The sequence below is a fragment of the Streptomyces sp. SAS_270 genome (assembly GCF_052543295.1).
This window is the reverse complement of the sequence record NZ_JBMNDS010000081.1, coordinates 1-46,881: the sequence shown is the minus strand read 5'-3', so window position 1 is coordinate 46,881 and position 46,881 is coordinate 1. Positions and strand designations below refer to the sequence as shown.

The following is a 46,881-nucleotide window of genomic DNA, read 5'->3' as shown; positions in this document are numbered from 1 at the left end:
ACCGGTGGCCCGGTGCCGGCGCAACTGCTCGACCTCCTGGAACGAACCGGCGTCCAGCAGCAGCTCGATGCGCTCCCGGGCGGTCAGCTTGCCCTTGGCATGCTGCGCCGCGGTCGCCTTCTCACTCGGCCCCGCCAAAGCCGTCTGTCGCACCCTGTCCAGCTCCGCGACACGCCCGCGGATATCCACAGACCCCGCGTCCGCCTGAACGGGAGCAGGAACGGCAGGCGCTCCAGGGCCGGTCGGCGACGGAGGAGCGGACACCGGGGCAGGGGCAGTCGCCACAGCGGGGGCAGTCGTCATTGCCATCTCAGACCTCTTCCTCGAAACAGAACAACCACAACACCCACATCACTGCCAGCTCCGCGGGGCCCGATACGCCTCCGGCCCCCGCCACCACCGGCCACGGCCGGACATCCCGCCGCCCTCACCGCCTTCGTCACGGGCCCACACCGCCCACAGCACCACCGCCAGCGCTGCCAGTTCCTCTTCGCTCGCACGTCCACGCACCACGCGCAACAGCGGCTCACCACCCTCGGTGTCGCCCACCGCCCCACCCCCAAAATCCAGCCAACGCCCGGACACCAACGCAGTCCCACCACCCAAAGGCACCCCGCTCAAGCCCCACTCAACAAACCCCAGAACCCAGGACTTGAGCGGGCCGGAAGCCGAACGCACGGCTCGGGACAGCACCGAGCCCCGGGCGTACGCACCAGCGCAGCGGCGGGATCCGGTCAACGGATGGTCAATCGCCGGCCGGGCCGCGGCCAAAGCTGCCTACAGATTGCGTATGGCCTCACGTCTTGCGCCGAAATGCACCGTTGGGTCCCCGCAACCCGCGCCTACGGTGATCTACGAAGAGATCGCCTGCGGGAGGAATGCGTGAGCAAGGCCGCCGGAACCGGCCCGTCAGCCGCCGCAGTACGGTTCGGCGGCGCCGTCATGCTGCTGATGGCTTGCCTCATCGGCGGATTCTGCGTGCCCGCTCTCCCGTACTCCGCCGGTCTCACCGGTACACGCGGAACACTGACCGTGGACGGCTATCAGCACAGCTACAGCTCTCGGGGCGAGACGACCTCGTCCAACGGAACCTTCCGCTCCGCCGACGGTGGAATCGTCGACCTCAAGGCCACTGTCGAACCGGACTACGACCTGGGCCGCCGCATCGCCGTGTCCCGGGCCCCTTGGACCTATTACGTGGTCTCCCCCGCCTGCCTCCTCGGCTGGCTCGCCGGGGCGTGCTTCGCTGTGTGCTGTCTGCTCCTGGGCCTGCCTGGGCTCATATTCGGCACACGATGGAATCGCCGGACGCGGCCCACCGCCGTCCCCCTGCAGATCCGGGTCGCCAAGACCGCCTTCTACGGTGCGCTCGGCGCGGGCGCGGCCGCGGTCATCGCCGCGATCGCGACCTGACCGGCCGCCGACTCGCGTTTCCGCGAGCCGACTGCCCCCTGTACGAGCCAAGTTGCCTACGGCGGTCGCCCACCAGCCTCACGCGTGGCCCCGGAACCATCCGGAACGCCGGGCACTTTTACCCGCCCCTGATGGCATGTTCCGGTCACATCTGTCAGGCTTCCGGCAGCCGTCGCCCTGACCCCAGCGGACACGGCTGATCACACCACGCGCTCGCGCCGGCGATGCGCGCAACCCGCGGTTGTCCGTCGGCGCACCCAGGCCGGTCGGACGGCCACCGAGCAGGCCGGGATCCCGGCCGCCTCAAAGGAGTTACGTGTGAGACCGACCCCCCACCGGACCCTCGCCGCGAGCGCATTCGCCGTCGCCGCGTTGGCCGCTGCATTGCTCCCCGTCACCCCGGCCTCGGCCGCGCCGCCCACGGCCCCGCTCGCCGCCGCCTGCACACCGACCCAGGTGGTCACCAACGGCAGCTTCGAGAGCGGGACTTCGCCCTGGAGCCAGTCCTCGTCCAGCGTGATCACCAACCGTTCCGGTCAGACCGCCCATGGCGGCAGCAGCTACGCCTGGCTGGACGGCACCGGCGGGACGCACACCGACACGCTCTCCCAGAGCGTCACGATCCCGTCCGGGTGCAGCACCGCCACGCTCACCTTCTGGCTGCACATCGACACCACCGAGACGACCTCGTCCACCGCGTACGACAAGCTCACGGCGAAGATCGGCAGCACGACACTCGCCACGTACTCGAACCTCAACAAGAACACCGGCTACGCGCAGAAGTCCTTCGACGTCTCGGCGTTCGCGGGCCAGACAGTGACTGTCGCGTTCACCGGCACCGAGGACTCCAGCCTCCAGACGAGCTTCGTCCTCGACGACGTCGCCCTCGACACCTCCGGCGGCACCACCCCGCCCGTGGACTCCACTCGTACGCCGGCGGCACCCTCGTACACCGTCAGTCTCAGCAGCAACACCAGCGGGACCGTCTGGACCGGTCACGAGAGCGTCGGCTTCACCAATGCCTCGTCCACCGCGCTCAGCGAGGTGTACCTGAGACTCTGGGACAACTACCACGGCACCTGCTCCGCGATGCCGATCACGGTCAGCAACGTGACCGGTGGCACCGCGGGCTCCCTGTCGGTGGGCTGCACGGCCCTGCAGATCTCCCTCCCGACACCGCTGGCGCAGGGGCAGAGCGCGACGATCGGCTTCGACCTGGGTATCACCGTGCCCAGTGGCGCCGACCGTTTCGGCCACGACGGGGCCTTCAGTTTCATCGGCAACGCCCTGCCCGTACTGGCGATCAAGGACGCGGCGGGCTGGCATCTGGATCCGTACACCAACAACGGCGAGTCGTTCTACTCGCTGGCCGCGGACTTCAAGGTGACCCTCGACCACCCGAGCACCCTGCTCGTACCGGCCACCGGCACCTCGGTGGACACCCCCGGCTCCAGCGGACGCACCGTCACCACGGCCACCGCGTCCAAGGTTCGTGACTTCGCCTGGGGGGCGGGCCCCTTCAGCAAGATCTCCGGCACCTCGGCCGCCGGCACCCCGGTGAACATCTACTCCGTCTCGGCCATCAGCGCGTCCGACGCTCAGTCGATGCTCACCACCGCCAAGACCGCCGTGGACGCCCACGCCGCACGGTTCGGCGCCTATCCGTACGGCGAGTTGGACGCCGTGATCGACAACAACTACTGGTTCGGCGGCATGGAGTACCCCGGTTTCGTCCTCGACCTGGTCAGCACCACGGCGCTGACCCACGAGATCGGTCACCAGTGGTGGTACGGCATCGTCGGCGACGACGAGTACAACAGCCCCTGGCTGGACGAGTCGTTCACCGACTACTCCACCGACCTGGCGCTGAACAAGACCGGCACCAACTGCTGGAACAGCGTGTCGTGGGCCTCGTCGGCCGAGAAGATCACCAACTCGATGGCCTACTGGGACGCCCACTCGTCCCGGTACTCCACCGTCGTCTACGGCTACGGAAAATGCGCCCTGCACGACCTGCGGCGCGTCCTGGGCGACACCGCCATGACCAAACTCCTCAAGGACTACGCCACTTCGCACTGGTACGGCGTCTCGACCACGGCCGAGTTCAAGGCAGCCGCGCAGGCCGCCACGACCACGGACCTGACCTCCTTCTGGACCACGCACCGCATCGACGGCTGACGTGACCACGGTTCGCCGTGGGCGCCGCCCGGCGTCCGCGGCGAACCGATGACTCATGGCACTTCCCATTCAGCAAGAGCTGTAGTGGGAGCCGACCGCCGGCTGGCCCGTGTAGTTCGGGCCTGCCGCCGGGTCGGCTCCCAGGTAGCGGAACGGAAGCAGCACCTGGCGCGCGCCTTCGAGCGTGAGCCTGTGGTGACGGGCGCTGTAGCGATATCCGGCGGTGCGCAGTGCGGTCACGGCCGCCCGCCCGGCCGGTGAACCGTCGGCCCACCGGATCGAGTCGGGGTCGAAGTGCGCCAGGAGCAGCCCGTCGGGAGCGAGCCAGGACGCGGCCCGGGCGAGCAGGCCGAGTTGGTCGCCGACATAGTGCAGACCGTGTACGCAGGTGATCAGGTCGTACGCGCGTTGCGGCGCCCAGTCCGCGACGGAGGCGATGACCCGCTCCAGGGTGGGCGGTGCCGGCACCGGGGCGAGCGGTCCCACCAGGTCGACCGCGGTGAGTACCGCGTCGGCGGGCAGAGCGGATGCCGCCTCGTACGGGGCGCGGCCTTCGCCGCTGCACAGGTCGAGCCACGACGGAGCGGCCGGACGGGCCGTCAGGTGAGCGAGGGGGTCGAACCCGAGCTCGCGGGCATAGCTGTTCACGCCGGCCAGACCACGCTCGCGGTTCATCGTGTTGTTGGCGACCACGGAGGAGCGTTCCAGCTCGCTCGTCGAGACCAAGTCGGGCGTCGTCATACGCTCATTGTCCTGGACCTCGGTCTTCCGAACACGAGGCTTCGCCCTCTCCCAGGCCCGCCGAACGGGGCCCCGGCGCTTGGCCAGGGCCCGTTGTCAGTGGTCGCCACTATGTTCAGTCGTGTCCCGCCGGTGTGGCGCGGAAGCCCTTCTGGTGCATGGGAGATGATGCGTTGTCGGATTGGGAGAGGTCGAGTACGGCGCGGGTGATACAGCCCGCCCGGACACGCAAGCTGGGCAAGGTTCCGTTCGTGGAGCTGGCCGACGGGCGCTTGCAGGGGGTGGTGTCCAGTGGGTCGGACATCGAGCGGGTGTATGTGTCCTCGGTCGCGGCGAGCACGTACACGTTCGCTTGCAGCACCAACAACAACCGGCCCTGCGGGGGCGCTCGCGGAGGGTTCTGCAATCACATCAGGGCCCTGATCAACGAGGCGGTGCTGCAGTACGGCGTCGAGCGCGTCGCCCGCTATCTGCGGGTCGAGGTCGCGGGCGGCGAGTCGAACGCGCAGACTCTCACCGCAGAGATGATCAACGCCCGTCCGGCGCAGGGTGACGCCGCGGCCGCTGCCCCCGTCTTCAGCCGGTTCCTGCGCCACCTGGCCTACCTGGAACTCGCTCCGACCACCGCGCCGTTGCCGGAGATGCAGTGGTTCCCCTCGACGAGGGCGGTGGCGATGTCGGTGCCCCCGCGCGAGCCCTATTCGAGCGTGGCGGAGCACGCTGACGTGCTCACCGAAACCATCGACGGACTCGACGAGGCGCTGGCTGCCGTCGACTTGTTCGACCAGGCTCTCGTCGCGGGCCTGCTCCGTCCGCAGCCCGCCCAGGCCGACGGACTGGCGCAGTTCGCCCAGGCCGTCACCGGAACGCCGCTGGCCGCCAAGGTGAGTGAGGCGGCCGAGAAGGCGGCAGCCGGAGCTGCGGGTGAAGACCACTTCATCGCTCTCGCGGCTGCCCGCACCGCGCTGCTCGGTTCCGTCCACGACGCGCTGCTGAGCCGTATCGAGGAGGCGACCGGCCGGTCTCCCGGCCAGGCGAGCGCCTCGGACCCCAGCGGGCAGCAGGCGGTGAACCTGCTGGTCGCCGCCCGCTCCTGGCTGTCCGACCTGGCGCGCTGCGGGTGGCGGGGAATCGACCATGACGTGGTCTCCGGAGCGGCCCAAGTCGTCTCCGCGATGCTTGCGGATCCGGACCTGCGTCGCCTGGCGGCGCTTCTCGACGGGTTCGCCGCCGAACTCGCCGCGTCCTGCCCGGGCGCCTCCCTGGACCGTATCCCCGCACGCCGCTGGGCCGACCTGTGGTCGCGTGCCCTGCTGCTCACGCTGCCCGGCGCGGCCGCCGTTTCCGCGACCGGTACCGCCACCGGCCGTCTCCTGCCCCTCGGCGTCGATCTGCACGAACACGCGACCGCCGCGCAGGCCCAGGTACACGCGGTGTTCGAGCCCGCCGACGGCGCCGCGCCCCGGCTCGTGCGTGCAAGTGTCTCCGTGCCGAAGCCGGACACGGTCGTCGGCGCCGGCGTCTGGCAACTGCTCCGCCCGCACATGTCGCTGCTGACAGCCGTCGGTGAGGGCCGCGCCATGGACCTCACGGGGATGCCGATCACCGCGGAAGGCGATCTGGTCTGGAGCGACGAGCACGCACGCACAGGCGAGCCCGCCGACGCCTTCGCCACCGCCCGCGTCGCCCTGCCCACCGCCACCGTCTCGGCGACCGCACCCCTGGACCGGCACCCGGCACGCATCGCCGTACCCGTGTTCCTGGAGGGTTTTGCCGCCCAACAGGACGACTTCGCACTGACCTTCACCCTCGCCGGATTCCGGCTGGCCGTCGACGACGACCGGATTCCGACCGCCGGACCGCTCACGCCCCTGGCCGTCGCCGCGTCGGGCGCGTGCATCGGCCTGCTCCGCTGGGACGACGGGACGTTCAGCGTCCAGCCGCTCGCCGTGGAGACCACCGTGCGCAAGAAGGCCGTCACCCTCCACGCGGGGGCCTGGGCCGGGGGCACGACCGACAAGAACGGTGTCAAAGCCGAGAAGGCGGCCACCGATGCCATGGCGGTGCTGCGCGAGCGTGCCGGAAGGCTGTTGCGGAAATGACCGAGCCGACGACCGAAGAGCATCCCGAGCCGGTCTCCCACGACAACCGCCGTCAGGTCCTGTACTGGCGGCTCCTGGCCCGCCTCTTCGACCCCGAGGAGCAAGCGGCGCTGGAATCGGCGAGCCTTGCCGTCGTCGAGGACATCGGTCTGCCGCCCGCGCTGCTGGATCCTGGAGCCTCCGTCGACTCGATCGTGCAGCGACACCCTGACCTGGCCGCGGAGTTCGACGGTCTGATGGTGCCCGAGTCCGGCTCGGACGGTGCCGGCGACGACGGTGACCGCGGCGGACGGGACCGTGCCGCCGAGGTGCGGCGCGCCGCCCTCGTGTCGAAGGTCCTGCTCAATGTCTTCGCCTGCGGTTCCGGCACGGTGACGGCCGGGCAGCTGTCGCGCTGGCAGTCCGATGCGGGCTGGCTGGAGCGCGCGCTCGGCTGCAAGCCCGGAGAGCTGCGCGGCGGTCGCGGTGCAGCGGGGCGCGGCGTCAGTCCGACCGGGACCGGCGGTCGCGGTACGACACCCGACCTCAGCCGGCTGATTCCGGCGATCGGACCGGAACTCGGCGCCATCGAGGCCGACCTCGTCAAGCGGATGCGCCTGCGCGAGGTGCTCGCCGACCCCAAGCTGGCCGCACAGCTGACCCCGAGCATGTCGCTCATCGAGCAGCTGCTGCGCGACAAGGACAACCTGTCAGGGGTGGCCCTGGCCAACGCCAAGGCGCTGATCCGTCGTTTCGTCGACGAGGTCGCCGAGGTGCTGCGCACACAGGTGGAGAAGGCCACGGTCGGTGCTCTGGACCGCTCGATCCCGCCCAAGCGGGTGTTCCGCAACCTCGACCTCGACCGCACGATCTGGAAGAACCTCACCAACTGGAGCCCCGAAGAGGAACGGCTGTACGTCGACCGCCTCTATTACCGGCACACCGCCCGCAAGACGACCCCCCAGCGGCTGATCGTGGTCGTCGACCAGTCGGGTTCCATGGTCGACTCCATGGTCAACTGCACCATTCTGGCGTCGATCTTCGCCGGGCTCCCCAAGGTGGACGTCCACCTGATCGCGTACGACACCCAGGCGCTCGACCTCACTCCGTGGGTCCACGACCCCTTCGAGACCCTGCTGCGCACGAACCTCGGCGGCGGCACCGACGGAACGGTCGCCATGGCGCTGGCCCAGCCGAAGATCGCCGAGCCCCGCAACACCGTCGTGGTGTGGATCTCCGACTTCTACGAATGGCAGACCGAGCCGCTGTTCGAAAGCATGGCCGCAATCCACCGCTCGGGCGCCAAGTTCATCCCGGTCGGATCGGTGACCAGCTCCGGCCGCGGCAGCGTCAACCCGTGGTTCCGCGAGCGCTTCAAGGATCTCGGTACGCCGGTGCTCTCCGGCCACATCCGCAAGCTCGTCCACGAGCTCAAGACGTTCCTCGCCTGAGGCGTTCACGACCCTCACGCCGTTCACGACCTCGTTCGACGTTCACCACCCTCAAGACCCTCACGACTTCTTTCTGCTCAGAAAGGCCCTGCCATGTCCGACCTGTTGCGCGCCCCCGCCGAGATCAAGTACGCCGAGGAGCTGGACTGGCTGGAGTCCGTCGACGACGGCCCCAAGCCGTTCTCCTGGCGCCTGTCGCCGAAAATGGTCCGCCTGTTCATCCTGGGCTCCGAGCGCTCCGACGGCCTGGACAGGGAGATCTCGCAGAAGTGGTTCGGCGACCGCAGTTTCGTCGAGCGCTCCATCGTCACCCTGGCCTCCGACCGCGGCCTGCTGCTGATCGGGGATCCGGGAACCGGCAAGAGCTGGCTGGCCGAGCTGCTTTCCGCCGCGATCTCCCGCAACTCCACGCTGGTGGTGCAGGGCACGGCCGGCACGACCGAGGACCACATCAAGTACTCGTGGAACGTGTCCATGGTGATCGCCAAGGGCCAGTCACGGGAGTCGATGATCCCCTCACCGATCATGACGGCAATGGAGAGCGGCACCATCGGGCGATTCGAGGAACTCACCCGTTCCACCAGTGACGTTCAGGACGCACTGATCTCCATCCTGTCGGAGAAGTACATCTCCGTGCCGGAGCTGGACAGCGACAACATCGTCTTCGCCAAGCCCGGTTTCTCGGTCATCGCCACGGCCAACAGCCGTGACCGGGGCGTCAACGACCTGTCCTCCGCGCTCAAGCGGCGTTTCAACTTCGTACGCATCCCGGTGGTGACGAACAAGAAGAGCGAGGCCGAGATCGTCCGCTTCCGCACCGAGGAGTTGCTGCGCCGCCACCAGATCGAGCTGGACGTCCCGCCGACGCTGCTGGACGTGCTGCTGCAGAGCTTCGCCGATCTGCGTGCGTCCGCCGCCGCGGCGGGCAGCGACGACGAGAAGCTGGAGTCCGCGCTGTCCACCGCCGAGCAGATCGGTGTGCTGGAGGACGCGATCCTGCACAGCAACTTCTTCGGCGAACGGGAGCTGACCGCCCACACCCTCGCCTCCTCGCTCGTGGGATCGCTGGCGCGGCGCGAGCCTGAGGACCTCGCCATCCTCAACAAGTACCTGCACGGTGTGGTCGAGCCGCGCAGTACCGAAGAGGGCGGGTCCTGGCCGGAGTTCCTGGAGGGCGGTCGCGACGCGATCGCGACCCTGTCGTGAACGCCGTCGTGCAGGGAAAGTCGTCGTTCGAGGCGCTGCGTACGCAGTTGCAGGACGCCGCCGGCGCGTTCGCCGACGGTCCCGACGCGCTGGAGGGCATCCTCCTCGGGCTGGTCGACGACGTCGACCGGGCGGTGCGCGAACCGCTGGAGATCTTCCCCGTCTGTCATCATTCGCCGGCTTCGGCGATCGCGATGGCGCGGCGGCTGCGGGAGAAGCAGCCCAAGACCATCTATCTGGAGCTGTGCGAGGACATGGCGCCGCTCCTGTCCGAACTGCGCAACTGCCGTCTCCCGGTGGCGGTGCAGGCGTTCGCCAGCGAGGTCGCGGGTTTCCCACCCGAGTGGGCGCCGCTGTCCGTCGTGGCGCCGATCACCGAGGCATCGGCCGAGTACCAGGCGATCGCCTACGCGCTGGACACACCGGGCGTCGAACTGGTCCTCGTGGACCGTTCCTCGGACCATGTGTTCCAGTGGGATGCGCGCGAGACACCGCCGGCCGATCCGGACGCGCCGCCGGCCGAGGAGGAGGCCGCGCTGCACGGTGACGCCGTCGGAGTGGAGATCGGCGACCTCCGCCCGCGCTTCGCCGAACTGGAGGAGCACCTGCTGCACCACGGTCGGGTGCGGCACTGGTCGGAGTGGTGGCACCAGTACGTCGAACTGCCGCTCGGCGACAGCGACCACGACACCTACCGGCAGGTCATGCTCCTGATCGGCAGCCTGTTCCGGCGTCTGGCACCCGGCGATCCGCAGCGGGTGCGCGTCGACGAGGGCCGCGAGCGGTACATGTGGACGAGGATGCGGGAACATCTCGCCGCGTCCGGCACCGATCCCGCGGACTGTCTCTACGTGTGCGGGGCGTTCCATGCGGCCAGCCGGGTCGAGGAGTTCGGCGTCCACGGCAGCGACGCCTTCGAGATCAGCCCGCCCAGTGCGAGCAAGTGGCAGTACGGCCTGATCCCGTCCAGCCACGCGGCGATCGAGGCGCAGTTCGGCCTTGCCGCCGGCTCGGTGTCGATCGCCGCGACCCAGTGGGCGAAGAACGTCAGGCGCACGCGTGTGCAGCCGTTCCGACTCGCGGGTCAGGCGGGTGCGAAGAAGGCGACGAAGCCCAGGAAGAGCGCGGTACCCACCGCTCGCCTGTCCGCCGACCTCCCTTCGGACAAGCTCTCCGGGTTCCTGCAGCGCCCGCCCGTCCTCGACGGGCTCGACGAGGCCGAACTGCTCGGCTGGTCGGTGGAGATCGTGCGCGCGGCGCGCCGCGCCGGGTACCTCGCTTCCACCGCCGATGCCATCGCCGTGTTCGAGACGTCGATCCTGCTGGCCGGGATGCGGGACCGGGCCAGGCCCACGCCGTACGACTTCCAGGACGCGGCGATCACCTGCATCGAGAAGGACAGCGTGCCGGGCCGGCGCGATGTGCGGCGCCTCGTGGAGATCATGATGGGCGGCGACCGCGTCGGCCAGGTCGGCTACGAAGCGCTCCCGCCGCTGGCGCGCGACGTGCACGACCGGCTCGCACCGCTCAATCTGAGGCTCCAACAGCGCGGTGTGCAGCGGGCGTTGCTGGACATGGCAGCCCAGCCGGAACTGGAGCGGTGCTCCGACGTCCTGTGGATGCTGCGCCAACTGATGCCGCAGGGCGCCGCACGGCCGATCATGGGTGAGCGCCGCCTTGGTGAACGGCCCATCCAGGAGTCCTGGGACCTTGCGCTGGGCACCCATCAGCGGGCGCTCATCGAGCTCGGCTACGAGGGCGTGAGCATCGAGCAGGTCCTCGAACAACGGCTTCGACGCACGGCGTACGGCCCGCACGCGACAGCGGCGACCGTCCTTCAGGCCGTCGAGGACGCGACACTGTATCTGCGCAGCCGCCGCCTCGCCGACGAACTCGGCACGCGCGCCCTGGAGGTGCTGTCGACCGAGCGCAGCGTCGACGGTGCGCCGGAGGTCCTGCGCCAAGTGCGGCGACTGCTGGCGTACTACCGGACCAACGAACCGGTATTGCCGACGTGGATCGAGTCCTTCGTCAAGGCCGGCTACGCGCACTACTGCACCCTCCTGCCGACGGCGTTCACCGACGAGGACGCGACCGTCCGCCAGGTCGCCGCAATGCTCGGCTTCCTCTTCAGCATGGAGCCACTGGCGTTGTCGCTCGGCTGCGACCGGACCCAGTTGGAGCTGGCGTTCGCGCAGTCGCATCCGCAGGAGCCGTCGAAGGTGGCGCTGCTGTGGGCCGCGCAGGTGCAGCTCGGGCAGCTCTCCCGCACGGAACTTCGGGCGCGTTGTGCCGAGTTGCTGGGCAACCCCTTGGTGGTCCCCGCCTATCCGCGCTACCTCAGTGGGTTCCTGCACGCGTTGGAGCCGGTGCCGCAACTGGCCGACTTCGTGGTGGAGGCGGTGTCCCACGCGTTCGCGCGGCTGCCGGATCCGGTGCTGCTGCCATGGCTGCCCACCCTCATCACCACTCTGCGGTCGGGCGGTGCGGAGCTGGCTCCCCTTTTGATCCGTGAGGCCGGGCGTATCTTCCCCGGCCGCCTCCCGGCACTGGACACATGGGTGCCGCCATGGGACGTCCGGGCGGACACGGCAGCCGTACCGCCGACCGTCCTCGCCGGCGGTGGCAGCGCGGGCGTCCTCCTCGCAGCCCACCCCGCCACATGCGACGCGGTGGCGGAACTCCTTGGCTGCGAGGGAACGTGGAAGATGGCCGACCCCGCTCCGGCGGGCGCGGCACTTCTCACGCGGTACGCGCATACGGCGGAGGCGCTGGGGGTGCTGCTGGCCGCAGCGTGACTTCGGATGTGTGAGCGCGCTCGGAGAGGAGTGCCCAGAGCGCGGCAGCACCCTCAAGGAGGGCCTTCGAGCGCGCTTCGATGGTTGCGTCACGGGCAGCCAGGCCCGCGGTGACGTCGTCCCGGCGACGTGCGCCGCGCAGGTCCGGCATGAGGGCCGACAGCGCCGGGATCCGGTATCCGGCGAGGCGGAGTTGATGGACGATCCGCGCGTCGCGCACGTCGTCGGGCGAGTATCTGCGCGCTTCTCGTGCAGCGCCACGCGCGGGCCTCACCAGTCCCTCGGCATCCCAGTGCCGCAAGGTCGAGGGGCGAACGCCGAGCGCGTCGGCCAGTTCGGAGATGCTCATGGCGTCGGACGGTTGTGCGTCGCCGATCGGTTCCAGGGCGATCGCGCGGGCCGCCTCTTTGGCCAGCTCAAGTTCGCGGCGCTCCTTGTCGAGCCGAGCGTGTGCCGCGTCCAGAAGGGCGAATAGGCCCGCGCCCGGGTGCGCGTGCGCTGCTCGCACGAGGTTCCTGCCCTCGACCGGCCCGGTGCCGGCCGCCAGGGCCCGATAGGCCAGCGCGGACCGCACATGGGACTCGTCGTAGATCCGGTAGCCGGAGGCGGTGCGCGCTGCCGGCGGCAGCACTCCGTCGCGCTCAAGGTTGCGCACCTGCTGGACGGAGCACCCTGCACGTCGCGCGACGTCGACGGTCCTGAGCCGGTGCGAGTTGCGACTTTCCAACAGGTCACCTCGTGTTTTCGGGCCGAAGTCTCCACCACCACTTCAATGGAACGCTAGAGCACATGAGCATCGACGAGATCATCGAGTTCCTTGAGGCCCAGGGCGGAGTACTGACTCACAAACCGGAGCCCGGCGACGGTTCACCCGAGATCGCATGGGGGGACGTGTTCTTCTTCTACGCACCGGACGGCACGGTCCCGAGCACGGCTCAGCCCTTCGCCACCGTCGTGACCAAGGACTACCCCGACGACCGTGGGTCACGTCTGGCCCGGCCCGGCGCCTTCCGCCTGAATGTCAACGCGGGCAGGGCCGCCTTCGCCCGGTGGACAGGGCACGATCCCCAGGAGCCCGCGCCGAGCGACGTCGACCCGAGCCTGCCCGACACGGTGATGGCGCACCCCGTGTACGGGAACCTCGGCTGGCTGGCCGTGGTGAACCCGGGCCCGCGCAGCGAACAGCCGGTCCGCGAGCTTCTGCGCACGGCCCACGACCTCGCCCGCGGGCGTCACCGGCGCCGCGAGGAATCGCGCTCGCGCTGATCGGTGGCCTCTCGCGTGGAATTCCCCACGCCCCGTCCGACACCCGCTGTTACCGTCCCCCGGATGTACTCCCTCCACGAACCCGCCCTGTTCACCCGCCTGCGCGATGCCCAGCGCATCCTTGTCGCCGGCGCCGGCGGCGGCTTCGACGTCTATGCCGGACTTCCCCTGGCGTTCGCGCTGCGCGCCGCGGGCAAGGACGTTCATCTGGCCAACCTCTCGTTCGCCGATCTGGGCGGCCTGGACCTCGACGTCTGGGTGGACCGGGACATCGCCGCTATCCGCCCGGACACCACCGCACGAGGTGACTACTTTCCCGAACGCACCCTGGCGCGGTGGCTCGAACTGCAGGGCCTGCCGTCGACCGTGTACGCCCTCGACCGCACCGGGGTGCAGCCTCTGCGTGCCGCCTACCGGGCGCTGATCGAGCACCTCGGCGGAGTCGACGCCATCGTGCTGGTGGACGGCGGGACCGACATTCTGATGCGCGGCGACGAGCATGGTCTCGGCACTCCCGAGGAGGACATGGCCAGTCTCGCCGCCGTCAACGGGCTGCACGACGTGCCGCACCGGCTCGTGGCCTGCATCGGCTTCGGTGTGGACGCCTACCACGGCATCAACCACGCGCTGGTGCTGGAGAACCTGGCGGCGCTGGAACGCGACGGCGCCGGTCTCGGGGCGTTCTCGGTGCACCGCGACAGCCGCGAGGGCGCCCTCTATCTCGACGCCGTCGCGCACGCGCAGGCGTCCACCCCGGAGTTCCCGAGCATCGTCAACGGTTCCATCGCCGCCGCCGTGGGCGGTGGGTTCGGTGATGTCCGGTTCACCGAGCGCACGAAGGGCGGTGAACTGTTCATCAACCCGCTGATGTCGCTGTACTTCTGCGTGGACGCCGTCGGTCTGGCGCGTCGCAACCTCTATCTCGGCCGGCTGGAGCAGACCTACCTCACCCGTCAGATCAGCTCCGCCATCGAGCGGTTCCGTGACGAGCTGCCGCGCCAGCGGCAGCCTCGCGCCTTCCCGCACTGAGTGTCGGGCAGCGTTTCAGCCGACGGTCATCCGGTCGGGCTCGGTCGCCGGTGCGTCCGTGTCGTGCCGGGGTCCGTGCCGGTGTGCGGATCGGCCCGGGCGTACAGGCCACCAGATGCCGCGGCCGAGGAGGGCGGCCAGTGCGGGCACCAGGGCTATGGACAGGACGAAAGCGGAGAGCAGGATGCCAAGGGCCGTCGCGAAGCCGATCTGCTGGGTCGCCGGGGCCGGGTTGACCGCGAGGCTGCCGAAGGAGCCCGCGAGAACGAGTCCGGCCGTGGCGATGGCCGGTGCGGTGTGCCGTACGGCGCGGGCGACGGCCGCCCGGGCCGGACCCGGCCGCTCCATCTCCTCCCGGATACGGTCGCTGATCAGGATGTTGTAGTCGGTGCCCAGGGCTACGACGAACAGGAACAGGACCAGCGGCAGGGTGAAGCTGACGCCCGGCTTGCCCTGGACGTGCTGGAACACGAGGGCGGAGGCGCCCAGGGTGGCGGCGAATCCGAGTCCGACGGAGATCATGAGGATCACCGGCGCGAGCAGACTGCGCAGCAGCATGAACAGGATCAGGGCGATCAGGGCTGCCGCTACCGGAAACACGATCTTCAGGTCGTGGTCGACGGCATCGGCGACATCCGTGAAGATCGCCGCAGTGCCACCCACATGAGCCTGTGTGCCGTCCGGCGTATGCGCGGTGACGGTGCTGCGGACAGGTCCGGAGACGAGGTCGCGGGCCTTCTGGGACTGCGGATCGACGGTCAGGTACAGGTCGATCCGCGCCGCCGTGCGGTCCTGGGCGAAGGAGGTCCCGCCCACCTTTCCGACGCCCTTGACCTGACCGAGCGCGTGGGACAGTGCCCCGAGCCCGCTGCGGGTGAGGGTCCCGCCGTTGTCGGCGGTGACGTAGACGGTCGTGGGGTCCGAGACCCCGGCGGGCAGCGCGCGGGAGATCTCGGCGGCGGTCGTCGCGGCCGCGGTGTCGCCGGGGGTGCCCGACTGGCCGTAGTCCATCCGCATCCCGACCGTTCCCGCGGCGAGGGCACCAAGGAGGGCCACGGAGGCGAGTACGAGGACCAGCGGGCGTCGTGCGACCAGGGCGCCGAAGCGCCCGGCGGAGCCCTCGTGGGGCGCGCGCTTCAGAGCGCGCGAGGGCCAGAACATCTTGCGCCCGGTGGCCGCGAGCAGGGCCGGCATGAGGGTGAGGCTGGCCAGCAGCATGACCAGGACGGCTATGGCGATGGCCGGGCCGAGTACACGGAACTGTCCGAAGGACGCCACACCGAGCGTGGCGAAGGCGGCGACGATGGTCAGCGCCGCCGAGGTGATCGCGGTGCCCACCCGGCCGGTGACTTCGGCGGCCACGGCGCGGTGGTGCTGTTCGGGTCGTGCCCGCAACTGCTCGCGGAAGCGGAACAGGAGAAACAGGAAGTAGTCGATTCCGATGCCGAGCAGCACGACATTGATCAGTTGCGGGGTGGAGGTGTCGAGCTTGATTCCGGTGAGTGCCGCCGCGCCGACCACGGTGCCGGCGGCCGCGCCGCCGGTGATCACGACCGCGAGCAGGGGCAGGATCGCCGCCAGGACGCTGCGGAAGACCAGCACGTTGAGCAGCAGGATGAGCCCGAAGGTGAGGATGCCGGCGATGGTCGAGGTGGTCTTCTCGGCGTCGGCGGTGTCGACGCTGTCGGCGAGGCCCCCGGTGAATCCGGTGCGCATGCCCAGGTCGGCGAATTCCGTCGTGGCGTCCTTTCGGAGTTCGCGGAAGACGCTCTCGAGTCCGGGATCCGTGGAATTGCCGGTCAGGGCGACGGTCAGCAGCTCGAAGCTCCGGTCGGGTGCCACCATGGCGGGGTTGATCCGAGGGGTCTGCGAGTAGTCCTTCTGCAGGATCGCCGGTCCGTCGTCGGACTTGGGCATGGTGACCCGCCGCCGGCCGAGTTCCTTGGCCTCGGCTCCGATGCGCCGCTGGTCGGCGGCGGTGAGCGGCTTGCCGTCGGACCTGGCCACCAACAGGGTCACGGCGTTGGCGTCGGGCTTGACCCCGAACTTCTCCTCGGCGATCTTCAGGGCGGCGGCCGAGTCGTACTTCGCGGGCAGGAAGTCCCCGGTCTGCGTTTCGGTGACTCGGTAGATGAGGGCCTGGCCCACCATGGTCAGGAAAATCCCCAGGACCGCCCAGACGGCGATCACCTTCCACGGATTTCTGGTCGAGAATCCGGTCAGGGCGCGGATCACGTTGTCCTCCCGCTTTGGTCTTTCGCCGGGGTTTCCCGGCCGGGCTCCAGCTCATCAGCGGGAAAGAGGAGGATCGTCCGAGCGCAGAACGAGAATGGACCCGGGAGCGGGGTCCGCCGTCCGTCGCCGACCAGGACCAGGGTCCTGGTCGCAAGGTCGGTCTCAGGGCCCTGTTCAGGCGGCTGCGCGCTGCCAGAATGGATCAAGAACGATCACTGTCACGGCGTACCGGCGAAGGCCCGGCGTCGAGGAGGACCACCATGCCGACGTACCGCCACCTCGTGCCGCGTGCCCTGGGCGACCGCACGCTGCCGTGGACGCGCGACGACGCGCTCGTCGCCGTCGGGGCGGCCGCCGTGGACCTGCTCGGCTACCTCGTCGGCAGCCAGACCGACGGCATCACGGTCACCGTGCCCGGAGTCGCCCTGGTCGTGGGGACGGCGATGCCGCTGCTCTTCAGACGCCGCGACCCGCTTCTCGCGTTCGCGGCGGTCCTGGTGCTCAGCGGGACGCTGAACCTCACCGTCCAGACGCCGCAGAACTTCGGCGGCGCCGTCGTGGTCGGCCTGTACTCGGTCGCGCGGGCCCGCGGCCTCCTGGTGACCGTGCCGGCAGCGGTGGCGGCAGCGGGCGTACCGCTGCTGGGGCACGCCGCCGGTCCGTACCCGCTGCGCTGGAACATCGTGGGCAATGTGGCGGCGGCCGCGCTCGTCGTCGGCGCCGCCGTCGTGATCAACCGCTGGCAGCAGGACGTGGAGGCCAAGCGCAGGCTGCTGGCCGAACGCGCGGTGGCCGAGGAACGCCGCCGTATCGCCCGGGAGTTGCACGACATCGTCTCCCACCACATCACCACCATGCAGCTGATGGCCGGTGGCGCCCGGGCCAACCTCGCCCATGACACCGACGTGGTCCGCGACGCCCTGGTGACCCTGGAGAACTCCGGACGCATGGCGCTGCGGGAGATGCGGCAACTCCTCGACGTCCTGCGTGCCGACGACGAACCCGACGAGGCACCGCCTGCTCCCCAGCCCGGTGCCGCCGACCTGGACCGCATCGTCGCCGAGTCCTGCCGGGCGGGCCTGCCCACCGAGTTCACCGTGCACGGCCGGGAGCGCCCGCTGCCACCGACCATCGGCCTCACCGTGTTCCGGATCGTGCAGGAGGCCCTCACCAACGCCCGCAAGCACGCCGGCCAGGCACGGGCCCAGGTGCACCTGACGTACGGCCCGGACCGGCTCGTCGTGGCCGTACGGGACGACGGCTCAGGCTCCTCGGCAGGTGCGGGAGGCGGCGGGCCGAACCGCTCGGGCCGGAGCGGATACGGTCTGATCGGCATGCACGAACGCGTCACGCTGCACGGCGGTTCCCTGTCCACCGGTCCACTCGACGGCGGCGGGTTCGAGGTGCGGGCCGGCCTGCCGCTGGCGCCGTACGAGCAATCGCCGCAGGCGGAAGAGGGCGCGGCCGAGGGAGAGGATCTGCCGCGATGAGCGAGCCCGTGGAGACGACCCGTGTACTGATCGCGGACGACCAGCCGCTGGTACGGCGCGGACTGGCCCTGATCCTCGGCCCCGACCCGTCGTTCCAGGTCGTCGGCGAGGCCGACAACGGTGAGCAGGCCGTCGCCCTCGCGCACCGGCTGCGGCCCGATGTCGTCGTGATGGACATCCGCATGCCGGTCCTCGACGGGGTCAGGGCGACGGAGGAACTCGCGCGAGCCCTGCCCGAATGCCGGGTCCTCGCTCTCAGCACCTTCGACATGGACGAGTACGTGGTCGCCGCCCTGCGCGCGGGCGCCTACGGGTTCCTGCCCAAGGACAGCTCTCCCGAGGATCTGGTCGCGGCGATACACACCGTCCGCAGCGGTGAGGCCGCGGTGGCCCCGCGCCTGCTCACCCGGCTGATCTCCGCGTACGTCAGGGCTCCCCGCCCTCCGCAGCGTCCCCCCGTGGACCTGGGCGAACTCACACCCCGCGAGGTCGAGGTGTGGCGGCTCATCGCGACCGGGCTCGACAACAACGAGATCGCCCGGACCCTGGAAATCAGCGTCTCCACGGTGAAGAACTACATCACCAGCATCTTCGGGAAACTCGACGTCCGCGACCGTGCCCAGGCGGTGATCGCCGCGTACGAGTCCGGCCTGGTCGAGGCCGAGCACCGCACGACGGGCGAGAGTACCGCCGGGGACGGCCGAGCACGGTGAGGAAGGTCAGCCGCAGTTGCGGACGTCGTAGACCCAGTACCAAGGCGCGCTGATGTCCTCCTCGTAGGCGCCTCCGTCGTGCCACCCGACATGGCCCTGCTTGTCCTTGAACTGGGAGACCGTGCCCGCGGTCTGGTTGTTGACCCAGGATCCGTCGTTCGACCAGGGGATGGGGTAGTCGTCGCAGACGTACATGTCGATGCGGTCGCCGCGGAAGATCGTGTCCGAGAAGGCGCACATGTACTTGTAGTCGCACCGGTCCCGTCCGGACACGGCGCCGGAGGCCGGGGACGCGGAGAGGTCACGGGCCGCCTTCTCCCCCGGCAGCCGCACTGTGACGGACGACCGGCCGCCCAGGTCGATCCTGTTGGCGGCGACCTGGGTGCCGCCCATCTCGGCGAGGTACCGGTCGACGCGGTTCTGCAGGGTCACGGCCTCGGCGCCAGTGAGACCCGCTGCTCGTGCCTGCGCCGCGAAACCCGGTCCGCCCTCGGCGGCGCCGGCCTGTCCCGAACCCGCCGCGAGAACGACGAACGTCGCCGCCGATGCGGCCAGGGCACGCCCGAGCCGGGCGAATCTCCTCGTGCGACCTTCCACCATGCGCGTTGCCTCTCCTCGTGAGCCGAGCCGGTCACGTCCGGCTGGACCCGATCAGCGTCGGCCGGGCCGATCGGGCGGGCAACACGTTTCGAAGCTGGTGGAAGTGGACGCGGGCCTACGGCGCCTGGTGCCGCTCCTTGGACGCGCGGTGTCTGGTTCTGGCCGAACTGGGAGTATGGAGGCTGCCGCGACGCGGCGGCCTTACAGTTGAGGTCAGGCATCAGTCCGGAGGAGAAGCACCGCTCGTGCACGACGCACCGATCTACGCCCAGCTGATATCCGAACGCGGCGACATCCCGCTGCAGGTTCGCAACGAAGCCCGTCGACTCCAGCGCGAACTCGACTGGGTCCTCAACTGGGGCCCCGCGCCCGGGGGTCTGCTGCCTCAGCAGCCCGCCGCTCCGGCTCCGAGCTCCCCTCAACTGCAACTCGGAGCCGGCACCACCGACTGGTTCGCCTGACGCGGCCCGGCGAGCCTCAACTGCCGTACCGCAGGGGCTTTTCCGCCCCTGCCGCGGCCGTTCAGGCAAGCCGTGCCGACGATGCGGCCTAGTCGATGCCGACGGGTCCGTCGCCCGGCTTCCTCTCGTCGGCGCCCTTGTCCGACTCGGGTGTCCGCAGGTAACCCTGCAGCTCCAGCAGGCCGTTGGTCTTCTCAGGGCGGTTTTCGGAGTTCTGGCCGTCGAGGTTCTGCCGGACCGAGTCCAGGATCGTCAGGCCCTGGGCGACCAGGCCGGCCGCGATCTCCCCGAGGCCGTCCGCACCGTTCAGGACGTTGACGTTGGCGCCGGCGAGTCCGCCCGCGGCCTCCTTCACGATCAGCGGAAGCTGGTCGATCAGCATCCGGTCAAGGGCGACACGGTCGTACGAAGCCGCCGCCTCCGCCTGGATCTTCATCCGCTCGGCCTCGGCGACGGCGAGCAGCTTGATCCGCTCGGCCTCCGCCTCGGCGGGCTTCACGATCTCGGCCACCAGCTCCTGCTGACGCAGCTTGGCCGCGCGCTGGGCCAGTTCGGTCTGAGCGGCGAGCACCTCCTGCTGGGCGTGCGCCTGGGCGAGCGGTCCGGCCTGGGCGGCCTGCGCCTGCGCGCGGTCCACCTCGGCCGAGTACTCCGCCTTCACGATCGCGGTCTGGCGCGCGTACTCGGCCTGGTTGCGCGCCGCCACCTGCTCGGCCTCGACCGACGCCTGGGTGGCCTGCGCCTGGGCGATCTGGGCCTGCCGCTGGATGGCCGCCTTGTGCGGTGCGGACATGGCGTCGATGTAGCCGGTGTCGCCGTCATCGATGGACTGGATCTGCAGCGAGTCCACGATCAGGCCGATCTTGGCCATCTCCATCTTGGACGTGTCCAGGACCTCGGCGGCGAGCTTCTGCCGCTCGGTGACGATCTCCTCGACGGTCATCGAGCCGATGATGGCGCGCAGATGGCCGGCGAAGATGCGGCCGGTCAGCACGGACATCTGGTCCTGGTCGGAGAGGAACCGCTGTCCGGCGTTGATGATGCTCTCGGTGTCGTTGCCGACCTTGAACGCGATCACGGCACGAACGTGCAGTGAGATGCCCTGCTTGGTGACACACGTTTCCGTCACTTCGGACTCGCACATCGACAGGGTGAGAAAGCGGGTCTTGCGGAAGATCGGAAGCACGAACTTTCCGTGCCCCGTCACCACTCGGAACGGCGCGCCCCCCAGTCCCCGCCTGCCTCCCGAGATCAGCATCGCCTCATCGGGGGCGGGAACGCGGTAACCGAACATTCTTCTACTCCTTAGCCGGCGTCGGCGTCGCCGCCCAACGCTTCCAACGGATCGGCCCACTCCATGACATCGACTTCACGACGTCCCCGGGACTCGATCACGAGCACGGTAGCCCCTTTCGGCAGGGGTTCTTGCGACCAGGCGAGGAAGGTCTCGGATCCGCCTCGGACCCGCACCAGGATCTCGCCGGGGCCGGCCGAGCCACGCGTGCCGATGAGAAGCTCCCCTGTGCAGCCGACCACGGCCTCGTCCTGCACCACTACCGGCCGCCTCCCATCGCTCTGGTTTCTCCCTGCCGACCTTAGACCCACGCAGGCCGGAGACCTACGCCCAGGTTGCCTCCACCCCGCAGGACGCGCACGTGGGCCCTTCCGGTTCACCCGGTACGCACTAAGGTGTCGGGATGATCGCTGAAGAGGGCGCGCTGCCCGGTGGGGTGGTGCTGCGGCGGGCCCGGATCGAGGATGCCGGGGCGCTGAGCCGGGCCTACCGCGACAACCGTGAGCATCTGGCGCCGTGGGAGCCCCGGCGCGGCGAGCGGTTCTTCACCGAAGAGGGCCAACACGAGCGGTTGCGGGACCAGTTGAAGGAGTACGAGGGCGGGCGGCTGATGCCGTGGCTGTTCCACCTCGACGGACGCGTCGTCGGCGCGATCACCCTGTCCGGGATCGTGAAGGGGCCCTTCTGCAGCGCCTACCTGGGGTACTGGACGGCCGCGGACCGGCAGGGGCAGGGGCTCGCGGGCGCCGCGGTGCAGATCGTCAGCCGGGTCGCCCGCGAAGAACTGAGCCTGCACCGGATCGAGGCGACCACCCTTCCGGAGAACGCCGCCTCCCAACGGGTGCTGAAACGCTGCGGGTTCGAGCTCATCGGCACCGCGCCCCGCTATCTGCACATCAACGGACAGTGGCGGGACCATCGGCTGTATCAGCGGGTGCTGCACGACGATCCGCCGTACTGAGCTGTACGGCGGGTTCCGGCGCCGTGGCGCGGCGCGCGATGCGGTGGGCGACCGCGCCGGCACCGAGGAAGGCAGCTGCCAGGGCCAGCCAGCCGGGTGCACCCGCGGCCACCACACCGGCGCCGACCAGGGAGGGGCCGATCATGCCCTCGGCGGTCGGACCGAGGCTGAACGCGGCGGCGTAGCTTCCCCGTTCCTCCTCCGGTGACAGCGCGAACTGCAGGCCCCAGCCGCCGGAGGCGTGCCAGATCTCCCCGAGGGTGTGCAGGACGACGGAGGCCACCATCAGGAGCGCGGCGGCGGCCTGGGACGTCCACGAGGCGAGGATCAGGGTGGTGCACATGAGGGCCAGGCTGAGGCCTGCTCGGCGCAGGTGCCGGCCCGCGCCGGGCACGGTCTCGGCGCCCCTGCTGAGCGGGATCTGCAACGTGATGGCGATGACGGTGTTGACGGCGATCAGCAGCGGGGCGATCGCGGGCGGTGCCTGGGTGCGGGTGGCCAGCCACAGCGGCATACCGACGGTCAGGGCGGACAGGTTCAGCTGAAGTATGCCGTTGCAGCAGGTCAGCGCCAGGAACCTGGCATTCTTCAGCGGCGCGAGCGGCGACGGCCCGCGGGTGCGGCGCGAGGCGGGTCCGGCGACGTTGCGGACGGCGGCGATCAGCACGGCGGCAATCAGGAACGACACGCCGTCGCCGAGCAGCAGCACCCGGTAGCCCAGCGTCGTGCCGGTGGCGATCGCGGCGGACGCGAGCAGCGCGCCGACCAGGAACCCGGTGTTCTTGGTCACCTGGACCCGTGCCATGACCCGCATCCGCCGCTCGTCGCCGAACGCCCGTGCCACGTAAGCCTGAAGAGCGGGCATGCCGGCGAACTCGGCGACTCCCAGCAGCATCAGGGCGGTCAGGAACTGCCAGAAGGTGTCCACGAAGGCGAGGGCTGAGCACCACACCGCGCGCCACAGGTGCAGGGCGATCAGGGCGCGGCGTGGCCCGATCCGGTCCACGAGTTGGCCGTTGGGGACGGTCGCGAGCAGTCCGACGATGCCCATCGCCGACAGCCCGGCGCCGATCTGACCACTCGACAGGCCGGTCACCCGTGTGTAGAAGAGGGTGGCGCCGGAGATGAGGAGGCCGCTGCCGGTGGCGTCGACCGCGACGGTGAACAGCAGTCGGCGTTCTTGCGGGTCGGCACCGAAGTCCCGGATCTTCCTGGTCGCTTGTGTCCGCATCGCATGGTGTCCCGTCGGGGTCAGAGGCAGGTCTCGTGTGCCTCGGAGACGCAGGTCGGGCAGAACAGCGCGTCGCCTGCCAGCCGCGCCTGGCAGGCCGCGCAGCGCCGCACCGGCTGTACTCGCTGCACTGGCTGCACGCTGTCGGCGACTGCCTCCGCCGTGTGCTCGGCCTCGCGCAGGGCTCCCGTGCCTGCGGGCGCGTACGAGGTCCCGGGCCACGTCTGCGCCAGTACCGACCGCAGCGTGGTCTCGGCGTCTCGGACCTTGGGGTGGAGGCGGGCGTCCCGGCCCAGGCGCAGCACGGACTCGATCGCGGCCGACGGGATGCCGTCGGTGCGCCATGCGGCCCTGCAGGCGGCCCAGGAACGTTCGAGCCAGTAGATGTCCTCGGCGCGCCGGGCCATGCGCTCGCGCAGAGCCGCGGTGACGGTTCCGTCCGAGAGTGCCGCCTGGAGGACCGCCCGCAAGTGGACGGTGGACACGGTCAGTTCGCCGTGGTCGTCCTCGGGGCTGAGCGCGACGGCGACGTCGGCGTCGGAGGTCAGCGTGCCGAGCCGGAAGAGGGTGTAGATGTCGCCGATGCCGATCATGCCGAGGGGCCACAGGTCGGCGGCCCGCAGTGCGCCCATGCTGGAGCAGCCGACCACCGTCCAGCCCGCGTCGAGGAGATCGCGGCATTCGGTGGGCGTGACGGCCATGGTGGCGCCGAACAGGCCGTCGATGAGGACCACGACGCCCGGTTCGCGCTGTTTGAGGGCGGTGAGGTCGCCGCGGCGCACCGGGGGCCGCAGTTCGACGGCGGCCAGCAGGGCGGGGTCCAGGGGGCGGACGGACGAGGCGCCGTAGACGACGGGCCGGTGCCCGCTAGTGGTGGGCACGGTGGCTCCTGTCGGGCTCGACGATCGAGTCGACCATGCCGGGGATCGCGACGTGGGCCACGGGCAGATCGAGTCCGGCGACGGTCAGATCGGTGTGCAGGACCTGGTCGTAGCCGCCCCGGTGGAGGTGATCGGCGACGTACTCCAGGGTGGCGCGGGTCGATCGCGGGGGCGGTGTCGGCAGGTCGCGGAAGTCGGTGACGCCGTGCGAGCGGGCCTCCAGGGCGCGCAGCACGAAGGCGGTGCGTTGTTTGGCGGGGTCGGCGCGGTAGACGGCCGCGACCCGGTCCAGGTCCTCTCGGCTGCCCTGGATGGCGGTGGCCCGGGCCTGCGCCGCCTCGGTCAGAGCGCGTTGCAGGGCGACGCCCGCGTTGACGTGCGTACCGAATCCGGAGACGGCCAGGTGGGCCTGGTGGGCGTGCGGGTCGGAGAGGAAGACGGCGAAGGTCGGCAGCACGGTGGTGTGGGTCAGGTCGATGACGAGGCTGTCCACTCCGGCACGCGCGTACCGGGCCAGCAGGTCCCGTTCGACGGCTCCGGTGATGGTGTTCTGGTCGACCAGGTGTCCGGGTCCCCCGTGCAGGTACCGCGAGGTGGCGTCGCGTTCCACGACTTCGTAGGCCGCGTGCAGGACCGCCTCGGCGAAGGTGGCGCCGGAGGCGAGTCCGGTGGTGCTGGGCCGCACGGGGCGGGCGCAGCCGGCGGGGGCCGTGTAGGGGAAGAGCACTTCGGCGGCGGGCAGCAGGACGGGGTGTCCGTCCGCGCTGTCGGTGGCCTCGATCCATTCCATCGGCCCGTCGGGCAGCCGGTCCAGGCCGAGGGCGTCGCCGTCGAGGAACTCCCGCCCCTCGCACAGGAGTTGGGCGGTGGTGGCGGTCAGGGTCGGGCGGGCGATCGATCCGCAGTGCCGTTCCAGGGCTTCGAACAGCGCGGAGGCGAGCGCCTCCTGTTTTCCGCTGCCCTTGCCCTGGCAGAGGGTGATCTGGCCGGTCGCCGCATGTGGCCGGGTCACGCTGAAGACGGGGATGCCGAGGATGTCCAGGGGGGTGAGGTCGGCGACGCGGCTGATGCCGATGCGGTTCCTCAGCGGCCAGATCCGCGCGACGGCCTCGTCGACGGGTACCGAACGGTGTGAGGTGCCGCAGGACGACATGACGGGGCCACCGGCGCGCTCACTCAGCCACGACAGGGCCGGACGGGGGCTGGTGCGGGTACGGGTACGGGTACGGGTCGCAGCAGGGCGGGGCGCGAGCGTCTGACGGGAGGTGGTCGGGCTAGCCACGGTCGCCTCCCTGGCCGGGGTTCGGCCGCGCCCGCGGCGCCTCCCGCGTGAGGACCAGCAGGCATCGTGCGCGCAGCGCCGTGAGGAAGGCGAGCGCGTCGTCGAGGGTCGGCCCGCCGTCCTCGACGCAGCCGGGCAGGTACGCGGACAGGGGGCGGCCCGGTGCCGCGCGCGTCAGGGCGGTGAAGCACCAACTCGGCAGCCGTACACCCGACTTGCCTTCCGCTCCCCCGGTGATGCGCAGCGAGCTGCCGTGCGCGTCGTGTTCCTGTACGAGCCGGACATCGGGGCCCAGGGCGATGCAGGAATCGACGGTGAGCGGGGCGTCGGATCCGTCGAGGCGGCGGACCAGGCGGTCGCCGAGGACCATGGCGGCGAGATGGGTGCCCAGGAGCATGTCCAGGGCCTGACGCGGGGTTTCGATCATGGGCTCGCCCCGCCGGTTCAGGGAGGTGTTGACCATGATGGGGAACCCGGTGCGTTCGCCGACCAGGTGCAGCAGGCGGTGGATGCGCGGGTTGGCGTCCCGCGAGACGGTCTGGACACGGGCGGTGCCGTCGACGTGCGTGACGGCGGCGAGCCGGTCGCGGTACTGCTCGCGGACCGGCACCACCCGCAGCATGTGCGGGGCGGGCGCGTCGAGGTCGAAGTACTCGGCGGCCACCTCCTCGGGCACCATCGGCGCGAGCGGCCGGAAGTCCTCCCGGAACTTGATGTGCGAGTTGATGAAGTCCCAGGTGCTGCGCTTGCGGGCGTCGGCGAGCACCGACCGGTTGCCCAGCGCGCGCGGCCCGAATTCGGAGCCGTCCTGGAACCAGCCGACGACGTCCCCGGCGGCGATGCGGCCCGCGAGTTCCTCCAGGTCGAGATCCTCGGTGGTGACCCGGTCGCCGAAAAGGTTGATGGCGGCGGCGTGGTCCTCGCTGGTGTAGGGATGGCCCAGGTAGTCGTTGAACTCGCCCAGTGGGCGCCGCGTGGAGCCGGTGACGCGGAAGTGGGCGGCAGCCGCGGCGCCCAGGGACACCCCCGCGTCGCTGCTGGCCGGGAGCACGAAGAAGTGGTCGGCGCCGCTCTGCCGGGCGATGCGGTCGTTGGCGACACTGTTGAGGGCGACGCCGCCGGCGTAGGCCAGGTTGGGGCAGTCGGGCAGCAGTTTCATGGCGTGGCGCATGCGCTCCACCAGGGCCTGTTCCAGGTCGGCCTGGATGCGGGCGGCGAGGTCGGCGCAGGCCATCGGGTCCTTGCCGGAGCCGGGGGCGCGGTAGTGATCCTTCCAGTCGCCGCGGAAGCGGGGCAGGCCGTCCGGGCCGGGTTCGAGGAGGCTGGGGCCCGCGGCGTCGGCGTTGCCCCAGGGGGCGAGGCCCATGAGTTTGCCGCTGCCCTCCTGCCAGTCGCCGAAGACGTACTGGCTGACGGCCGCGTAGGTCTCGCCGAGGGAGGACGAGCCGACGCGTACGTTGAAGGAGTCCGCGCTCTCCCTGAACAGCAGGCGGTAGCCGTCCTGGTGGAAGTGGTAGACGGAGAACACATGCACCTGCGGCAGCCGCCCCTGGCGCTCCTGGGCGAGGTACTCCTTGAGTTCGGGACCGCTGATCAGCAGGTCGTCGGCGCCGAGCACCGAGCCGCCGGAGCCGTCGCACACGACGACCACGGCCTCGTCGAAGGGCGAGCCCCAGAACGCCGAGAACGCGTGGGCGAGATGGTGCGAGACGTACACCACCCGCTCGTCGTACGGATCGAACAGGTCGAAGCCGTCGGCTGCGGACGGCACGCACAGACCGGTGTAACCGGGCAGCAGCGGTTGCGCGTTGAAGGCGAAGACGTCCACGTCGTCGGCGGCGATCCCGGCCGAGGAGAGACAGTAGTCGGCGGCCGCACGCGAGGAGAGGTATCCGACGCCGTCGTGCTTGCGGCGGGTCACCCGCTCCTGCTGTACGGCCACTTCGGCCCGGCCGTCCTGGAACAGACAGGCCGAGGCGTCGTGGCTGGCCGACAGGCCGAGCACCACGGGGCCGCGACGGCCGGGAGTCTGCGGTGCACCCTCCTGCGGCAGGGCGGCAGGAGTGGCCTCGGCACCCGAGACGGCCACGTACATCGTGGCGCCGGACGGGCAGTCGACACCGACGGTCGGGGCGGGTGACTCGGAGGCGGGCGCGTCGCACACGGCCCATCCGGCGCCGGTCGTGCCGGCGGCGCCGGCGTCGATGCGCAGCGTGGCCGCCGGGGGCAGCCACGGCGCCGTGGCGCCCACGGCGGTCTCGGGCTCCGCGGCCGCCACAGCGGCAACACGTATGGTCCGAGGGGAAGTTGAGAGGTCCAGGCACAGTCGGCCGGGTCCGGCCGGCAGGACCGCGAGCCGGTCGGGGCTCGTGTCGTCCAGATGGTCGAGGAGGGGCGCCTCCAGGAGCCTTCCGCCGGCGGCGGTCGAGGCGAGCAGGGCCGCGCGCAGCATGGGCGAGGCGACCCTGCCGTACTGTGCGCGCAGTGCGCCCAGCAGGGCGGCGGCCAGTCCGGCGGCGATGCCGACGGCGGCCGAGGTGCCCCGCATCGGGCGGACGCCGTGCGCCGTGGACCAGGCGAGGTAGGGGGCGTCGGGGATCAACAGCTGTGGTTTGCGGCCGAGTTGGTCGCTTCCGCAGTACGGGGTCGGTGCGCCGTCGTCGCCTGTGACACCGACGGCGATCACCGAGGTACAGGAGGCGGGAAAGCGCAGCCGGCCCGGTCCGTCGTGACCGGCCGCGGCGATGAACACCGGGGCGTCCGGCTCGCGGGCCACTTCCTCGAAGGCGCGTCGCACACCCAGCCGATCCGCGTCGGCTTCCGGCGCCGACCAGGGCAGGGCCACGATGTCGTAGCCGGCCGTCATCTCCCGCAGGTTCCCGGCGAGTCGGGCGGCCTTGAGTGCGTCCGCGGAGGCGTAGCCGATGTCAGGGCGTCCGGCGATCTGACCGACCAGAGTGGCGACCCGTTCGGTGTGCTCGTCGGCGGGGGCACCGGGCTCGGCGCGGGCGCTGCCGTCGCCGACGACCAGAACGCGTACACCGGCACCGAGCCGCTCACCGAAGGTGCTCTCGCGGCCGAGCCGGTGCCAGGGGTGGATGCCGTCGTCGGCGGGTCCGGCGTCGCGCGGATGTGCGGTCATGATGCCTCCGCGAGCAGGGCCGGGGACGGGACCGGGGCCGCGGGTGCGCGGGTCACGTCCGGAGTCCAGTCGATCTCCGCGAGGAGCTGTTCGATGCGGGCGAAGTCGGTGTCGAGTTGTTCGGCGTCGAGGCCGACGCCGATCTCGTAGGTGACCGCGCGCAGTCGCGGCGAGAGGGACACGGCCTCCTGCATCAGGTCGATGACCTCGGGGGTGACGCTGTGGCTGTGCGTGTCGAGGTAGCGGTTCTCGTACGTCGCGTCGATGTGCCCGCCCGCGACGTGGATCTCCACGACGCGGTCCAGGGGCAGGGACTTGAGCACCTTGTCGAAGGGCTGCCCGGCTGCGACGGCGTAGGAGAAGACATGGGCGACGTCCATGAGGAGGTCGCAGTCGGCGCCGTCCGTGACGCGGTGGAAGAAGTCGCCGAGGCCCATACGGCCGACGGCGAGGGTGCACGAGGGAATTTCCGGGACGAACGGGAAGCGGCTGAGTTCGTGGAGCTTGTTGATGCCGGTCACGACGTGGTCGGCGACTTCGCGTTCGAACAGCGGCGGGGTGAAGTACGGCAGCGGGTAGGGGCCGACCGACCACAGCCCGATGTCCTCGCACGTCCACACCGCGTCGAGGGCCTCGCTGACCGCTTCGAGCCGGGTGAACAGTTCCAGGTTGGGCCCCTCGGGTGCGGCAGGGGCGACACCGGGCAGATGGTGGACCACCGGCAGGTCGCCCGCGCAGGTCTCGACGAAGGTCCGGGCGTCCGTGCCGCTGGGCAGCGAGACGCACGACAGATGGCTGAGCCGGCCCGCGTACCGGGCGCACAGCTCCGGCATGGGCTGCGGGTAGAGGCCGCGGTACTGCCAGTCGAGTCCGAATCCGAGCCGCGCGATAGCGGCCGTGGCGTCACTGTCCATGCTGGCCTTCCCTCAGAGCTCGAGCGCCGCGGCCGAGACTTTGTCGCCGGGGAACGCGGCGACGACGATGTGGTAGCTGCCTCGTTCGCCGAAGCGCGCGTCCGGCAGGGAGAGCGGGAGCCGGCCCCGCTCGTCCACCAGCCGCCAGGCAGAGTGGAAGCCCTCCACCTGAAGGGCGCCGGGGACGGTGGGGGCGGGCAGGTGCCCGGCGTTCCACGGGGAGTCCGCGCCGCGGCTCGCGTCGAGCCCCTCGCCCGGGATTCCGGTGGTGCAGGCGCAGACGTCCGGCGGCGGGGCGATGAGTTCCGGTGCGGAGAACCGGCCTATGAGGCCGAAGAGTTGGAGTACGTCCGCGTGCAGACGGGAGGCGCCTGCGACGGCGCGATGGGCGTACAGGCAGAAGTTCTCGAACAGTGTGCGGCCCTCGCTCTGCCAGAAGGCCTCCGCGTCGGCGTACCCCTCGACCAGGGGCGTGAGGACGTCCTCGCCCAGGCACGCCCACAGGGGCGGGCAGGTGCGCTGGAGATGGCGGGAGAGGTTGCGCAGCCGGGCGGCGCGCTCCACGGCCAGGGCCCGGAAGTCGACGGTCGCGAAGACGGCGGCGGTGGTCGTGTCGAGCGAGGTGCCGTCGTCGAGGGCGTGCAGGACCTGCGCGGCGGCGCTGGAGGAGTACATCAGCCGCAGCATCAGTTCCGTCCGTGCGCGCCGGTCGTCGCGCAGCAGGAGAGCACGCGTCCGGTCCTGAGTTGGCGTACGCAAAACACTGGTCACTGCCCACCCGCCGATTTCGGTGTGAAGAGGTGATGCGCGGTCAGGGCCTCCCCCCGGGGCGGAGATTGCCGCCCCGGGGAGAGAAGGCGCGCCTTCTACTCCTGCCACTCCTTGTTGGAGTTGACGGAGTCGAGGGAGATGTCGTCGTTGCCACCGATCTCGGCGCGCAGCGGGTTCACGAACTCGGCGGCGTACGCCGTCGTGAGGCGGTTGATGACCGCGGAGCGGATCGACTTGTTGCTGTCGATGGCCGCCAGAATGGCATCGATGTTCTCGGGCATGGAAACCTCCACAGACAGGAACGACCGCTGGAAATCCAGCAGTCGGATATCCGAAAACCGGCGCACGTACCGGGGAGTTGCAGCCCTTTTCCGGCTGCTGAACGAGAGCTTCACCCACCGCACGATCAAATGTCAGCCCCCTGCCGTTGGCCTCAACCGGCAGCGGCATGTTCCGTCCACCCGGATGCCTGGCGTTCACCACCGCGGGCTCGGACCCTCGGACCATGTACCTCGTCCACGTACGCGTCGCACTTCCCCGCGCCCTGGTACCGCCCGCCGGCCTCGGCGCCCGCGTCCGCGGCCATGCGGTGGCGGGCGAGCGGGTGGACCATGTGAGCCTTCATACGGCGGCGGACGGCTCGGGCGTGACGGTCGGCGTCTTCGTGACGGCGTCGGCGATGATCGCGGCTGAGCGGGTCGCGCTGGCCGTCGTCGAGCGGACGCTGTCCTGCGAACCGAACCTGACCGGCGCCACCGTCACCAGCTGCTCGGCCGCACTCGTCGACGCGTACTTCGACGACCTGATCGCCGCGGATCCGGTCCCCGGCCCGCGGGCGGAGCCGCACGACGGCGACCGAGCCCCCGGCTGACACCCGTCGCCCTCACTCCTCACCCGCGCACAGCCGCCGACGAGCAGCGCCGTACCCGGCCTCAAGTCGGCCCGCGCACGATACGCACGGCCGGAACCGCCGTCCCGCCGGGCCGGGAACCGCGTGACCGGGCCGGTCGCACCACCGGGCGCGGGGACCGCCGCCCGGCACCCGACTGCCGTCAGGAGGGACCTCACCGTGCTCAGCACGCTGGGACTCGATGCCGCGTCCGTACGCGTCTACCGGACCATGCTGGCCCACCCGCAGACGGACTTCGACGCCCTCCAGGACCACTTGGGGATCTGCGAGGCCGAACTGCGCTCCGCGCTCGACAACTTGAGCAGTCTGGCCCTCGTACGCCGGCATCCCGACGGCATGGAGCGGTTTCGCACGGTGGACCCGCGGGTGGCCGTACAGACCTTGCTCGCCCGTCAGCAGGCCCGGCTCGCGGCCGAGCAGGAGCGCAGCGAACGCACCAAACTGGCCGCCGGTGAGCTGATCGCCGAACTCGGCGCCGCCGACGGACGTCGCCCTGTGGAGCTGGTCGAACGCCTCGACGACGCACAGGAGATACGCGACCGGGCGGGGGCCCTGCTGCATGGCGCGCGCGAGGAGGTGCTGACGCTGTCGCCGGGTGCGTTCGGCGAGGACTGGCAGCGGGCGGCCCGGCTGCTGGAGCGTGAACTCCTGGAGCGGGGCGTGCGGTTGCGGACACTGTGCCTGGACAGCGTGCACAACAGCGGCCCGGACCTCGAGTGTGCGAGGGGACTTGCCGAGTGCGGCGGGCAGGTGCGCACGGCTCCCGCGCTGCCGGTCCGGTTCGTGGTCGTGGACCGGCGGACCGCGCTCGTCCCGGTCGACGGTGAGAGCAGTACGTCGGGTGCGCTGATCCTCACCGGTGGCGGCACGGTGACCGCGCTGTGCGCGCTGTTCGAATGCGTCTGGCGGGGCGCGGTGCCGCTCGGCGGGGGTGCGAGGGAGCGTGATGAGCACGGCCTGACCGCGCAGGCGGCGGAGGCGCTGCGCCTGCTCGGCCAGGGCCTGACCGACGAGGCGATCGCCAAGCGTCTGGGGGTGTCGCCGCGCACCGCCCGGCGGATCTCCGCGGAGCTGCTGGAGGCATTGGGGGCGCGCAGCCGCTTCCAGGCCGGCTGCCGGGCGGTGGCCCGGGGCTGGCTGCCTGCGGAGGAGTAGCCGTGTCCCGCCCCTATCAGGGGCGGCTGGGGGCGGTTAGGGGTTATTGGTGTGGTGTTCCGTCAGCAGACTGGGGCCATGGTGACTGAGGACCGCACGGAAAGTGCCCTGGTGTTTCCGGGGATGGGGCCCGCGCCCTTCTCCGAGGTCGGCAAATTCATGGTGGTCAATCGCTTCGCGCGGAAACTGGCCGCGGAGGCCGACGAGGCGCTCGGCTATTCGCTGTTCGACCGGTTCCGGGAGGCGGAGGGCGACTATTCGGTTTATGCCCAGGTCGCTTTTCTGGTGAACTGTGTGGCGCTGGCGCAGTGGGCCGAGGACGAGTTCGGCTTCGTGCCCGCCTATGTCACCGGGCCGAGTTTCGGCGGAAAGGCCACCGCGATCCACTCCGGGGCGCTGTCGTTCGCGGACGGGGTTCGGGTCACCGAACGGTTCGCGCACTGTCTGGACGCGTTCTTCGCGGAGGACTACGCCGAGCAGGTCGCCACGCAGTCGTTCGCCCGGACGCCGCGGGCCACGCTGGACGGAGTGCTCGCCGAACTCACCGAGCAGGGCGAGTGGTTCGACATCACGTGCGTGGTGGACGAGGACTTCGCGATGGTCACCCTGCGCAAGGCGAAGCTGGAGTGGCTGCAGGAGCGACTGCGCGCGCTCGGCGGGCTTCCGCTGTATGTGATGGAACCCCCCATGCACTCCGCCGCGTTCGGAGCGCTGCGCGAGCGGGCCGCGGCCGAGGTGCTGGACGGCGTGGAGTTCGCCGACCCGCATCTGCCGGTCGTCTCCGACCAGGACGGTTCGCTGCTCACCACCGGCGCGGAGATCCGCGATCTGCTGCTCGACTGCTGTGTCCGCGCGGTCGACTGGCCGGGGGCGCTCGCCTCGCTGCGCGACAAGGGCGTGGGCACGCTCTATGTCGCCGGGCAGGACGCGCTGTTCGGGCGGGTGGGCGTGGCGTCGAAGAACTTCAAGGTCGTACCGGCCAGTCCCCGCCTCGCCCTCAGGCCCCGGCGCAGGCCCGCGCGCGTCCTCGCCGCCTGAGCCCACCGCGACCGAGATCGTCGTTTCGTGCCGTGACGGAGGAAGCATGACCGAGCAGCAGCAACAGGCCCTCTACCAGCGCTTCCTGCGCGGACTCGCACTGTCGCCCGACCGCCCGGCGCTGCGCATCGGCGCCGAGAGCGTGACCTACCGGGCGCTGCACGAACAGGCGCTGACGTGGGCGGGTTCGCTGGGCAGCGCGAAGGTGGTCGGCGTCCTGGCGGGCAAGACTGTGACGGCGTACGCCGGCATCCTCGGCGGTCTGTACGCGGGTGCCACGGTCGTGCCGCTGCACCCCGACTTCCCCGTCGCCCGCACCCGGCGGATGCTCGAACTCTCCGGCGCCGCCGCCCTGATCGCCGACGACCGGGGACGCGCCGCGCTCCCCCGGATGTACGACGACGGTGCGGGCATCCCGGTCACCGAGCCGGACCCGTCGCTCGCCCTGGCCCGGCCGCGCCCGGTGGAACCCGCCGACGTGGCGTACATGCTGTTCACCTCCGGCTCGACGGGACGCCCCAAGGGGGTGCCCATCAGTCACGGCAGCACGCATCACTACTTCCAACTCCTCGACAGCCGCTACGACTTCACGCCGGACGACGTCTTCTCGCAGACGTTCGACCTGAACTTCGACTGTGCGATGTTCGACCTGTTCTGCGCCTGGGGCTCGGGCGCCACCGTCGACGTCACCCCGCAGACCGCCTACCTGGACCTGCCCGCGCACATCCGCGAGCACGGCGTGAGCGTCTGGTTCGCCACGCCGAGCGCCATCTCCCTCGTACGCCGCATGGGCGGGCTGGACGCCGGGGCGCTCGCCGGGCTGCGCTGGAGCTTCTTCGCCGGGGAGGCCCTGCACGCGCACGATGCCGTGGACTGGCAGGCGGCCGCGCCCGCATCGACGCTGGAGAACATCTACGGGCCCACCGAACTCACCGTCACCATCACCGGACACCGCTGGAACCCCGACACCTCGCCCGGCCGTTGTGTCAACGGCCTGGTCCCGATCGGCACCGTGCACGACGGCCACGACCACGTACTCGTCGACGAGAACGACCGGGAGACCCCCGTTGAGGGCGAACTCCTCATCACCGGGCCGCAGATGGCCACCGGCTACCTCGACCCCGAGGACGACCAGGGCAGGTTCGTGGAGCGCGAGGGCCGCGTCTGGTACCGCACCGGGGACCGGGTACGCCGCCTGGCCGACGGCGAGCTGGTCTACCTCGGCCGCCTCGACTCCCAGGTGCAGGTGCAGGGTTGGCGGGTGGAGCTCGCCGAGATCGACCACGCGCTGCGTGCCTGCGACGGCGTGCAGGACGTGGTCACCGTGGCCACCTCGGGGGAATCCGGTACGGAGATCGTCGTGTACTACACCGGCGAGGTCCGTCCCGCGGCCCGGTTCGCGCGGGCGCTGCGCGAGGTGCTGCCCAAGGGAATGCTGCCGCGACGCTTCGAGCACGTGACGGAGTTCCCGCTGAACTCCAACCGGAAGGTCGACCGCAAGGAACTCGCCCGCCGGGCAGGCGAGTTGCTTGTGCGTCCGGCGCGGTCGGCCGCCCAGGCCGCGGCGGGGACCGGGATCGCGGGCGGCTGACCTTCATGGGGCAGCCGACGCTCTGGGCCGTCAGCGATCTGCACGCCGCCTTCTCGGAGAACCGCCAGGTCGTCAGTGAACTGCGCCCGCAGTCGGACGCCGACTGGCTGATCGTCGCCGGGGACGTGGCCGAGAAGGCCGCCGACATCGAGTGGGTGCTCGATCTGCTCAGCCGCCGCTACGCGAAGGTGCTGTGGACCCCGGGCAACCACGATCTGTGGACGCACCGCGAGGACACCCTGCGGCTGCGCGGCCTGGAGCGTTACGAGTACCTGGTGGGGGTGTGCCGCAGCTTCGGCGTGTCCACCCCCGAGGACCCCTACCCGGTGTGGACCGGCCCGGGCGGCCCCGCGGCGGTGGCCCCGCTGTTCCTGCTGTACGACTACAGCTTTCGCGTCGAGGAGGCCCACACCAAGCAGCAGGCACTGGACCGGGCCTACGAATCGGGGGTGGTGTGCGCCGATGAGTTCATGCTGCACCCGGACCCGTACCCGAGCCGCGAGGAGTGGTGCTGGGCACGGGTCGAGGAGACCGAGAAACGGCTCCTGGAATGCCCTCCCGGCCTGCCGCTCGTCCTCGTCAACCACTACCCGCTCGTCCGCCAGCCGACCCGCATCCTGCACTACCAGGAGTTCGCCCTGTGGTGCGGCACCCAACTTACCGCCGACTGGCATCTGCGCTTCCCGGTCCGCACCATGGTCTACGGCCATCTGCACATCCCCCGGACCACCTGGTACGACGGGGTGCGCTTCGAGGAGGTGTCGGTGGGCTATCCGCGCGAGTGGAAGCGCCCGGGGCACCCGCGGATCGGCCCACGCCAGATCCTGCCCGAACCGCCCGCTTCCTGAGCGGCGATCCTTCCTACGCCGCCACAGCGGCCCGCTCCCGAGCGGCGCGCACCGCGGCGGACAGACTCGCGATGTCGTACGCGCCGTGATGCCTGCGCCCGTTGACGAAGAAGGTGGGCGTTCCCGCCACGATGCTGAGGTCCGCCGATTCGACGTCCTCGGCGACGCGCGCCGCACCCGCGTGGGCGCGCAGATCCCGCTCGAAGCGCTGCGCGTCCAGCCCGAGGTCTGCGGCGTATCCGCGCAGGTGGTCGGCGCGCAGGGCGCCCTGATGGCTGATGAGCAGGTCGTGCATGTCCCAGTAGCGTCCCTGCAGCGCAGCCGCTTCGGCCGCCTCGGCGGCGAACTGTGCGTGCACGTGGACGTCCGGCAGCGGGAGGTGGCGCCATACGTAGCGCACGTCCCCGAAGTCGCCGAGCAGCTCACGGACCACGGACTCCGCCTGTCCGCAGTAGGGGCATTCGTAGTCGCCGTACTCCACGACAGTGACGGCCGCGTGCCGGGGTCCTCGGATGTGATCGCGGTCGGGATCGACGGGCACGGCGAGGTCCACGATCGTCTCCGCCTTCCCGAGCAGCGCCCGCAGTTGCACGCCGCGCGGCAGCGCCCTGAGCACAGTGGTGACGAGCAGACTTACGGCGAAGGAGCAGATCACGGCGCTCAGGATGCCGATCTTGGCGTCGTCGAGCCGGGCGCCGTCGAAGGCGAGGGTGGCAATGAGCAGGGAGACCGTGAAGCCGACCCCGGCGAGGGTTCCTCCCGTGGTGACGGCTCCCCAGCCGACCGGGATCCGGATGCGGCCGCGGCTCGCGGCGGTGGCCAGCAGCGAGGCCGCGACGATGCCGAGCGGTTTGCCCACCACGTATCCGAAGAGGATGCCCAGGGTGATGGGTGAGGTGAACGCGCGTCCCAGTTGGTCGGCGTCGACCGCGATCCCGGCGTTGGCCAGCGCGAAGAGCGGTACGACGGCATAGCTCACCCAGGGGTGGTACATGCGCTGGAGCCGCTCGTTCGGGGAGATTGCCGAGGCGAGGCCGGCGCGCACGGAGCGTTCCAGCTCGGGTGTGGGCTGCTCGCGGAACAGCCGGAACAGACCACTGGCGCGTTCCAGGTCGGAGCGCGCCGCCGGGTACGCGTACGTCAGCATTCCCATGGCCAGACCGATGACCACCGGGTCCACGCCCGATTCGAGCAGGGCGACCCAGGTGATCAGTGCCGGTACCGCGTACGCGGCGCCTCGGCGGACGTCGAGGCGGCGCAGGAGCAGGATGACGGCGAAGGTGCCGATGGCGACGAGGAGCGCCGGCACGCTGATGTCGTCGCTGTAGGCGACGGCGATGACGCCGAGGGCCAGGAAGTCGTCGACCACGGTGAGGGTGAGGATGAAGACCCGCAGTCCGGGCGGCATACGGCGTCCGACGACGGCCAGCATGCCGAGGGCGAAGGCGGTGTCGGTGGACATCGCCGCGCCCCACCCGTGCGTCGTGCCGTGGCCCGCGTTGATCGCGAGGTAGATGCCGATCGGTACGAGCATGCCGCTGACGCCTGCCGCGAGGGGCAGGGCGAGCCGCTTTCGGTCGCGCAGTTCGCCCATGTCGAACTCGCGCCGCGCCTCCAGTCCGATGACGAAGAAGAAGAACGTCATCAGGCCGCTGTTCACCCACTCGCGCAGGTGCAGCGAGACGCCGTGGGAGCCGATCCGGACGGACAGATGCGTCTGCCAGAACGATTCGTAGGACGAGGGCGCGGCGTTCGCCCACACGAGCGCGGCCAGCGTCGCCGTCACCAGGACGGCGGCGCTTCCGGTCTCGGTCCGCAGGAAGTCGCGCAGCGGCGAGTGCGCGCCGGTGCCGCATGCGCTCTGCCCCGTGTAGTCGCCCGTGTGGTCGGTGGCCTCGAAGGACATCTTCAGGCGCTCACTCGAAACAGGACGACATCGAAACGCAGCTCGACCGCGCCGTCGCTTCGGAGCCCGGCGAAGGCCTTCTCCCAGTCGGTCAGCGGCTGCGTCAGGACGGTGCTCACTCTCCACCTCGCGTCGTGGCTCAAAGTGTCGGACGTTCACAGCGGCCACGCCAGTCGGATGGGCTTGTGCTGCTGTCGCGGCAACACCACTCGCCTGGCCATTCATTCCTTGCGCGGTAGACGCGGGGCTGCTCGGCGTCGATGGGGTGGCCGGCAGCGGCGACGGTGCGCATGGTGGCGCCGGGCAGGATGTCGGCGGCGCGGGTCCGCGGTGGTGAGCTGATTGGAGTAGAGGCCGGGCAAAGAGCCCGGGATGTCCTTCAAGGGGCGGCCGGGATGTCAGGTCGCCGCCGGGACCGCGATCGCCGGCAGCTCGGTGAAGACCGGATCCGGCTCGGCGTGGCGCCCCAGGACGCTCCGAGCAGCACCACCCGAGCGGCGCCGATCCGATGCCGTACGGCCTCCAGGTCGGCGATCTGCCGGGCAACGGCGTAGCCGCTCGGGTCGGCGAGCCGACCGGAACGGCCGGAGCCCGATCAGAGGGACCTCACCCAGGCCGCCGTGTCGTCGGGGTGGCGGAAGTGAAGGGTGACGAGGGGGTTGAAGCGGGGGTCGACGGTGCGTCGGCCGACTTCGCGGCGGCGTCCCGCGTGTTGCGACCAGGACCACCGGACCGGGTGCTCGCGGCTCAGCCAGCCCCGCCAGGTCTCCCGGTTGCCGCCGAAGATGACCTCGCGGGTGACGGTGCGCCGCACGGACCGTCGTAGCACTCGGGGCATCACGACGCGCTTGGCGTAGTCCAGCCAGATCACGGTGTCGGCCCGCTCCCACATAAGGTCACGGACTTCCGGAGAGCCGATCGAGTCGATGACCCAGTGAGGTCCGGCGACCAGCTGAGACACGTCCTTGGCCAGCTGTTGGTTCACGGCCCAGTCGGGGCCGCTGAAGTACAGCGCGTCCATCTCGTGGTAGGCCAGCCCGAGTCGACCGCTCAGGGTACGGGCGAGTGTGGATTTGCCCGCGCCGGTGGCACCCACCACCAAGATCCGTTTCATCACGAACCGGCCGAGGGACGACGCACTTCAGCGGGGCGGGAAACGGCTTCCTCGGGCCGATCCGACCTCAACGCGGTGCACGGATCTGCACGGTTCACCTGCATCGCCCCTCCGTCCCGTCGGTCTGTCGCTCCTGCACATGATGGCGTGGCGCCAGGAGGACTCGCCGGTTCTCCGGCGAGGTGAGGGCTCTGGTGCCGGCTTTTGCCCTGTCCCCCGGCACTCGCCGCTTCTCCCCAGGCCGAGCGCCGCGCGTCAGCGGCCCGTTCCGCCCGGTACGAGCAACTCCTGATGCCGGGAGGCCGCCAGGCGCGGCAGGACGAGGACCCAGAACTCCGCCACGTACTCCTGGGAGACCCAGTTCCGGTCCCAGGCGCCGAGCGTCTCGAAGCCGACGGTGGCGGCCACGATCGCCGCCGTGGCGCCCTCCGGCGACACCTCCTCGGCCAACTCCCCCTCTCTCTGGGCCTGGAGGAGCAGTTCATGGACCCAGGTCCGCCACCACTGCCGCAGTCCGGCCCCGTTCTTGCGCGACGGGTCACCGCTCAGCTTGAACCCCGCCCTGATCACGGCGTCGGCGGTGACGGCCAGCAGCAGTTCGTGTGTCACGTTCACCAGCGCCTGAAGCGACGTGTCCGCCGAGGACCGGAAGCGCATCGCCAGGGACTCGACGGAGCCCACGGCCGCCGTTTCCACCTCACGGGCCAGAGCGTCCTTGCTGGGGAAGTGAAAGTGGAGAGCACCGGCGCTCACGCCCGCACGCTTACTGATCGCAGGCAGTGAGGCGACGGCATACCCGTCTTCCGCGAAGACCTCGGCCGCCGCGTCGATGAGGGCCTGCCGCGTACGCGCCGCCCGAACCTGCTTGACCATCACGCCTCTCCTTTGGAGCTCGCGGGGAGAACCGGGACCACCGCATCCGCCTCCCCCGAGGCGTGGGAGCGTTCTGTACCACCGGGCATCAAACCGCGTGCTTGGTATGTTAATTCGGCGTACAACATTCCACATCCTCGAGTACTTGTCCAGGGCGGCATCCGGCCTGCTCGGCGCCGTTCCACGGGGCGAACACCGACCCCGTCTGTACGCCATTTCTGGCCCCGGTGCCGCCCAACCGACTGATGCAACCCCTCCTTCCTACGCCACAAACCTTCCGCATGGTTCGTGAATGTTGGATGAAGTGACACCAGTCATTCCGCGTTACGGTCGTTCACGGTGCTCGGGAACGGCTTGAGCGCAGATCGCGAGCGCCTCCCGACAACGCAGAACTCCGCCGGCCCGACCGGGCTGGCGGAGTTCAGTCCTCGAGGCTGCTCCCGTACGTCAGCGAACGGCGGGGCGGAGCACGGCTGGAAGTGACCGGTAACTGTTCACCACGAAGGTCGGCAACGGCTCGAGCTCCTTCGGAGCGCAGCCGAGTGCCAGGTCCGGGAACCGGTCGAACAGCGCCGCAAGGGCGACCTCGGCTTCCACCCAGGCGAGCGGAGCCCCCACACAGCGATGCGGCCCGTGCCCGAATCCCAGGGTGTCACGGTCCGTACGCAACAGGTCGAACCGCGCGGCATCCTCTCCGTACCGCTCAGGTTCCAGGCCGCCGGCGGCGAAGGAGACGATGATGGGGTCGCCCTTTTTGATCCTGACGCCGTCCAGGTCGATGTCCTCCACCGCGAACCTGATCGGGCAGTAAGCCCCTGGCGTGTGGGCTCTCATGGTCTCGGCGACCACGTCCGACCAGCTGGCGCGGCCGGCCCTCACATGCTCCAGCTGTTCGGGGTGCTGGAGCAGCGCGCCGACAGCGTTGGTGATCAGAGCGGTCGTCAGGTCCTGCCCACCGGCGATCATCAGGAACAGCGTGCCGAGCAGTTCGTGCTCGCTGAGGCGGTCGCCACCCTGGTCGCGTACCTCGATCAGCGAGGAGGTGAGGTCGTCACCGGGCTCGTTCCGCTTTGTGGCCACCAGCGCGGCCAGCAGCTCGAAGGCCTTGATCCGGGCCGCCTCGATTCCCTCGGCGGAGACCGTGGTGCTGAACACGGTGCTCAGCGCGAGGCACAGCTCCTCCGTCGCGGCCCCCTGGGGTACACCGAACAGTTCACAGATCACGCGCATGGGCAGCAGTTCGGCGAACGAGGCACGCACGTCGACGGGGGCGCCTGCCGGGAGGGCGGCCAGTCCGTCGAGCAGTTCGGCGGAGATCTCCTCGACGCGCGGGCGCAGCGCTTCGGAGCGCCGTGCCGTGAAGGCCCCCGCGACCATGCGGCGGAGCCGGGTGTGCCGCTCCCCGTAGGCGAACAGCATGTTCTCGTTCACCACCCAGGGGTAGAGCGGCCACTCCTCCGTTATCTTCCCCTCGATGAACGAGGGCCAGTGCTGCCGGGCATCTTTGGACACCCGCGGGTCGGTCAGCAGGCGTTCGACGTACTCCTGCTGGACGACAGCCCACGCGATGACCCCACCGGGCAGCTCCACCTCGACCGCGGGGCCCTGAGCCCGCAGCATCGCGGCCTCGCCGGCGAGGTCCCGCCCTGACACGTCCAGGGCGTAGGGGCAGGCAGACGTTTCCATCGGTGCACTCCCTGGGTTGATCTGACGTTGCGTTGCTTGCGCTGTGCTTTCGCCGTGCCCATGGGAGAGGTCGGGGCCCTCCCGCCTCCGATGCGCTACCGATGCGTCACCGGAGGATCCAACCGTTCAGCCGGCCGCGGTCAACTCCGCGTCCTCCTGCAGCTTCATGGCCGCTTCGTACACCCGCATCCCACGGTCCGGGTTCATGTCCAGACGGACGAGCACCGCCGGGACCGCAACGCTCGCCATGAGGTGCTGCTCAAGCTGCGCCAGCCGGTCCATCAGGTCCTCATGCCCGGTCATGATCTTGGAAAGTACTTGGACGCCGGTGAACGCACCGACGAACAACTTCGCCGCGGCCACCACGTCGACCTGGGGAAGCAACTCCCCGTTCTCCTTCGCCCGGGTGAGCGTGCCGGCATTGTGGTCGATCCACGCATTCATCGGAACCCTGCGGTCCAGACCGTCCTGCGGGGCGCCCTGATCCACCGTCAGCCGCACACTGCCCTGCACCATGGGGTCGCCGGAAGTCAGCAGGTAAGCGAGCAGGAATGCCTCGTCCAGCCCCTGCTGGAGCGCCAGCTCCTGCGCGGGGATAGCCGGGACGGAGGAGAGCTGGTTGGCCAGGACGGCCTGGGCCAGCTCTTCCTTGGAGGCGAAGTGGAAGTAGAGGGCCCCCTTGGTCACATTGGCCCGCTGGAGGATCTCGGAGATGGTCGCCGCCTCGTACCCGACCTCGGCGAACACCGTGGCGGCAGCGGACAGGATCGCTCGTCGGGTCCTGATGGCTCGTTCCTGAACCGCCATGGCCCACCTCCGCACTAGGTCTCACCCGCCGACCGACCAGGGAAAAGAAACCGGCAGGTTCGTATCTTGCCATTGGGCGAGCCAGGCGATCAAGAGCACGAAACGAGATCACGCCACCCCGGCACGGCTCGCATGCGGATGAGGCGTACCCCCGTAGGGCACACAATAAAACCACTCAGGCGGTTTTTCAATCCCCCTGTCACCCCGCCCGGCAAGTGGAATACCCCACCCTCAAGTGCGATTGGGGCATTCCGCTGCCCACTTGGGACACGAAGGGCTCAAGCCGGAGACGCTTCCAGGTCGCGATTTACCAAAATTTGGTTTGATAAGAAAACCGGTAGGTCCGTATCTTCTGGGCTCTGCGCATCTCATCCTTCAGGATCAGAGACACGGGGAGAGGGTCATGACCCTTCTGACGTCGCACGCAAAGCCCCCCAACCTGGCAGGACTGCCGGAGTACGCCTCCGGTCACCCCTTCCAGGACAGCTTGTCCGAGACCGAAAGCCTCACCCTTGCCCGCATGGGCACCGTTGACGTGACCACGGGCGAGCTCACGCATCTTCTGTTCGACCGCGGTGATCGACGCCGCATCCACGGTCCCTGGCGCGACCTCATATCGAGCGAAACGTTCCGTCACCGACCCGGGCTGTCTCCCGACGAGCGCATGGCCCTTTCCTACGACTGGCTGCGTCTCGTCAACGACACCGTCGACCGCCCCGAAGACCTGGTACAGGACCCGAGCCGGCTGGCGAGCCTGCACGAATGGACCGCGATCGTGGACGGCGGCGGAGGGCTGTGCACGGTCGCGAGCATCCACTACAACCTGTTCCTGGGCAGCCTCCTCGACCATGAGGGTGGCGGGCGACGCGACCTGTCCGACTTCACCTCCATGCGGCGCACGGGCACCTTTCTGTGCACCGAGCTGGAGCACGGGAACGACGCCGCGGCACTGCAGACCACCGCCGAACTCGACCCGCGGACAGGCGGGTTCATCCTCCACACGCCGCACATCGGCGCACAGAAGTTCATGCCGAACACCAGCACCACGGGCGGCCCCAAGACCGCCGTGGTGGCCGCACGGCTCATGATCGACGGCAAGGATCAGGGGGTCTTCCTGTTCCTGACTCCGTTGAGCGACGAGGCAGGCCTCCTGCCGGGCGTGACGGTCCGCCGACTGCCGTTGCGCACCGGTGCTCCGGTGGACCACTGCCTCACCGCGTTCGACCACGTCGTGCTGCCGCGCGAGGCCCTGCTCGAAGCGGACCACGGACATCTCAGCATCGACGGGACCCTCACCAGCAGCCGGGGCAACAGGCGCAAGCGGTTCCTGCAGTCGATCAATCGGGTCACCGCCGGGAAGCTCTGCATGAGTGGTGCGGCCGTCGGGGCGTCCCGAGCCGCCCTGGCCATCGCCGTACGCCATGCGCACCTCAGGCACATCAGCGGTCCCAAGAACGGTGAGCGCATCCTGGTGAACGCGCACCGGAGCCATCACGGCAGGCTGCTCGACTCGCTCTCCACGGCGTACGCCATGACGTTCCTGCACCGTTCGGTGGTGTCCCGGTGGGCGCGGCACACTCCCGAGGACAGGACGGACGTCGAGCGTCTGGTCGCCATCGCGAAGGGCTGGATCACCTGGCAGGCACGCTCCATCACGGTCGAGTGCCGCGAACGGTGCGGGGCCCAGGGGCTGTTCCCCGTGAACGGCCTGGCCGACTACCCGCAGTACGTCGAGGGGACCATCACGGCGGAGGGCGACAACCTCGTCATCTGGGTGAAGGCCGCCGCCGAGATGCTCTTCGGCCACCGGACCGACGAGGAGATGCACGAAACACCCCCCGACCAACGCGTTCTGACGGACCCCCACTTTCTGCGTGGCCTCCTCTCCCACGTCGAGGCGATCTGGCAGACCCGGGCCCGCAAGAGCCTCCGTCAGGGGCCCGCGGGTGATCCGATCGCCCGCTGGAACGCCGCGTCCTCCTCCGCCCTGGAGATGGTCTCGGTCCATGCCCGGCTGCAGGCCGCCGACGCGTTCCTCGAAGCGGCCGCGAACGCGGTGGGGCCGCAGGCGCGCGCCCTGCTCGACCGGCTCTGCCTGCTCTTCCTCCTCAAGCAACTCGGGCCACACACCGGCGACCTGCTGGCCGACGGCCACATCACCGTGGAGCATGTGCGCGCTCTGCCGCACACCGTTGACAAGGTTGTCGAGAGCCTCGCTCCGCACATGATGACGCTCGTCGACGCGTTCGACCTCCCGGCCGAGTTCCTGGACGCGGTGCCCATCGCGAACCGCGGCTGCCCTTCGCTCGTCGACTAGCTGCTCCGCCCTGACGGCGCGAGGCGCGGGAGCCGATGAGTGCATCGGCCGCCGACCGCCTGATGGTTACGCACACCGGACCGCGCGGGAGCGGTCCCGTCCCCAGTCTTCAGCTCAAAGGCCTGAGTCTTCGGTCTTCCGGTGCCCTTGTGGGGCTTGTCCTGTACAGGCCCCACAAGGCTTGACCGGAGATGCGCTCGCGTGGGAACCCTTCGCCGGTACCCGCCGTCGCGCCGAGGGGCTGCCGTCCTGGCAGGTCGGCAGCCCCTCAGTCATGCGTCGCGCCGTACGTCACTCGTCGATGGCCGCGCCGAACCGGGCACCGCTGCCCGAGGCGCCGAGCGCGCCGCCGCCGTAGGTCCACGAACCGTCGGCGACGAGTCCCCTCGTGCTGGCCGGCAGCACCCAGACGACGCCGTCGCTGTAGTTCTCGGAAGGGGCGGCCGCCACCAGGTCGAAGAGGCCGTTCGCGTCGGTGTCGGCGAGCCGTACCTGGGCGCCCCACTCGTCGTCCGTCTCGGCCGTGCCGGGGACGTCGGGGCTGTTCTGGTCGAAGGACTGCGCGCCGGTGGTGGTCAGTCCGGCGGACGAGCCGCGCAGCACCCACACCGCGCCCGCGTCCCGCACGGTGCCCACGTCCTCCCCGGGCGCTCCGACGGCCAGGTCGGCGTAGCCGTCACCGTTGACGTCGGCGACGGACAGGTCGGCGCCCCACGCGTCGCCGTGCTCGCCGGCACCGGGCACGCCCGAGGTGTTCTGATGCCACCACTGCGGGCCGTTGCCCGGACCCTCGTAGTCCGCGGGCCCTTCCGGGCTTCCGTAGTACACGGCGACGAGTCCGCCGGTCATGCCCTCCGCCTCGGCGTCCTGGCTGCTCGACTGTCCGACGACGAGGTCGTCGTAACCGTCCTTGTTCAGGTCGCCCGAGGCGGAGGACACGCCACCACGCAGGTCGCGCACGTGCGTCAGACCGTGGGCGCCGCCCGAGAAGACCGTGGACCAGCCCTGCGCGTAGTCGGCGTCGGGGGTGTATCCGGAGATGACGAGGTCGGCGTAGCCGTTCTTGTCGTAGTCGCCCGTCGTCAGGTAGGCGGGATTGATGACGCGGTCCGCCGGGTGGCCGGTCGTGTCGATGCCGGCCGTCCGCCGCAGCACACCCTGGTCGTAGGTGTACACCTGGGCACCCGACTGGTCGAGTACGGCGATCTCGTCACCGTACGTCGCCCCCGTGAACCGCGCCGCGGTGACGGCCTGCCCGAACCGGGCCCCTGCGGTGCGGTGGGCCGACGAGAAGGACGCGCTGCGCTGGGCCTTCAGCCCTGTCTTGGAGCCGTAGAGGACGGTCACGTGCCCGGCGTTCTCGGTGGAGCCCACATCCTCGCCGGGGGCACCGATGACCGCGTCGTCGAAACCGTCACCGTCGAGGTCGCCCGTGGCCACGGCCGCGCCGAAGGAGTCGTAGGCCTCCGAGGTTCCGGGCACACCGGCGGTGGACTGGCTGAAGACGGCCGTACGGGCCCCGGGAACGCTGGCGTTGGTCCCCATACCGTTCGCCGCGCCGTACTGCACCGTGACGTAACCGGCGCCCTTCTTGCCGGCGACGGTGCCGTCCGGCGCGCCGATCAGGACGTCGTTGTAGCCGTCGCCGTCGAAGTCGCTGTTGCGGTCGTCGGCGCGTGTACCGCCCGGAACGCCCGCCTGGGCTGCCGGCGCGGCGATGATGCCCGCACCCGCCAGCAGCAGGAACGATGCGGCGGCCACGGCCGATGCGGCGCCGCGCCGGGAACGAGTGGCGCGCGTGGCACCGCGGAGCGCGTCGGTCGAGTCGGGCGTGTGCGACGTGCTGGTCATGGTCTGCTCCCCGTTGGTCATGCGGTCGATGTATTCGTTCGGGAGGGAACAGGCTTCTCAACGGATCTGGTCACAAGCGCCTGCCCCCTCCTCACGCCCGGTTCGACACGAGACACCGCAGAAGAGTTGTGGCGCTCCAGAGGGCCGTGACACGCCGGTGACAGATGTTGCGCAACAGGAACATCGATCCGCCCACGACAGGACCTCCGCACACGCTGTCACACATCCCCCTCTGGATACGTCAACGAGATGGCGCCCCGAACAGGGGGCCAGGACATGGACATTCCCAGACACGGAGATGACGACATGACTGTTCTTATGGTGCGCTCCACCGTGAAGCCCGAGTTCACCGCCGAGTTGGAGGACGCGCTCCGGAAGATGTTCACGGCCATCGAGAACGCCGGTCCCGCAGGCGTGCGTTACGCCTCCTACCGGCTGCCCGACGGCGTCACGTACGTGGCGCAGCTCGAACTCGCGGACGGCGTCGAGAATCCGCTGCCCGCCATCCAGGAGTTCCGCGACTTCCAGGCGAGCCTGAAGGACTGGCTGACCGGGCCGCCGACGGTCGAGCACTTCGAGGTCAGGGGCTCCTACTCGGCCTGACCCGGAGGAAGGGCCTGGGCCGGACGCCGCGGCGCGCGGCGTCC

The 46,881-nt window shown here is 70.2% G+C and carries 40 protein-coding genes and 1 pseudogene; 20 read left to right on the top strand and 21 right to left on the bottom strand.

Annotated elements, in window-relative coordinates; translation table 11 throughout:
- Both ACN6LB_RS37105 and ACN6LB_RS37100 read right to left on the bottom strand, forming a co-directional pair.
- A partial coding sequence (locus ACN6LB_RS37105; RefSeq protein WP_445029701.1) for a carboxyl transferase domain-containing protein occupies nucleotides 1-303 on the bottom strand: 303 nt, incomplete at its 3' end.
- A gap of 48 nt (nucleotides 304-351) precedes the next feature.
- Nucleotides 352-513, bottom strand: a complete 162-nt coding sequence (locus ACN6LB_RS37100) for an acyl-CoA carboxylase epsilon subunit (protein ID WP_445029700.1) — start codon at nucleotides 511-513, stop codon at nucleotides 352-354.
- A gap of 369 nt (nucleotides 514-882) precedes the next feature.
- On the opposite strand from ACN6LB_RS37100, the gene ACN6LB_RS37095 reads away from it, so the two are divergent.
- On the top strand, nucleotides 883-1,413 hold the full coding sequence (locus tag ACN6LB_RS37095; protein ID WP_445029698.1) for a hypothetical protein: 531 nt from the start codon (nucleotides 883-885) through the stop codon (nucleotides 1,411-1,413).
- Between the two features lie 318 nt (nucleotides 1,414-1,731).
- Nucleotides 1,732-3,591 (top strand): M1 family aminopeptidase, encoded by a 1,860-nt coding sequence (locus ACN6LB_RS37090; protein ID WP_445029697.1) that lies wholly within the window; start codon nucleotides 1,732-1,734, stop codon nucleotides 3,589-3,591.
- Between the two features lie 69 nt (nucleotides 3,592-3,660).
- Here ACN6LB_RS37090 and ACN6LB_RS37085 read toward each other — a convergent pair whose 3' ends face one another.
- Complete coding sequence (locus tag ACN6LB_RS37085; protein WP_445029696.1) at nucleotides 3,661-4,332, bottom strand: class I SAM-dependent methyltransferase; 672 nt, start codon at nucleotides 4,330-4,332, stop codon at nucleotides 3,661-3,663.
- 158 nt (nucleotides 4,333-4,490) lie between these two features.
- Here ACN6LB_RS37085 and ACN6LB_RS37080 point away from each other — a divergent pair.
- The 5 genes and pseudogenes from ACN6LB_RS37080 to ACN6LB_RS37060 form a co-directional block, all read left to right on the top strand.
- Nucleotides 4,491-5,006: pseudogene (locus tag ACN6LB_RS37080) on the top strand (hypothetical protein); the annotation flags it as partial.
- The gene (locus tag ACN6LB_RS37075; RefSeq protein ID WP_445029699.1) at nucleotides 5,007-6,434 is read left to right on the top strand and encodes a hypothetical protein; all 1,428 of its coding nucleotides are present in this window, start codon (nucleotides 5,007-5,009) and stop codon (nucleotides 6,432-6,434) included.
- Nucleotides 6,431-7,864 (top strand): VWA domain-containing protein, encoded by a 1,434-nt coding sequence (locus ACN6LB_RS37070; RefSeq protein WP_445029695.1) that lies wholly within the window; start codon nucleotides 6,431-6,433, stop codon nucleotides 7,862-7,864. Before ACN6LB_RS37075 ends, ACN6LB_RS37070 begins: the two co-directional genes overlap by 4 nt.
- Nucleotides 7,865-7,957: 93 nt before the next feature.
- Complete coding sequence (locus ACN6LB_RS37065; protein ID WP_356147682.1) at nucleotides 7,958-9,070, top strand: ATP-binding protein; 1,113 nt, start codon at nucleotides 7,958-7,960, stop codon at nucleotides 9,068-9,070.
- Nucleotides 9,067-11,868 carry a hypothetical protein gene (locus ACN6LB_RS37060; protein ID WP_445029694.1) on the top strand — a complete coding sequence of 934 codons (2,802 nt, stop codon included), beginning with the start codon at nucleotides 9,067-9,069 and terminating at the stop codon, nucleotides 11,866-11,868. The genes ACN6LB_RS37065 and ACN6LB_RS37060 overlap by 4 nt, the downstream gene beginning before the upstream one ends.
- Here the strand turns inward: ACN6LB_RS37060 and ACN6LB_RS37055 are convergent.
- Nucleotides 11,813-12,595, bottom strand: coding sequence for a MerR family transcriptional regulator (locus tag ACN6LB_RS37055; protein ID WP_445029693.1), 783 nt, complete (start codon nucleotides 12,593-12,595; stop codon nucleotides 11,813-11,815). The two genes, ACN6LB_RS37060 and ACN6LB_RS37055, sit on opposite strands and share 56 nt — an antisense overlap.
- Before the next feature lie 62 nt (nucleotides 12,596-12,657).
- Here ACN6LB_RS37055 and ACN6LB_RS37050 point away from each other — a divergent pair, with 62 nt between their 5' ends.
- Nucleotides 12,658-13,134, top strand: coding sequence for a DUF6194 family protein (locus ACN6LB_RS37050; protein WP_445029691.1), 477 nt, complete (start codon nucleotides 12,658-12,660; stop codon nucleotides 13,132-13,134).
- Between the two features lie 63 nt (nucleotides 13,135-13,197).
- Entirely contained in the window at nucleotides 13,198-14,163 is a 966-nt protein-coding gene (locus tag ACN6LB_RS37045; RefSeq protein WP_445029690.1) for a DUF1152 domain-containing protein, read from the top strand.
- A 15-nt stretch (nucleotides 14,164-14,178) separates the two neighbouring features.
- Here the strand turns inward: ACN6LB_RS37045 and ACN6LB_RS37040 are convergent, their stop codons facing one another.
- Complete coding sequence (locus ACN6LB_RS37040; RefSeq protein ID WP_445029689.1) at nucleotides 14,179-16,398, bottom strand: MMPL family transporter; 2,220 nt, start codon at nucleotides 16,396-16,398, stop codon at nucleotides 14,179-14,181.
- Nucleotides 16,399-16,658: 260 nt separating this feature from the next.
- Here ACN6LB_RS37040 and ACN6LB_RS37035 point away from each other — a divergent pair, with 260 nt between their 5' ends.
- Nucleotides 16,659-17,888 carry a sensor histidine kinase gene (locus tag ACN6LB_RS37035; protein WP_445029688.1) on the top strand — a complete coding sequence of 410 codons (1,230 nt, stop codon included), beginning with the start codon at nucleotides 16,659-16,661 and terminating at the stop codon, nucleotides 17,886-17,888.
- On the top strand, nucleotides 17,885-18,601 hold the full coding sequence (locus tag ACN6LB_RS37030) for a response regulator (RefSeq protein ID WP_445029687.1): 717 nt from the start codon (nucleotides 17,885-17,887) through the stop codon (nucleotides 18,599-18,601). Before ACN6LB_RS37035 ends, ACN6LB_RS37030 begins: the two co-directional genes overlap by 4 nt.
- Before the next feature lie 6 nt (nucleotides 18,602-18,607).
- On the opposite strand, the gene ACN6LB_RS37025 is transcribed toward ACN6LB_RS37030, so the two are convergent.
- Nucleotides 18,608-19,201 carry a peptidase inhibitor family I36 protein gene (locus tag ACN6LB_RS37025; protein ID WP_445029686.1) on the bottom strand — a complete coding sequence of 198 codons (594 nt, stop codon included), beginning with the start codon at nucleotides 19,199-19,201 and terminating at the stop codon, nucleotides 18,608-18,610.
- A 245-nt stretch (nucleotides 19,202-19,446) separates the two neighbouring features.
- Here ACN6LB_RS37025 and ACN6LB_RS37020 point away from each other — a divergent pair, with 245 nt between their 5' ends.
- Nucleotides 19,447-19,662, top strand: coding sequence for a hypothetical protein (locus ACN6LB_RS37020; RefSeq protein ID WP_356146682.1), 216 nt, complete (start codon nucleotides 19,447-19,449; stop codon nucleotides 19,660-19,662).
- 88 nt (nucleotides 19,663-19,750) lie between these two features.
- On the opposite strand, the gene ACN6LB_RS37015 is transcribed toward ACN6LB_RS37020, so the two are convergent.
- Together ACN6LB_RS37015 and ACN6LB_RS37010 are read right to left on the bottom strand one after the other, a co-directional pair.
- The gene (locus ACN6LB_RS37015; RefSeq protein ID WP_356146685.1) at nucleotides 19,751-20,956 is read right to left on the bottom strand and encodes an SPFH domain-containing protein; all 1,206 of its coding nucleotides are present in this window, start codon (nucleotides 20,954-20,956) and stop codon (nucleotides 19,751-19,753) included.
- 11 nt (nucleotides 20,957-20,967) lie between these two features.
- Nucleotides 20,968-21,216, bottom strand: coding sequence for a hypothetical protein (locus ACN6LB_RS37010; RefSeq protein WP_356146688.1), 249 nt, complete (start codon nucleotides 21,214-21,216; stop codon nucleotides 20,968-20,970).
- Nucleotides 21,217-21,359: 143 nt separating this feature from the next.
- On the opposite strand from ACN6LB_RS37010, the gene ACN6LB_RS37005 reads away from it, so the two are divergent.
- On the top strand, nucleotides 21,360-21,917 hold the full coding sequence (locus ACN6LB_RS37005) for a GNAT family N-acetyltransferase (protein ID WP_445029685.1): 558 nt from the start codon (nucleotides 21,360-21,362) through the stop codon (nucleotides 21,915-21,917).
- On the opposite strand, the gene ACN6LB_RS37000 is transcribed toward ACN6LB_RS37005, so the two are convergent.
- From ACN6LB_RS37000 to ACN6LB_RS36970, 7 genes are all read right to left on the bottom strand, one after another.
- Nucleotides 21,853-23,148, bottom strand: coding sequence for an MFS transporter (locus tag ACN6LB_RS37000; protein ID WP_445029684.1), 1,296 nt, complete (start codon nucleotides 23,146-23,148; stop codon nucleotides 21,853-21,855). The two genes, ACN6LB_RS37005 and ACN6LB_RS37000, sit on opposite strands and share 65 nt — an antisense overlap.
- 20 nt (nucleotides 23,149-23,168) lie before the next feature.
- On the bottom strand, nucleotides 23,169-24,029 hold the full coding sequence (locus ACN6LB_RS36995) for a TfuA-like protein (protein WP_445029683.1): 861 nt from the start codon (nucleotides 24,027-24,029) through the stop codon (nucleotides 23,169-23,171).
- Nucleotides 24,016-25,311: a YcaO-like family protein gene (locus ACN6LB_RS36990; RefSeq protein WP_445029682.1), complete on the bottom strand. Its 1,296-nt coding sequence runs from the start codon at nucleotides 25,309-25,311 to the stop codon at nucleotides 24,016-24,018. Before ACN6LB_RS36990 ends, ACN6LB_RS36995 begins: the two co-directional genes overlap by 14 nt.
- Nucleotides 25,304-28,453: a carbamoyltransferase C-terminal domain-containing protein gene (locus ACN6LB_RS36985; protein ID WP_445029681.1), complete on the bottom strand. Its 3,150-nt coding sequence runs from the start codon at nucleotides 28,451-28,453 to the stop codon at nucleotides 25,304-25,306. Before ACN6LB_RS36985 ends, ACN6LB_RS36990 begins: the two co-directional genes overlap by 8 nt.
- A complete protein-coding gene (locus ACN6LB_RS36980; protein ID WP_356140195.1) occupies nucleotides 28,450-29,367 on the bottom strand; it encodes a multinuclear nonheme iron-dependent oxidase in 918 nt (305 codons plus the stop codon). The genes ACN6LB_RS36985 and ACN6LB_RS36980 overlap by 4 nt, the downstream gene beginning before the upstream one ends.
- 12 nt (nucleotides 29,368-29,379) lie before the next feature.
- Complete coding sequence (locus ACN6LB_RS36975) at nucleotides 29,380-30,138, bottom strand: hypothetical protein (protein WP_445029680.1); 759 nt, start codon at nucleotides 30,136-30,138, stop codon at nucleotides 29,380-29,382.
- Nucleotides 30,139-30,233: 95 nt separating this feature from the next.
- Entirely contained in the window at nucleotides 30,234-30,419 is a 186-nt protein-coding gene (locus ACN6LB_RS36970; RefSeq protein WP_356140197.1) for a hypothetical protein, read from the bottom strand.
- A 224-nt stretch (nucleotides 30,420-30,643) separates the two neighbouring features.
- On the opposite strand from ACN6LB_RS36970, the gene ACN6LB_RS36965 reads away from it, so the two are divergent.
- The 5 genes from ACN6LB_RS36965 (at nucleotide 30,644) to ACN6LB_RS36945 (ending at nucleotide 35,680) form a co-directional block, all read left to right on the top strand.
- Nucleotides 30,644-31,009: a hypothetical protein gene (locus ACN6LB_RS36965; protein WP_445029679.1), complete on the top strand. Its 366-nt coding sequence runs from the start codon at nucleotides 30,644-30,646 to the stop codon at nucleotides 31,007-31,009.
- Nucleotides 31,010-31,207: 198 nt separating this feature from the next.
- Nucleotides 31,208-32,203 carry a helix-turn-helix domain-containing protein gene (locus ACN6LB_RS36960; protein WP_445029678.1) on the top strand — a complete coding sequence of 332 codons (996 nt, stop codon included), beginning with the start codon at nucleotides 31,208-31,210 and terminating at the stop codon, nucleotides 32,201-32,203.
- Between the two features lie 78 nt (nucleotides 32,204-32,281).
- Nucleotides 32,282-33,241, top strand: a complete 960-nt coding sequence (locus tag ACN6LB_RS36955; protein WP_445029677.1) for an ACP S-malonyltransferase — start codon at nucleotides 32,282-32,284, stop codon at nucleotides 33,239-33,241.
- Between the two features lie 46 nt (nucleotides 33,242-33,287).
- Nucleotides 33,288-34,832, top strand: a complete 1,545-nt coding sequence (locus ACN6LB_RS36950; protein WP_445029676.1) for an AMP-binding protein — start codon at nucleotides 33,288-33,290, stop codon at nucleotides 34,830-34,832.
- 5 nt (nucleotides 34,833-34,837) lie between these two features.
- Complete coding sequence (locus ACN6LB_RS36945; protein ID WP_356140202.1) at nucleotides 34,838-35,680, top strand: metallophosphoesterase family protein; 843 nt, start codon at nucleotides 34,838-34,840, stop codon at nucleotides 35,678-35,680.
- A 13-nt stretch (nucleotides 35,681-35,693) separates the two neighbouring features.
- Here ACN6LB_RS36945 and nhaA read toward each other — a convergent pair whose 3' ends face one another.
- From nhaA to ACN6LB_RS36920, 5 genes are all read right to left on the bottom strand, one after another.
- Nucleotides 35,694-37,586, bottom strand: a complete 1,893-nt coding sequence (gene nhaA, locus ACN6LB_RS36940) for a Na+/H+ antiporter NhaA (RefSeq protein ID WP_445029675.1) — start codon at nucleotides 37,584-37,586, stop codon at nucleotides 35,694-35,696.
- A 595-nt stretch (nucleotides 37,587-38,181) separates the two neighbouring features.
- Nucleotides 38,182-38,700 (bottom strand): adenylate kinase, encoded by a 519-nt coding sequence (locus ACN6LB_RS36935; protein ID WP_445029674.1) that lies wholly within the window; start codon nucleotides 38,698-38,700, stop codon nucleotides 38,182-38,184.
- 255 nt (nucleotides 38,701-38,955) lie between these two features.
- Complete coding sequence (locus ACN6LB_RS36930) at nucleotides 38,956-39,573, bottom strand: ScbR family autoregulator-binding transcription factor (protein WP_445029673.1); 618 nt, start codon at nucleotides 39,571-39,573, stop codon at nucleotides 38,956-38,958.
- A 447-nt stretch (nucleotides 39,574-40,020) separates the two neighbouring features.
- Nucleotides 40,021-41,259: a cytochrome P450 family protein gene (locus tag ACN6LB_RS36925; RefSeq protein ID WP_445029672.1), complete on the bottom strand. Its 1,239-nt coding sequence runs from the start codon at nucleotides 41,257-41,259 to the stop codon at nucleotides 40,021-40,023.
- Nucleotides 41,260-41,385: 126 nt separating this feature from the next.
- The gene (locus ACN6LB_RS36920) at nucleotides 41,386-42,066 is read right to left on the bottom strand and encodes a ScbR family autoregulator-binding transcription factor (RefSeq protein WP_356140206.1); all 681 of its coding nucleotides are present in this window, start codon (nucleotides 42,064-42,066) and stop codon (nucleotides 41,386-41,388) included.
- A 403-nt stretch (nucleotides 42,067-42,469) separates the two neighbouring features.
- Between ACN6LB_RS36920 and ACN6LB_RS36915 the strand changes: the two genes are divergently transcribed.
- The gene (locus ACN6LB_RS36915) at nucleotides 42,470-44,383 is read left to right on the top strand and encodes an acyl-CoA dehydrogenase family protein (protein ID WP_445029671.1); all 1,914 of its coding nucleotides are present in this window, start codon (nucleotides 42,470-42,472) and stop codon (nucleotides 44,381-44,383) included.
- Between the two features lie 291 nt (nucleotides 44,384-44,674).
- Here ACN6LB_RS36915 and ACN6LB_RS36910 read toward each other — a convergent pair whose 3' ends face one another.
- Nucleotides 44,675-46,234, bottom strand: coding sequence for an FG-GAP repeat protein (locus ACN6LB_RS36910; protein ID WP_445029670.1), 1,560 nt, complete (start codon nucleotides 46,232-46,234; stop codon nucleotides 44,675-44,677).
- Nucleotides 46,235-46,540: 306 nt separating this feature from the next.
- Here ACN6LB_RS36910 and ACN6LB_RS36905 point away from each other — a divergent pair, with 306 nt between their 5' ends.
- Nucleotides 46,541-46,837, top strand: a complete 297-nt coding sequence (locus ACN6LB_RS36905; RefSeq protein ID WP_445029669.1) for an antibiotic biosynthesis monooxygenase family protein — start codon at nucleotides 46,541-46,543, stop codon at nucleotides 46,835-46,837.
- Nucleotides 46,838-46,881 lie beyond the last annotated feature (44 nt).

Coding starts and splice junctions, on each gene's coding strand:
- ACN6LB_RS37085 (WP_445029696.1), bottom strand. CDS start 4,332: ATGACGACGCCCGACTTGGTCTCGACGAGCGAGCTGGAACGCTCCTCC.
- ACN6LB_RS37075 (WP_445029699.1), top strand. CDS start 5,007: ATGTCGGTGCCCCCGCGCGAGCCCTATTCGAGCGTGGCGGAGCACGCT.
- ACN6LB_RS37070 (WP_445029695.1), top strand. CDS start 6,431: ATGACCGAGCCGACGACCGAAGAGCATCCCGAGCCGGTCTCCCACGAC.
- ACN6LB_RS37065 (WP_356147682.1), top strand. CDS start 7,958: ATGTCCGACCTGTTGCGCGCCCCCGCCGAGATCAAGTACGCCGAGGAG.
- ACN6LB_RS37050 (WP_445029691.1), top strand. CDS start 12,658: ATGAGCATCGACGAGATCATCGAGTTCCTTGAGGCCCAGGGCGGAGTA.
- ACN6LB_RS37045 (WP_445029690.1), top strand. CDS start 13,198: ATGTACTCCCTCCACGAACCCGCCCTGTTCACCCGCCTGCGCGATGCC.
- ACN6LB_RS37035 (WP_445029688.1), top strand. CDS start 16,659: ATGCCGACGTACCGCCACCTCGTGCCGCGTGCCCTGGGCGACCGCACG.
- ACN6LB_RS37030 (WP_445029687.1), top strand. CDS start 17,885: ATGAGCGAGCCCGTGGAGACGACCCGTGTACTGATCGCGGACGACCAG.
- ACN6LB_RS37025 (WP_445029686.1), bottom strand. CDS start 19,201: ATGGTGGAAGGTCGCACGAGGAGATTCGCCCGGCTCGGGCGTGCCCTG.
- ACN6LB_RS37015 (WP_356146685.1), bottom strand. CDS start 20,956: ATGTTCGGTTACCGCGTTCCCGCCCCCGATGAGGCGATGCTGATCTCG.
- ACN6LB_RS37005 (WP_445029685.1), top strand. CDS start 21,360: ATGATCGCTGAAGAGGGCGCGCTGCCCGGTGGGGTGGTGCTGCGGCGG.
- ACN6LB_RS37000 (WP_445029684.1), bottom strand. CDS start 23,148: ATGCGGACACAAGCGACCAGGAAGATCCGGGACTTCGGTGCCGACCCG.
- ACN6LB_RS36985 (WP_445029681.1), bottom strand. CDS start 28,453: ATGACCGCACATCCGCGCGACGCCGGACCCGCCGACGACGGCATCCAC.
- ACN6LB_RS36980 (WP_356140195.1), bottom strand. CDS start 29,367: ATGGACAGTGACGCCACGGCCGCTATCGCGCGGCTCGGATTCGGACTC.
- ACN6LB_RS36970 (WP_356140197.1), bottom strand. CDS start 30,419: ATGCCCGAGAACATCGATGCCATTCTGGCGGCCATCGACAGCAACAAG.
- ACN6LB_RS36965 (WP_445029679.1), top strand. CDS start 30,644: ATGTACCTCGTCCACGTACGCGTCGCACTTCCCCGCGCCCTGGTACCG.
- ACN6LB_RS36955 (WP_445029677.1), top strand. CDS start 32,282: ATGGTGACTGAGGACCGCACGGAAAGTGCCCTGGTGTTTCCGGGGATG.
- ACN6LB_RS36950 (WP_445029676.1), top strand. CDS start 33,288: ATGACCGAGCAGCAGCAACAGGCCCTCTACCAGCGCTTCCTGCGCGGA.
- ACN6LB_RS36945 (WP_356140202.1), top strand. CDS start 34,838: ATGGGGCAGCCGACGCTCTGGGCCGTCAGCGATCTGCACGCCGCCTTC.
- nhaA (WP_445029675.1), bottom strand. CDS start 37,586: ATGTCCTTCGAGGCCACCGACCACACGGGCGACTACACGGGGCAGAGC.
- ACN6LB_RS36935 (WP_445029674.1), bottom strand. CDS start 38,700: ATGAAACGGATCTTGGTGGTGGGTGCCACCGGCGCGGGCAAATCCACA.
- ACN6LB_RS36930 (WP_445029673.1), bottom strand. CDS start 39,573: ATGGTCAAGCAGGTTCGGGCGGCGCGTACGCGGCAGGCCCTCATCGAC.
- ACN6LB_RS36925 (WP_445029672.1), bottom strand. CDS start 41,259: ATGGAAACGTCTGCCTGCCCCTACGCCCTGGACGTGTCAGGGCGGGAC.
- ACN6LB_RS36920 (WP_356140206.1), bottom strand. CDS start 42,066: ATGGCGGTTCAGGAACGAGCCATCAGGACCCGACGAGCGATCCTGTCC.
- ACN6LB_RS36915 (WP_445029671.1), top strand. CDS start 42,470: ATGACCCTTCTGACGTCGCACGCAAAGCCCCCCAACCTGGCAGGACTG.
- ACN6LB_RS36910 (WP_445029670.1), bottom strand. CDS start 46,234: ATGACCAGCACGTCGCACACGCCCGACTCGACCGACGCGCTCCGCGGT.
- ACN6LB_RS36905 (WP_445029669.1), top strand. CDS start 46,541: ATGACTGTTCTTATGGTGCGCTCCACCGTGAAGCCCGAGTTCACCGCC.